Here is a 56,066-nt window from a genome sequence, read left to right on the forward strand (position 1 = left end):
AGGGCCCTGACGCCATTTCACCGCCCAGACACGCCGCTCGAGGCGAGCACCTCAACCACGCTCATCTGGGAAGGGCCGGCAATGGCCCTCAGCGCCACCCTCCACTGCCTCACCGGCTGCGCCATCGGCGAGATCACCGGGCTGATGATCGGCACGGCTCTCGGCCTCGGCACCGGATGGACCGTGGTGCTCGCCGTCGCCCTGGCCTTCCTGTTCGGCTACGCGCTGTCGACCCTGCCGCTCCTCAGGAGCGGCCTGACCCTCGGTGCCGCGCTCGCGCTGGTGCTCGCCGCCGACACCCTGTCGATCGCCACGATGGAGGTCGTCGACAACGCGGTGATGGCGACCATCCCCGGCGCGATGGACGCCGGCCTGGTCAACCCGGTGTTCTGGGTCAGCATGATGATCGCGCTCACGGTGGCGTTCTTCGCCGCCTACCCCGTCAACCGCTGGCTGATGGCGCGCGGCAAGGGTCACGCGCTGACCCACGAGCACCACGGTGCAGCCCCCGCGACGGGAGCCCGACGGTGGATCCCCGACCTGTCGACCACCACGCTCGTCGGCGTGATCGTCGCGTTCATGCTCGGCGGCCTCGTCGTGTCGGTGGCCGCCGATCTCGAGCCGGAGGCGCCCGCCCCCGGTCACGCCGCGAAGAACTTCTAGGGTCGATGTCGAAGCAGTCCCGAGCCGTTCGACGTACGTGCGAGAGAGCAACCCACACCCACCAGCAACAGGAGCGATCGCAATGCCGCGTTTCATGGGATTCGTCAGGATGGAAGAGAACATCGGGATGCCCCCGCAGTCGTTGTTCGAGGCGATGGACAGCTACATCGGTGAGCGGGCGGCCAACGGGGTCTTCCTCGACGGTGGCGGGCTCTACGGCACCGAGGACGCGGTGAACTTCGTCGTCCGCCAGGGCGAGGTCACCCGCGTCGACGGCCCCTACGCCGAGGCCAAGGAGGTCGTCGGCGGCTGGTCGCTGCTGGAGTACCCCAGCCTCGAGGAGGCCGTCGCCGACCAGGAGGAGTTCGCCCGGCTGCACGCCGAGCACTGGCCAGAGGTGACCGTCGTCGCCACCCTCCGCCAGATCTCCGGCGGTCCGGACGCCCCGGAGGCCTGACGCTCCCTCACTACGCTGGCCGCGTGCCAGCGGACCCCACCACCGAGGCCGTCCACGCCGCGTGGCGGGCCGACTCGGGCCGCCTCGTCGGCGCCCTCACCCGGATGACCCGGGACGTCGAGCTCGCCGCCGACCTCGCGCAGGACGCCCTGGTCGCCGCGCTCGAGCAGTGGCCGGTCAGCGGCGTGCCGGAGAACCCCGGCGCGTGGCTGATGACGACGGCCAAGCGGCGGGGCATCGACCACTTCCGGCGTGCCGACACCCTGCGCCGCAAGGTGACTGAGCTCGAGGCTGCCGGCAGACGAGAGGAGGCGCAGGTGCCCGATCTCGAGAGCCAGGTCGACCACATCGAGGACGACGTGCTGCGCCTCGTCTTCCTGTCCTGCCACCCGAGCCTCACGGCAGACTCGCGCGTCGCGCTGACGCTGCGGCTCGTCGGCGGCCTCACGACGGCGGAGATCGCACGGGCGCTGCTGACCTCGGAGTCCACGGTCGGGCAGCGGATCTCCCGCGCCAAGAAGACCCTGGCGACGGCCGGTGCGTCGTTGGAGCTGCCGACGGGCCAGGAGCGCACCGACCGGCTCGACGACGTGATGGCCGTCGTCTACCTGATCTTCAACGAGGGCTACACCGCCACTGCTGGCGACGACTGGATGCGCCCCGATCTCGCGCTCGAGGCGACCCGGCTGGCCCGGATGCTCGCCTCGTTGGCGCCCGACGAGCCGGAGGTGCTCGGTCTCCAGGCGCTCCTGGAGCTCCAGGGCTCGCGCGTCCGCGCCCGGCTCTCCCCCACCGGCGAGCCGGTGCTGCTGGAGGACCAGGACCGCTCGCAGTGGGACGAGCTGATGATCCACCGCGGTCTCGCCGCCCTCGCGCACGCCTCCTCGCTGGCAGCTCGCGGGATCCCCGTCGGCAGGTACTTCCTCCAGGCCTCGATCGCCGCGGAGCACGCCCGCGCTGCTCACGCGGCCGACACCGACTGGGCGCGCATCGCCTCGCTGTACGACGTGCTCGCGGGCGTTGCTCCCGGCCCGGTCGTCGAGGTGAACCGGGCCGTCGCGCACGGGCGGGCGCACGGCCCCGACGCCGGGCTCGCCGTGCTGGCGGCCATCGACCCTTCCGCGCTGGTCGACTCTCCCCTCGTGCCGAGCGTGCGCGGCGACCTGCTCGAGCGCGCGGGGTCGTACGACTCGGCCGCTCGCGCATTTGCGGACGCGGCGTCGCTGACGCGGAACGAGGGCGAGCGGGCGCTGCTGGAGCGACGGGCCGCCGAGTGTCGTCGGCGGATGGCACAGTGAGGCCATGACGGGGAGAGCAGATCCGCGGGTCGACGCCTACATCGCGGGCTTGCCCGACTGGCAGCAGGAGATCTGCACGGAGCTGCGCGAGCTGGTGTGGGCGACCGATCCCGAGATCGTGGAGACGATCAAGCGGACGGTGCAGCCCTACTTCGTGCTCGACGGCAACATCTGCGCCCTCCTGGCGACGAGGGACCACGTCAACCTGTTTCTGTACGACCCCACCGTCAGCGACCCCCACGGCGTCATCAACCAGGGCCACGGCAACGCGACAGGTCGCTCGATTCAGGTCTACGCCGACGACGAGATCGACCGCGACGCGATCATCGGGATCCTCTCCGAGATCGTCGACCACAACCGGCGGGGTGGCTGGCGGAAGCTGGGTCGGTCGTAGGTGGTGCTCGTGACAACGTCATGGGCGGTGGATGTCAGGACAACCTCCGGCCATGACGTCACTGACGCGTGGTCAGCTGCTCAGCGGGGAGGCCTTGCGCAGTGCTCGTCGCGAGGACTTCGCGCCGGACTTCGCCGCCGCGGTGATGCCCTGGCTCACCAGCGTCAGTCCGGCACCCACCAGCCAGACGTCCTTGGCCACCGCCGTGCCCTGCTGGCTCGGGCGGACACCGTCGTCCAGCGTCATCGACGGCGTCTTCAGGTACATGCCGATCAGGCTGCCGCCGAAGCCGGTCAGCGCGGCTCCGGCCACGGTCGCCGGGACCATGGGCGCCAGCAGGGCGGCACCGACACCGATCTCGCTGATCGCGAGAAGTCGTGCGAACTTCGTGGGCTCCATGTCCTTGAAGAGGGAGGGGTACGTCGATGCTGCGGCACCGTGCAGGAATTGGGCCGTGCCTTCGTCGGCGCCCAGCTTGCCGATGCCGGAGTTGAGGATGAAGGCACCGGTGGCCACGCGAATCGGGATCTGGGTGAGGGACACGTTGTCTCCTGGGTTGTGGTCGGGTCTGTCGGTCCAGCCTTGCCGACGCATCGAAACGGTCGACACCCCGGGGCTGTACCCACCACCGGCGATCTGATCAGCCGCCGGTCTCCCACACCCGCACCCAGTCGACGTACATGTGCTGTGGCAGGCGGCGTGCCTTGATCTTCGGGATCTCGTAGTCGGCCGCGATCAGGCTCAGGATCGGGAACTGCCGCACCGCCGAGATGCTGCCGCGCATCCGCACGGTCTCCTTGCCGTCGATCCGGAAGACGAGCGTCTTCGGCGTCCACTCGACCGAGAAGACGTGGTAGTTGCGCGACCAGCCGTCGCGCCGGCTGCGGAGGTGCGACGACGACCGCGGCACCCAGCCGCCCGTCGAGACCCGGCGGCGGCCGTCGTAGCGGTGCGTGAAGGACGCGAGACCGCCCTGGGGGTGCCGGTCGCCGAAGTACTCCACGACGTCGATCTCGCTGCCGAGGGCACCCGGGTACATACCGTCGGAGGGCTGGAGCCAGAAGGCGCCGTGCTGCCCGCGCAGCCGGTGGAACTTCACCCGCGCCGCGGCGAAGCCGTAGCGGAAGCCGAACGAACCCTGGGTGCCGACGTGGCCGTTGAGGCGGTAGGCGAACCGGCCCGACGTCGCGTCGCGGCCGCCGATCCGGCACGTCGTCGTCGCGTCCGGGTCGCGGATCACGCTGAGTCGGAGTGCGCCGTCGGCGACCTGGACCGCCCGTGGGTCGCCCTTCGAGCAGGAGCGCCGGTTGGAGTGCACGTAGTCGCGGCCGCGATGGTCCCACACGTCGCGCAGGTGGGTGCCGGAGAACTCGTCGGTCCACGTCGCGTCGAGCCAGCGCTCCGTGCTCACCGGGAGGCTGGAGATCGCCGGCAGGCCACCCCACCTCCGGGCCCTGACCCGGTACGTCAGCGGCTCGCCGCCCGACGACGCGACGGCCGCGACCTGGACCCGTCCACGGCCGTCCTGCCGCGCCGCGCCCGCCGCGAGCCACGACGTGCCGTCCTGCACCTGCAGCTGCACGGGGCGCCCGACGCGCACCGGCTTCATCGTCGCGGTGATCGCCGCCTTCGCGGCGTCGGGGCTCGCGACGCCCGCGCCGTACTGCACGACCTGCGGCAGGGCCTCGAGGCGGACGCGCTGGCGCGAGGTGATCCTGACCGAGGTGTTCGACGGCTCGGCGACCGCGTCGGGAGCCGACGGCTCCTCGGCGGCAGTGGGCACGGACCAGCCGGGCAGAAGCAGGGACAGGGACAGCGAGAGGGGAAGGAGCAGCGCGAGTGCTGCGGTGCGGCGGGCTGGCATACGCCTGTGACGACGCTGCCGCAGGTTTGGTTGTCGACGTGATCCAGCGGGCGGAGGATGGACCCCGGCGGAACGAGGAGGATGGGCGTGGTCGACGAGACAGACCGGACCGACACGTGGTCCGAGCTCCAGGACGACCTCGTGCAACACCTGGCCGAGCGCAACCGCCGCATCCACATCGCTGCGGCCGGCGTCCTGGCCGCGGCCGTCGTGCTGGCGTCCACCGTCGCCCTGCGAACCGACGATGTCGACCCGGCCGGTCCCACCGCCCGGGTCGCACCACCGAGGTCGTCGGCACCGATGAACGTCGACGAGCAGCTCGCCCACGACTTCGTGTCGGCCTGGTTCGCCCACGACCGGCCGCGCGCCACGTCCTACGTCTCACCCGACGCAACGGCGTACGCCGCCCTCGGCGCCGTGACGACCCCGCGACAGGCGACGGGACCGGACGTCCTGTGGCGACGCAACCGGCTCGACGCGGCGCTGGGCAGCGAGCTCCGCGTGGACGGGTGCTGGGAGATCGGCGCACCTTCTGCGGAGACGTCGCGGATCGGCTGCCTCTTCACGGTCGACCTCCTCGGGCTCGGCGAGCTGGGCCGAGGCCCCTTCCCGGACAACCTGTTCCTCGTCACCGTCGAGGACGGTGAGGTCGTCAGCTTCTTCACCGCGATCGGCGCGAACGACTACGACGAGGAGGGTTGGGGTCCGTTCCTGGCGTGGGTCGAGGACGGCCGGGGACCCGACCTCCCCGACCTCGACCGGCTGGACGACCCTGACCTGGCTTCGCGGGAGGTGGGCCGGACGATCCGCTCCTGGGGGCGAGCCGGACGCGACTACGTCACCGCCCTGCGCTCCGGCGAGGCCACCTGACGCAGCCTCGGCGGGACCCGATGCAGCACACTCCTTGCCATGAGCACTCCCCCGCAGGCCCACGTCTACACCGCGGTGCGTACGCCGTTCGGACGCTTCGGCGGTGCCCTGGCGACGTCCCGCCCGGACGACCTGGCCGCCGGCGTCCTCGCGGCCGCGCTCGCACGAACGGACCTGGATCCCGCCGAGGTCGACGAGGTCGTGCTCGGCAACGCCAACGGCGCCGGCGAGGACAACCGCAACGTCGCGCGGATGGCCGCCCTGCTGGCCGGCCTGCCGGTCTCCGTGCCGGGCTCGACCGTGAACCGGCTCTGCGGCTCGTCGCTCGACGCGGCGATGATCGGCTCCCGCGCGATCGAGACCGGCGATGCCGAGGTCGTGCTGACCGGCGGGGTCGAGTCGATGACCCGCGCCCCGTGGGTGCTCCCCAAGCCCGAGCGCGCCTTCCCGGCCGGCAACGCCGAGCTGGTCTCGACGACGCTCGGCTGGCGGCTGGTCAACCCGCGGATGCCGGCGGAGTGGACGGTCTCGCTGGGCGAGTCCAACGAGCAGCTGCAGGAGCTCCACGACGTCCCCCGTGACCGGCAGGACGCGTTCGCCGCCCGCTCCCACCAGCTCGCGCACGCGGCGTGGGAGGCCGGGTTCTACGACGACCTCGTCGTCCCGGTCGACGGCGTCGACCTCGCCCGCGACGAGGGCATCCGACCCGACGCGACGCCGGAGTCGTTGGGGGCGCTCAAGCCGTCGTTCCGGCCGGACGGCACGATCACCGCCGGCAACGCCTCGCCCCTGAGCGACGGCGCCTCCGCGGTGCTGCTCGGCTCACGCGCGGCCGCCGACCGCATCGGCCGTGACCCGGTCGCCCGGATCGCCGGTCGCGGCACCCACGCGGTCGAGCCCCACCGCTTCGGCTACGCCCCGGTCGAGGCCGCGAACAAAGCCCTCGCCCGTGCCGGCATCGGCTGGGCCGACGTCGGCGTCGTCGAGCTCAACGAGGCCTTCGCCGTGCAGTCGCTGGTCTGCGTCGATGCCTGGCTCGCGCAGGGCCTCCGCGACCCGGAGGTCGTCAACACGCGTGGCGGCGCGATCGCGCTCGGCCACCCGCTCGGAGCCTCGGGCGGTCGCGTCCTCGGCACCCTCGCCGCTGCGATGCGCTCCGACGGGCACCGCTGGGGCGTCGCCGCGATCTGCATCGGCGTCGGGCAGGGGCTGGCGGTCGTGCTGGAGAACGAGCAGGCCTGATCAGGACCGAGGCTGCTCCCGGGTGAGGTGCAGCAACCACTGCGTCCCACCCGTGTGGATCAGGGCATAGCGGCGTACGCCGTCGCGTCCGTGCAGCGAGAACACCAGCCGCCGCTCGTTGCGGTCGTGCTCCTCCCAGGTGCCGGCGTCGGCGATGGACTTGTGCTCGTCCTCGAAGTCGACGTGGTCGAGCTCGTGGTCGTCGACGGCGATCGCCAGCCGGTCGTGCGCGGTGTCGTCCGGCAGGCCCTTCGGCACCGCCCAGCTTCGCAGGACGCCGTCCTCCTCGAGCCGGAGGTCGAAGTGGGGGCTCGGCCTGCGGTGGTCGTGCAGCACGAACCGGGCGCCGGTGGAGGGAGGCATCCCGTCCACCGTAACCCGGGTCGTGCGCACGAACCTCGCGTCAGAACCCGCTGCACGCCCCCGCGTTGTCGAAGTGGCCGGGCGTGCTCGGGTAGGCACTACCCGTGCCGTGGCCCTTGCCGTCGGAGTTGGTGACCAGCGCCAGCTCGTCGTACGCCGAGGTGCCGGGCACGGTGACGTCGCCCGGGCGGCCGGCGCCGAGCCCGGTGGCCCACTCCTGGACAAACTTCTCCATCGACGGGCTCGGGATGCGGATGTCGTTGAAACCGCCGTAGGCCGCGTTGCAGTGGCTGTAGAGGTTGTAGACACCGCTCCAGTCGATCAGCCGGTCACCCGGGTTCGGGCCGTTGGCCGACTGGTCCCCCTGCATGACGTCGCGGTCCCAGCCTCCGTAGATCCAGTCGATGCCCTGGTGGTGCTGGTTGTTCGCGCGGCTGACGGCGCTGGCAATGTCGTCGGCCCTGTCGGTCATCTCGAACCACGAGCACGGGTCGGTCGTGCCGTCCTTCTTCGTGGTCGCCGGGATCGCACTGGTGCTGCACGTCCGGCCGGTGTACGTCGTCCCGGAGAGCGTCCCGAAGAGACCGCGCGGGCGCCAGTCGATGACGTCCTCGTCCTTGCCGCCCATCAGGTGGTCGACCCACTCGCCGTTGACACCCGGGTCGGCCTGGCAGGTCGCGTCGGCCTCGGCGCACGGACGGCCCTGGCCGCCCCACATCGCGTCGTTGCCACGCCCACCGAAGACGTGGTCGCCACCGGTGTCACCGTTGACCAAGTCGGCACCCGCGCCGGCGTGGATGGAGTCGTTGCCGTCCCCGCCGCGGATCCGGTCGATGCCGCCGTAGGTGATGCCGTCGAGCGGCATCGCGGCCGACGTGGCCGTGCCCACCAACGAGGTCCCGTTGACGTCGTGCAGCAGGTCGGCCTCCCGGCTGACCGAGCCGTCGAGGCGCGACCGGTAGGTCACCTGGGGCGGCATCTGCAAGGTGGAGGTGACGGTGCGCGCACCGGTCTCGTACCTGTTCTGCACGCCACCGCGGTCGCCGAGGATCGCGTCCTCGCCGGCGTCGCCGTAGAGGAGGTCGCCCCCGAGCTCGCCGTAGACGTCGTCGTCATCGGCACCGCCGCGGATCGTGTCGACGCCGTCCTGGCCGTAGAGCACGTCCTGGCCGGCATCGCCGAGGATGGTGTCGGCGCCGAAGGCACCGGCCACCTCGCAGGTCGACGTCTGCGACGGGCTCGCGGGAGCCGTGCAGAACCGTGTCGAGGTGACACCCGTGATGCCGGTCGGGAAGACCCGCACCTTGGCGTGGCCGGCCCTCTTGGGCCCGTAGCGCTCGGTGTACACCTTCTCCTTGGCGTCGGTGCCCACGATGCGCGCGACCGTCCCGTTGTCGCCGACCACGAAGTCGTCGTCACCGTCACCGTTGATGGTGTCGTTGCCGTCGCGGTGGCCCGCACGGCTCGAGCCGCCGGTGAGGTCGTCCTGGCCCTCGGACACCGGGTCGGTGTCGACCGACGGCGTGGACCAGGCAGCTCCTGCAGGTGCCGGCACGATCTCGGCGCTCGTCAGTGCGAGGTCACCGTGGATCACGTCGGCGCCACCCTCGCCCTCGACGTAGTCGTCGTTGCCGCCGCCGCTGACCCGGTCGTCGCCGTCCTGGCCCAGCAGCACGTCGACACCTGCCCGACCCGACAGCGAGTCCGCCGCCGCACGCGTCGTGGTTCCCGACAGCGGTGACGTCGGGCTGAGGTCGAAGAGCTCGATGGCCCGCCCAGGGACCAGCACGGCCTGCATCGCGTCGGCACGGTTCGTCCGCCAGTCGCGACCGGTGGCGACCCGGGTCAGCAGGCCGTTGTCCCCGATGACGAGGTCGGAGCCGCTGCCGCCGTCGACGTTGTCGGAGGCGTCCGGCTGACCGGCCGGGCCGCCCGCGTTGTCGGTGATCGTGGCGGACGACCCGCCCGCGAGGTCGTCGTCACCGTCGCCGCCGAGCACGAGGTCGGAGTCCTGCCCGCCCTCGGCGTAGTCGGCCTCGGTGCCGCCGTCGACACGGTCGTTGCCGGCCTGGCCGAGCAGCACGTCGTTGTCCGCGTCACCGGTGAGGGTGTCCGATCCCGATGTTGCGGCCAGCGGGGTGTCCCCGAGGTCGTACGGCGTGATGGAGCGCGCCGCCGTCACCCGGTTGGTCGTCAGCCGGCTGGCCGTCACCGACGGCACGACGGAGGTCACCAGACCGGTGGAGGTCGGTCGCGTCACCGCGCCGTTGTCACCGAGCACCACGTCCTGGCCGGCGTCTCCGAAGAGGACGTCCGCACCGTCGGGCTGGCCCGTCGGCTTGAGCGCGTTGTCGACCGCGGGAGTGTGGGAGCCACCGACGACGTCGTCGTCGCCCGCGTCACCGTGCACCCGGTCGGCGCCGGGGCCGCCCTCGCCGTAGTCGGCGTCGCCGCCGAGCGAGACCGTGTCCGCCCCGCGCTGGCCGAAGACCAGGTCGGTGTCGTCGCCGGACTCGATCGTGTCGTCTCCGGAGACGCCCGCCGGGTTGCCGGAGCCCTCGTCGGCGAGGTCGACGCCGCGCGCGACCGTCAGTCCACGACCGGTCATCAACGGGTGGCCGGCACCGCCGCGCGTGATCGACGCGTTGTCGCCCGCGATGACGTCCTGGCCCGAGCCTCCGTAGAGGTAGTCGTTCGTGTCCGGACGCCCGGCCTCGGTCCCGCTCGCGAGCTGCGACGAGCCGCCGACGATGTCGTCGTCCCCGTCCTCGCCCCACGTGCGGTCGGTGCCGGGGTTGCCCTCGGCGTAGTCGTCGCCGAGGCCGCCGTAGGAAACGTCGTCGGCGAGGCCGCCGTAGATGGCGTCGGCGTCGTCGCCGCCCCCGAGGTGGTCGTTGCCACCGAGCGTCGTGTCCGTCGACCCGAGGTCGGTCGGGTACGGCGCGCTGGCGAGCTCGTCGGTCTGCGCGTTGTCGCCGACCAGGAGGTCGGCACCCTCCGCGCCGTAGAGCACGTCCGCACCGTCTGCCGTGCCGGACTTCGAGGTGCCGCCGAGGACGACGTCGTCGTCCGCGCCGCCGTCGAGCCAGTCGGAGCCCTGGTTGCCCTGGAGCCGGTCCGTGCCCTCGGCACCGTAGAGCGAGTCGTCGCCCTGGTTGCCGTAGACCTGGTCGGCGTCGGCGTCGCCGAAGCCCTGGTCGTTGCCGCTGCCGCCGTGGACGAGGTCGTCGCCGTCACCTGCGTGGAGCCGATCGACGCCCGCGTTGCCGCAGACGCGGTCCGCCTCACCCGAGGCGTAGACCCAGTCGTCACCGCCGCCGGCGTTGATGACGTCCACACCGTTGCCCCCGAGGATCAGGTCGTCGGCATCGAGCAGGACGTTGCTCTCCTGCGGCTGCTTGCTCACCGGGTCGGATTGCACGGCGCAACCGTCGGCGGTCGTGTCGCCGAAGATGTCGGACGGGCCGTCGGAGCCGTAGATCCGGTCGCTGCCCGTGCCGCCGACCAGCAGCTTCTTGCTGGCGCCGGCTCCGGGGAGCACACCGACGAGGCGCGCGTCGGGGCCGAGGTCGTCCGTGGCCGAGCCGGGCTCACCGACCGTCGCGGGTGACGCGACGAGGTAGTCGTTGTCCGGTCCGCCGTAGAGCGCGTCGGTGCCGAGGCCGCCCGTCAGGACGTCCGTGCCGGCACCGCCGTAGACGGTCGACGACTGCGCGGTCCGCGAGGACGTCGTGACGAAGTCCTTGCCGTTGGAGCCGTAGACCTTGTCGGAGCCGGTCCCGGTGTCGACGACGTTGGTGTCGTCGGCATTGTCACCCGCGCCGGCCTCGGACTCGCCGATCTTGGCGTAGGTGCCGGTGTAGACCTCGTCGTCCGCGGATCCGCTCTTCATGACGTCGCCGCCGGCGCCGCCGATGAGCACGGACGCGTGGGCGCGGTAGAGCGCCTCCGTGGTGGCCGACCCGCCCGGCGTGCCGGCCTTGATGCCGGAGGAGTCCGCGAGGGTGCTGTCGTTGGCCGTGCCGACGACGTCGTTGCCGCCGTTGCCGGCCAGGACCACCGAACCGAGGCCCGCGGCGATCTGGTCTGCCCCGTCGGTGCCGGTGGTGGCCTTGGTGAGCGCCGCGGCGTCCGGCGTGACCAGCTTGCTCACGTCGACAGGGGCGATCAGGCTCGTCGTTCCCGACCCGGCCAGCTTGACCGAGATGGTGCCGAGGTCCTTGACGTCCAGCGAGCCGTCACCGGTCACGGTGTCGTTGCCGTTGCCGACCGTGATCACGTCGGCGCCGGGGCCACCGGCAACGTGTGCGAAGCCGGAGTCGGGGACGAGCGCCTTGGACAGGTCGACCCGGTCCGCCGTGGTCACCAGGTCGTTGCCGGTGCCGGAGTCCACCCAGGACTTGCCCTCTCCGCTGCTGATGTTGTCGTCACCGCTCCCCGTGAGGACGACGGCCGTCTTGGTGAACGGTTCGGTCTTCCCGTCCGCGACCGGCGGGTCGGCGTTCGTGAAGCTCGGCGACTGCCCGCCGGTGAAGCTGACGGTCAGGCTCCCCCCGTAGCCGCGCCCGTCGAGCACGACGGTGTTGATGGCGTCGGCCCCGGCGTCCGGGAACGACTCGGTGATGCCGAGTCCGCGCACCTCGACGGTGGCGGGTTGCGGCACGCCGTCCGCGTCGGTGTACGCCGGCACCGACCGGACCACCCAGGTCTCGTCCTTGGTCCCCTTCGAGTCCCAGGCGGCGTTGCCACGCGGGCCGGCACCGCCGAACTTGCCGGCGAAGACGTAGAGGACGTTGCCGTTGGTGCCACCGAGCCGCGGGGGCGGCGGGGTGCAGTCGGGCTTGAGGTTGAAGTCGAGCAGCTTGATGTTGACGAGCGTGAAGTCGAAGTCCACGGCGAACGGGCTGAACCCGATCACCACGAAGACCTTGATGTAGAGAGAGAGCTCTCCCCCGACGTTGAACAGGCAGATCGGGTTGTTGGCGACCGCACCGGAGAACTCGAACAGGCGGAACTTGCCGTCGTTGTTCGGGTCGTTCCAGTAGAAGCCGACCGTGAGCTTGATCCCGCCCTTCACGCCGACCTCGAGGATGCCGATCGAGACCGACGCTCCCGCTTCGAGGTAGCCGGTGAACTGCACGACGGGGATGGGCTTGCCGTTGGCGTCGATCGTCTTGAAGTAGAGGCTGTCGAGCACTTCCGCGCCGTCGCCGGTCTCCATCGCCCGGCGGATGCCGTAGGTGTCGAAGCCGGCCGCGACGCGCAGCGTCACCGACGCGCCTCCCCCGATCACCATCATGACCGGCGGCGGGGCGTAGATCGGTCCGAACGACTTCTGGAACTGGAAGCCGATGGCCAGCGGGCCGCTGTCGAACTCGACCAGCGGGATGTCGCCACCGGAGATGAGGTCGAAGAGGATCGTGGGGTCCTCCATGACGGGGATCGCCACGCCGGCCTTGAGCCCGGCCTTGAGCGCGGCCGCCTTGGTGACCTTCGCGGGGTCGGTGAGCTGGTTCGTGCTGTCCGCCTTCGCCAGGGTCTCCCCGGCGTTCGTGACGGGCTTGTAGTCGTCGGTCCGGTTGATCATCGTCTTGGCGTTGGCCGCAGACGTGCTCGTCGTCGTGGCGCGGTCGCCGAGCAGGGTGAAGCTGCCGATCCTGATGCTGCACTCCTCCGTGCAGTCGACCTCGGTGAGGGCCTTGACGGTCTTGATCGCGTCGAGGAACGGCTTGATCCTGGGCCCTGCCGGAAGCGTGTTGAAGGTCTGCGCGAGGGTCGCGATGGTGACCTCCTTGCCGCCGGCGGCCTTGGAGAGGTCGGAGATGACCGGCATCGGGGTGAAGATCGTGTCGATGACGGGCTGCAACGGCTTGGTGGCGTCCATGACCTGCTCGAGGTAGGGCTGGAGGGCGTCACCGAAGAACTCGCCGGCGTTGAGCGTCACGTTGTTGAACGCGATCTTCAGGTTCTTGGTGTTGCCGGGCTTGGCGGGCACGGGCTTGCCGTCGTCGCCCGTGCTGGCCGCCCACTTCCACGTGAGGAGGAAGTCGGTCCCCACGCCCGGGAGGGCCGCGTCGGCGCCGGCCTCGAGGTGCCAGTCGACGTTCACCGTGGCCGACACGCTCACCACGATCGCCTCGGAGATCTTCAGGCCGGCCATCTCGGACAGCTTGAGGTCCTCGTCGTCGTCCTTGCTGTCACGGATGTCGATGCCGAAGTAGCCGACGAACTCGGGGGTCTCGACGTTCTTCTCCGCATCGACCTCGATGATCGAGAGCTGCGCCGACAGGTCGGTGCCGGCGACGTCGGTGAGACCCAGGTTCGCGCCGACCTCGAACTCGTTGACCTTGGAGGTGTCGATGTAGAAGCCCCGTGTGCGGCTCATCCCGATCTTGAGGTCCAGCGCCCAGCCGACCTTGCCGGCGACGGACCCGCCCTCGCCGGTCTTGAGCGACAGTCCGGGGATGCCGAGGTCCACGGGGAGCTCGCCGCCCAGGCAGTCACCGAGGGCCTCGTCGTCGACGCACCCGTCCTTCGCGCTGATGACGCCCTGGCCGAGCTTGAGCCGCAGGGTGACCCCCTCGACATCGGTGAGCAGGGCGTCCTCGCCGCACTCCACGCCCGGCATCCGGTACGGCTTCGTCACGGCGGAGTAGCCGGAGCCCGGTGTGCCGCTCTTGTGGGCGTACGAGGTGACGGTGCCGGCCACGGTGGCGAGCAGCTGGAACGTCCGCGGGGGCTCCGGGACCTGGGTCGTCGGCGCCGGCGTGGTGTCGCGCAGGATCTTGTAGCCGTTGACGCCCGGGACCTTCGTCCAGCTGACGGTGTTGAACGTCGTGTCGCTCAGACCGGCCGCGTTCATCACGGCTGCGCTCGCGTCGGACGGCGCGGACTCGTGGGCGGTGCCCGCCTTGTCGGTGAAGACCGAGACCACGGCATAGCTGTAGGCCGTGGTCGAGCTTGCGGGGGGCGCCGCGGGAGTGGTCTTCGCGGTCGGGGCCGCCGGGGGCTCGAGGATGCTGTTGCAGGTGAAGTCGACGATGATCCCGGTGGGCCCGTTGACGACGATGTCGAGCTCGTCGGCGAGGACCTGCGTGAGGTACTTCCGCGCCTCCGACACCTTCTCGATGTTCTCCAGTCCCTCCTTCTTGATGAACTCGTCGAGCTTGGTGCGCGTCTCGCCCATGAAGTCGGCGCCGGCCTGGAGGTCCTTGCCGACCACCGGCATCTCGCCGTTGTTGGAGGCGATGCGCAGCGACGCCTCGGTGTAGAAGAGGTACTGCTGGAGGCCCTCGGACAGCGAGGTGAACTTGAACGGCTTGCCCTCGATCAGCCCCTGGAGGCCGCTCGGCGGCGTGACGACCACGCCGCCCAGGATCGCCTGGAGGGTGGGGGCCGTGCCCGCGGCCGGCATCGACGCGGTCACGGTGAGGTCGCCGCCGGGCACCGAGGTGCCCGACACGTACATCGGGAACTGGGCGCACATCACCTCGGCGCCCTCGCAGGCACCGCCGTTGTCGACGGTGGCTGAGAAGCCCCTGAAGTAGTCGGTGATCGACGGGAGGCCCGCCGTGTTGTCGGCCTTCGTGTCCGTGCCCTCCACCGTCAGGCCGAGGCCGGCGTTGACGCTGCCGAGCTCGGCGGCGTCGGTCGACCCCGGCTTGCCGAGGTCGACGCTGATCGGGCCCAGGCTGGCACCGATGTGGAGCTTCTCGGCCGCGATGGCGATGTCGAGGTCGATCCCGGACGCGTCCGGGTCGACCAGCGTGTTCGCGATCGGGTCCTTGACGGCGTCCGTGCTGAGCGGGAGCAGCAGGCCCAGTCCGACCGAGCCCGCGGCGTCGAGGGAGACCTCGCCACTGCCGCTGGCGGCCACGACCTGCTGGCCTCCCGGCAGCTCGAGGCTCACCGGTCGCGACACGGAGTAGGCCCGCTTCCACTCGACGTCGAGCCGCAGCTGGGCGCCGTCGTCACCGTCGACGAGTCCGAAGTCGATGGTGGACTCGTTGCCGAGGGAGGCCTGCGCCATCGCGATGGCTTCCTGCAAGGTCGCCGGGGTGATGTTCTCCAGCACGTGCGCCGCGCCGAGCAGCTCGTTCTCGACGAGGTACGGCGTGGCCGCCTCGGGGTTCGTGTCGATCTGCGGGGCGAGGACGAGGGTGGTGCCGACTTGGTCCACGACCGTCGCGGTCGTCGATCCGACGACGACCTGACGGCCGACGAACTCGGGACCGAAGCCTGCGGCGGGATCGTCGAGCACGGTCGTCGCGGGAACGGCTTCGACGACCGGCGGGCCGTCGCTCGCCTCGACCGCGGCCTGCGGGGTGTACGTCACGCCCTCCCCGCCGCTGGCTCCGGCGCCGAGGATCTGGCCCACGGACGAGCCGACGAGCGGGATGGGCGTGTCGAGCCCGCCACCGGTCATGGACGTCAGGCTGGTGCCCATGCCCCTCAGGGCTCCCTGGACGCCGGCGAACAGCGCGAGCGGGTTCTCCTTGTCGAAGTTGAGTGCCGCGAGCAGCGCCGCCCGGTCCGCGTCCTCCGGGGTCACGGTGACCTCGGTGCCCTGGATGCCGTCGGCGAGCGCGTCGACCGAGCCCGTCAGCGTGATCCCCGTCGAGTCCTCGCCCTCCGCGAACGCGTCCGGCGCGTCGTCCACGTTGACGACGAGATCCGCCTCGACGGAACCGCCGAGCTTCTGGGTGAACACGGCGTCCCCGCTGCCCACGGCCTGCTTGCGGACCGCCTCGACGAAGGCCGGGACGGGGATGGTGGTGCCCGTCGCGCCGGTCAGGGTCAGCACCTGGAGGTGCTCACCGTCGGGCACCTGCACGTCGACGTTGCCGTTGATGGTGAGGCCGAGGTAGCCGCTGGTGGTGCCGATCTGGACCGGGGAGGTGATGTCGGCGTCGGCCACGAGGACCTCGCGCGCCGAGGTGCGCAGCAGGACGCGGTCGGCGGCGAGCGGGAGGGACGAGATGACCCGGCCGAGGCCGCTGGCGTCGACCTGCTTGAAGGGGCACGTGGCCTCGCCCGGACCGGGGTCGCAGTCGAGCTTGGTGTCGTCGCCGGCGAAGGTCAGGGGTGCGCTCAGGTCGAGCGCCATCGGCAGCGTCACGACCACGTCGGGGGTGATCGTCGCGGTCGAGAGGTCCGCGTTGGCCACGGCGATGCCGGTCTTGGCCTCGAGGGCGTTCGCGAGCTCGGGCGCCCCGGTCTTCGGGTCGGCGGCCTCGATCGAGAAGCTGGTGTCCTTCGCGGGCGTGCCGGCGGACCAGCCCTCCGGCGTCAGCGTCAGCGTGTTGCCGTCGACGATCGTGGCGATGGTGCCGTAGGACGCCCCGGCCTGGACCTTGCGCCCCACGAGCTCGGCGCCCGCGGTGTCGTTCGGGCCGTTGAAGTCCACGCCGCTCGCGCTGAGCCCGGTCGCCGAGAACGTGCCCTTGCCCGTGGTGGCTGCGCCCAGCGGGTTGAGCTCGAGGTCCTCGACCCCGTCACGGGTGGTCCGGATGGTGAAGCTGGCCACCAGGTCCTCGGGGTCGAAGCTCGCGGCGTCGTCGTCGCCGAGCACCTCGATGCTCCAGCCCGAGTCGTACGACGCCCCGTCGAGCGCGACGAGCATGTCCTGCAGCGAGGCGAACTTCGGCTGGCCGGGAGTGTCGTCGCTGGTGTCGGGGTCCCGCACCTGGTCGACGAGGAAGGCCTTGATGCCGCCGACCGCGTCGATGGCGTTGCCGATCGAGCCGCGCATCAGCGGCAGGTTGCCGTCCTCGGCGTCCTGCATGCCGATGACCGCGGAGGCGGCCTGCGAGAGGCCCGCGGCGAGGTCGCGGGGGGTCATGGTGAGGAACGGCTCGGCCTCGTCGGGGACGTCCGCGGTGACCAACGGCGTCTCGAAGGTGGCCGGTGTCGCGGACGTCAGCGTCACCGTCGCGCCGACGCTGGGCAGACCGGTGACCACGGAGGTCGCGCGGGGCTTGGCCACCAGCTCGCCGGCGAGGGAGCCCGTGCGGGTCGCGGTGACCAGGCCGTTGCCGGCGCCGTCGGCCGCGAGCTCACCGTCGAGCGGCGCCGGCGTGGCCGGGTTGTCGTAGGCCAGCGACTCGAGGGCGTCGTTGTCGGGGTTCGCCCAAGCGGTCTCGACCGTGCTGGACAGGTGGTAGTCGTCGATGCCCTCGGCGCCGGCGACCGAGACGCCCAGGATGCCGAGGCCGGCGTCCAGGTTCGTGCCGGCCGGGAGGTCGGCGGTGGTGGTGATCTTCATCGACGGGCTGGTGAGGCTGGCCAGGTCGGCGGTCGAGTCGTAGAGCAGCGTGAAGGATCCCTCCAGCGTGCCGTTGACCACGATGCCCGTTCCGGTCGACAACGTGATCGTGCCGTCCTCGTCGCGGATGTCGAGACCGGCGTCCTGCGTGACCTCGCGGGTGAAGTCGATGGTGACGCTCGATCCGGTCGCCGACGCGTCGAAGGTCCAGCCGTCGCCGGTGGCGCCGTCGATGTAGGCCGCGAGCTCGTCGAGGGTCGGCTTGGCGGCGAAGTCGGCGAGCGCACCCGTCGAGAGCACGTCGGCGAACGCGGACTTCAGCTCGACGGAGCTGGCCGGGGTGACCGCCACGGTCGGCAGCTGCTCCGCAAGGGCGGTGCCCGAGGCGAGCTGCGGCACGAAGTCGTTCCCGAGGAGATCGAGCAGCTCGGTCACCGCTGCCGTTGCCTTGTTGGGCGCGGCAGCGGACGCGGGCGTCGCCGTGCTCACGGCCAGGCCCGCGACCACGGACAGCGAGACGATGGATGCGAACGCGGACTTCAAGCTTGTCGACACGTGTTTTTCCCGGTGCTACTGAGACCGGTGCAGGCTCGGCTACCGGCCCCGTTGTGCGAAGTGAGCCACACCGGGCCTCCCCCGAACAAGGGAAGTTGCTGCACGCCCGGATTGGGCTAGTCCATGGGCAGCTATTTCGTCTCCGGATGTATCACGGAGAACTTCACCCGCAGGGATGAAGCGGGCCAGATGAGGGCCCGGACTTCGGTCAGGGCGAGACGCGCGAGGTGAGGAGACGAAGCGTCGTCTGGAGGTCCTCGAACTCCTGCGGGTCGAGGCCGAGCTGGTCCTTCATGTCGCACTGGATCCGCTCGGCGTGCTGGCGCAGCGACTCCCCCTTGCCGGCCAGGGAGACCACGACGAAGCGCTCGTCGGCGTTGTCGCGACGACGCTCCACGAGCCCGGAGGACTCCATCCGCTTGAGCAGTGGCGTCAGCGTGCCGTGGTCGAGGCGCAGCTGCTCGCCCAGCTCGCGGACGGTCAGGCTCTCGTGCTCCCACAGGACGATCAGCACGAGGTACTGGGGATAGGTGATCCCCAGCTCGGTGAGGGCGGGTCGGTAGGCCGCGGTCACCGCGCGCGATGCGGCATAGAGGTCGAAGCAGAGCTGCTCAGCCAGCGGCGGCGCGTGGATCTTCCCCATGTCGCACATTCTGCCTCACGAACCAGTACATTGTGCGCAATTGGTTTGTGCGCAAGGCATGAAGCGCAGCGGGGAGTCTTGGGAGGGCGCCTGTGGCCGGACGATCGAGCACTCGAGCCGATGCGCGCCGCGGGCTCGAAGAGCTGCTGCTGCTGTCCGGGCGCGGTGACGCCGAGGCCTTCGCCGGGGTGTACGACGAGCTGGCTCCGCAGGTCTACGGCCTCGCCATGCGCCTGCTCGGAGACGCCGCCGCGGCCGAGGCCGTCACGGTGGAGGCCTTCCTCGAGGCGTGGCGGCGGGCACCGTCGTACGACCCGACGACGTCGAGCGCCGCAGCATGGGTCCTGGTCCTGTCCCACCGCCTCGCCGTGCGGACCGCCCGCGGCTCGGGGCCCGCGGGACGGGACGCGGCGACGGGCCCGCGTCCCGACTCGCCGCTCCTCGCGGCCGGGTTGTCGCCGTGCCAGGCGCACGCGGTCGAGCTCGCCTACTTCGACGGCCTCGACCACCTGCAGGTCGCCGCCCTGCTGGACTGCGCGGAGCCGGTGCCGGCACTCGTCACCGACGGGCTGGAGCTGCTGGCATCGGCCGACTCCCGGCGATGAGACCGAGCGGGCACCCGGCCGGTAGATTCGCGCGGTGCCCGACGCCCGCCCCCGCCGTACGTTCGCCGTCATCAGCCACCCCGATGCCGGCAAGTCGACGCTGACCGAGGCTCTCGCCCTGCACGCCCGGGTGATCACCGAGGCCGGCGCGGTCCACGGCAAGGGCGACCGCCGCGCGACGGTGTCCGACTGGATGGCGATGGAGAAGGCGCGCGGCATCTCGATCACGTCCGCGGCGCTGCAGTTCGTCTACCGCGACCACGTGATCAACCTCGTCGACACCCCCGGCCACAGCGACTTCTCCGAGGACACCTACCGCGTGCTGTCCGCGGTCGACTCGGCCGTGATGCTGGTCGACGCCGGAAAGGGCCTCGAGCCGCAGACGCTCAAGCTCTTCAAGGTCTGCGCCCTGCGCGGCATCCCGGTGATGACCGTCATCAACAAGTGGGACCGCCCCGGCCTCTCGGCCCTCGAGCTGATGGACCTGATCCAGGCCAAGATCGGGCTGCGGCCCACTCCCCTGACCTGGCCGGTCGGCGAGGCGGGCGACTTCCGCGGCGTGCTGGACCGCCGCACCGGCGAGTTCGTGAAGTACACCCGCACCGCCGGTGGTGCGACGCGCGCCCCCGAACGACGGATGTCGTCGGACGAGGTGGAGGACGACGACGTACGCCTCTGGCAGGAGGCGGTCGAGGAGCACGAGCTGCTCACCCTCGACGAGGCCGACCACGACCAGGCCCGCTTCCTGGCCGGCGAGACCACGCCCGTCATGTTCGCCTCGGCGCTGCAGAACTTCGGCGTCGCGCAGCTGCTCGACCTGCTGCTCGACATCGCCCCCGACCCGAGCCCGACGGAGGGCGTCGACGGGTCGGTGCGCGACGTGGTCGACGACTTCAGCGCGTTCATCTTCAAGGTGCAGTCGGGGATGAACAACCTGCACCGCGACCGGCTGGCCTACGCCCGCGTCGTGTCCGGGACCTTCGAGCGCGGCATGGTCGTCACCCATGCCGGGACCGGCAAGCCGTTCGCGACGAAGTTCGCCCAGTCCGTCTTCGGCCGGGACACCTCGTCGGTCGAGACGGCCGAGCCCGGCGACATCGTCGGCTTCGTCAACGCCCAGTCGCTGCGCGTCGGCGACACGGTCTACGTCGGAGACGCGATCGAGTACCCGCCGGTCCCGAGCTTCGCGCCCGAGCACTTCGTCACCGCCAGCGCCGGCGACATCGGCCGCTACAAGCAGTTCCGGCGCGGCATCGAGCAGCTCGACCAGGAGGGCGTGGTGCAGGTGCTGCGCTCCGACCTGCGCGGCGACCAGAACCCGGTGCTCGCAGCGGTCGGCCCGATGCAGTTCGAGGTCGTCGAGGACCGGATGACCAACGAGTTCAACTCGCCGATCCGGTTCTCCCGACTCGACTACCAGGTCGCCCGACGCACCGACGCCGCCGGCGCCACGGCCCTTGCCGGCATGCGCGGCGTCGAGGTCCTCCAGCGCAGCGACGGCACGCACATGGCGCTGTTCGTCGACCAGTGGCGCGCGATGGTCACCGCCCGCGACAACCCGGAGATCATGCTCGAGGCGCTGCCCGCCGGCGGCGCCTGAGCCGGGTTCGATCGGGCTCGAATGGACGTCGGCCCTGAGGGGTACGCCGAACACATGGAACCCATCCCCCAGACGCTGCAGGCCTTCAGCGAGCTGGACGCGGTGCTGGACGACCAGGCCCTGCTCACCCTGCTGCGCACGACGGCCGACCGCGCCCACGAGGTCGTGCCCGGGCTGGTCGGGGTCAGCGTCGCCTCCCGCGACCAGGGTGTCACCTTCACGCTCGTGGCGACCGCAGAGGAGATCGCCGTCCTCGACGCCGTGCAGTACGTCGCCAGCGGTCCGTGCGTCGACGCGATGGACCTCGGCCACGGGATCACGACCTCCGCCGGAGGGCTGCTCGACGAGGACCGGTGGTCGGACTTCGCACGGGCGAGCGCCGCAGCCGGGATCCACAGCACCCTGACCCTGCCGGTCCTGGACGGGGACGAGGTGGTGGGGACGGTCAACTTCTACGGTCGGAGCAAGGACACGTTCCTCCACCACCACGACACGCTGGCCGACATCTTCGGCGCCTCGGCGCCCGGCGCCGTGGCAGACGCCGACATGTCCTTCGCGACCCGCGACGTGGCGGAGCAGGCTCCGGAGCTGCTGCGTCAGTCCGCGCTGGTGGCCACCGCGACCGGCATCCTGGCGGCCCAGCGCGGGACCTCCGTCGCGGACGCGCGCACGCACCTCGAGAGCGCGGCCCGGCGCGCCGGCATCACCGTCGAGCTCCTGGCTGCCGTGGTGGTCAAGCTGCACCGCGATGGGGAATGAGGACCCGGCCCTCAGGGACGCCCCGCGTATCGTCGAGGGAGTGAACCCGCCCGTGTCGACGACCGTCTCCCTCGGCAACCGCTTCGCGACCGAGCTCGCCGAGCTCGCCCTGCCGTGGCAGGCCGCCGAGACGCCGGACCCGCAGCTGCTGGTGGTCAACGACGCGCTGGCGGCCGACCTCGGCCTCGACCCGTCCTGGCTGCGCACCGAGGAGGGCATCGGCCTCCTCACCGGCACGGCGGTCCCGGAGGGGGCGACGCCGGTCGCCCAGGCCTACGCCGGCCACCAGTTCGGCGGCTACTCCCCTCGTCTCGGCGACGGCCGCGCGCTGCTGGTGGGTGAGCTCGGTGCGCACGACCTCCACCTCAAGGGCTCGGGACGCACGCCGTTCTCGCGCGGCGGTGACGGCTTCGCCGCGGTGGGCCCGATGCTGCGGGAGTACGTCGTCAGCGAGGCGATGCACGCCCTCGGCATCCCGACCACGCGCTCGCTCGCGGTCGTCGCGACCGGCCGCCCGGTGCGGCGCGAGGCCGTCCTGCCGGGTGCCGTGCTGGCCCGCGTCGCGAGCAGCCACCTACGGGTCGGGACCTTCCAGTACGCCCGCTCCACCGGCGACGCCGACCTGCTGCGCCAGCTGGCCGACCACGCGATCGCCCGACACCACCCGCACGCCGCGGACGCCGAGCAGCCCTACGTCGCGTTCTTCGAGTCGGTCATGCAGGCGCAGGCGTCGCTGGTCGCGCAGTGGATGCTGGTCGGCTTCGTCCACGGAGTCATGAACACCGACAACATGACGATCTCCGGGGAGACCATCGACTACGGGCCGTGCGCCTTCCTCGACGCCTTCGACCCGACGACGGTCTTCAGCTCGATCGACGAGCAGGGCCGCTACGCCTTCGGCAACCAGCCGATCGTCGCGGAGTGGAACCTGGCCCGCTTCGCCGAGTCGATCCTGCCGCTGCTCGCCGACGACGAGAGCGAGGGTGTCGAGATCGCGACCGCGTCGCTGCGCACCTTCCGCGACCGCTACTCCGCCGCCTGGTCGGCGGGCATGCGGGCGAAGCTCGGCATCGCGGACGCCGACGACGCCGTTGCGCGGCCCCTGGTCGCGGACCTGGTCGCGCTGATGACCGCAGGCCACCCCGACCACACCGGCTTCTTCCGCACCCTCGCCACCGCCGCTCGGGGCGATGCCGAGCCGGCGCGCGGGATGTTCCTCGACCTGGCGGGCTTCGACGCCTGGGCCGAGCGCTGGCTCGCCCTCTCCCCCGACGCCGACGCGATGGACCGGGTCAACCCGGCCTACGTCCCGCGCAACCACCTCGTCGAGGACGCCCTGTCCGCCGCGACCGGCGGCGACCTCGGCCCCGTCGAGCGGCTCCTGTCCGTGCTCGCTGCGCCGTACGACGTACGACCTGGGCTGGAGGAGTTCGCCGAGCCCGCCCCCGACTCGTTCGGTCAGTACACGACCTTCTGCGGCACCTAGGCGCAGCTCAGGCCGAGCGGCGACGGAGGCACAGGCCCGCGGCCAGGAGGGCCACGACGCCGACCAGACCTGCCGCGACGGGCCACCCCGAGGCGCCGGACGACGACCTGACGTCGTCGTCGATCCGCAGGGCCTCGTCCACCGCGACCGACGGTGTCGTCGGGTCCCCCAGCAACCGCTGGACCGCGACCAGCCGTCGAGGCGTGACCGGGGCGGTGCCACCGCACGAGCTCGCCGTCGGCACGCCACCCTCCGCGGTGGTGAAGAAGACATAGCGGCGGTCGACGACCATGCCGTCCAGGCCGCACGAGGCACCGGACATCGCCGACTCGAACACGGCGACAGCGCCGACGTCGCCCTGGTAGACCCCGTCGACCGCGACCGTGTAAGTAACCGGGTCGGTGCTGCTCATGACCTGTCGCTTCGGCGGTCCCACGATCTCGACCAACGTGCCGACGAAGACCGCGTCGGCGTACGCGACGTACTCCGGGACGCGCTGGAACGCGCACGAGCACGCGAGTGCCGGTCCGGCGCCTCCGGTGACCACGATGCCGAACGACGCGAGGACCGTCAGCAGGACCGAGGCGAAGAGGCGCATGTCCATGCGACGCCCCGGGTCGGTGTGGCGTTCCCGGCGCACACATGTCCGAGTTGTGACCCTTGGTGGCGGGCTACGGATCCTGAGCTCCGCATGACGTCGTGCGCGTTCTGCTGTCAGCAGAACGACGGGCCAACGACGAGCACCCGTGGCTAGATTCGGTCCATGGGCGAGGTCGTGCGGTTCCCGAGTCAGGCTCCCTCCAGCGTCGACGATGCACCCGAGCCGCTGTGGCGCGAGCTCGTCGGCGAGGAGCTCCACCGCGAGCGGTCCGCGCGCGGCGAGCGGCTCAAGGACGTGGCCGAGCGGGCCGGCGTCTCGATGCAGTACCTCTCCGAGGTCGAGCGCGGCCTCAAGGACCCCTCGTCGGAGATGTTGCAGGCGATCGCCGGCGCGCTCGACCTGAGCGTCCGCGAGCTCGCGGTCCGCACGGCACGCCCGGAGGCCCTGGCCCTAGCGGCCTGACGGAGTCAGCGTCGCCGGCGCCTGGTCGTGCAGGACGGTGTCGACGATGCCGTAGTCGACCGCGGCCGCACCGGGCAGCACGAGCGTGCGGTCGGTGTCCTGGCGGATCTGCTCGGGCGTACGACCGGTGTGCTGGGCGAGCACCTCCTCCAGCTCGAGCCGCACCCGCGCGACCTCGTCGGCCTCGAGGATCAGGTCCGGGATCGTCCCGCGGCCCTGGGTCGCCGGCTGGTGGAGCACGACGCGACCGTGCGGCAGGATCGCGCGGCTGCCCGGCGCTCCCCCGGCCAGCAGCACCGCGGCGGTCCACGCCGCCTGCCCGACGCACACCGTCTCGACGCGCGGCTTCACGAACTGCATCGCGTCGTAGATCGCGAGCATCGCCGAGATCGAGCCACCGGGTGAGTTGATGTAGAGGCTCATCGGCAGCTCGGGGTTCTCCGACGACAGGTGCAGCAGCTGCGCGATCACGGCGTTGGCGACGCCGTCGTCGATCTCGGTGCCGAGGTAGACGATCCGCTCGGACAGCAGCCGGGAGTAGAGGTCGAGGGTCCGCTCGCCGCGCGGCGTCTGCTGCACGACGTACGGGATCGTGTAGGTGCTCATCGCACACCCGCCAGACCGACCGGGCGCCCCTGGGACGGGGTCACGTGGTCGACCGTGGTGATGACCTGGTCGACGAAGCCGTACGCCAGCGCGTCCTCCGCGCTGAACCACCGGTCGCGCCGTGAGTCGCGCTCGATCGTCTCCCGGCTCTGGCCGGTGTGCCCCGCCACCAGTCCGATGACCGTGTCGCGGGTCAACCGCAGGTCCTCGGCCTGGATCTCGATGTCGACGGCCGTCCCGCCGATGCCGGCGGAGCCCTGGTGCAGCAGCACGCGGGAGTGCGGCAGGGCGTACCGCTTGCCGGGTGTCCCCGCCGACAGCAGGAACTGGCCGGCGCTCGCGGCCATCCCCATCGCCAGCGTGCTGACGTCGTTGGGGATCAGCCGCATCACGTCGTGGATGGCGAGCATCGCCGAGACCGAGCCACCGGGCGAGTTGATCCAGAGGCTGATGTCGGCGCGCGGGTCCTCGGCCGACAGGAGGAGCAGCTGGTGCATCAGCCGGTTGCCGTTGCCCTCCCGCAGCTCCTCGCCGAGCACGATGATGCGTTGGTGCATGAGGCGGCGGACCAGCTCGTCCTCGATGCGTTCTGACGTGGGTTGGATGCTCATGCACCCACAGTCGCGCGCCGGCACCGTCCACCACAGGGCGAACTGCTGTGGGCGGATCCGCCCGGAGCGGAGTCAGGCCTCGAAGACGCACTCCCCGTCGATCCACGTCGACCGCACCCGCGCGGCGCCGATCTCGCCCGGCGTCTCGAAGGGGTCGCGGTCGAGGACCACGAGGTCGGCGACGGCCCCGCCCGCGATGCGACCGGCGTCGTTGCGGTGGTTCACCCACGCCGATCCGCTGGTGTAGGCCGCGAAGGCGGTCTCGAGGTCGAGCGCCTGCTCCGGCAGGAACGGCTCGGTGCCGGCCGGCGCGGGTTCGTCGTACGCCGTCCGGTGCACGGCCGTGTGGATGGCGGCGAGCGGGTCGGGGGTGCTCACCGGCCAGTCGCTCCCCGCGACGAGGCGGGCGCCCGCGCGGTGCAGGTCGCCGAAGGGGTACTGCCGGGCCGCGCGCTCCTCGCCGAGGAACGGGATCGTCAGATCAGTCATCTGGTCGTCGAGGCAGGCCCACAGGGCCTGGATGTTCGCCGCGACACCGAGCTCACCGAAGCGGCCGACGTCGTCGGGGTGCACGAGCTGGAGGTGGGCGATGTGGTGCCTGCGGGTCGGATCGGTGCCCTCGAAGGCGTCGAGCGCCTCCCGCACGCCTCGGTCGCCGAGCCCGTGGACGTGGACCTGGAAGCCGAGGCGGTCGAGCTCGCGGACGTGGCCGCGCAGCGCCTGCGGATCGACGAAGGACAGACCGGTGTTGGACGTCGCGTGGCCGCACCGGTCGAGGTAGGGCTCGACGAGCGCGGCGGTCCCGTTCTCCGCGACGCCGTCCTGCATCACCTTGACCGCGGTCGGCGCGAACCGGCCGACCGACCAGTCACCGCGCCTGGCGACGAGGTCGGCGATCTGCTCCGCTCCACGGTCGCGCTCCCACCACAGCGCGCCGACGACCGCGCTGACGAGGTCGCCGCGAGCGGCCGCCCGGGCGTAGGTCGGTCCGACGTCGCGCATGCCGGCATAGGCACCGACGATCGCGTCCTGCCAGCTCGTGATGCCGAGCGAGTGGAGGTGGCGCTGGCCCTCCAGCAGACCGGCGTACATCTCGTCGTCGTCCACGGCCGGCAGCACGTCGGACAGCAGCGCCATCGCGCCCTCGTGCAGCACGCCGGTCGGTGTCCCGTCGGCGTCCCGCTCGACGTGCCCGTCCGCCGGGTCCGACGTGGCGGCGGTGATGCCGGCGAGCTCGAGGGCACGCGAGCTGACCCACATGCCGTGGTGGTCGCGGTTGGCGAGCGCGACCGCCCGCCCCGGCACGGCCCGGTCGAGGTCGGCCGCGGTCGGCAGGCCGCCGGGGAAGGCGGCCATCGCCCAGCCCCCGCCCTGGATCCACTCGAGGTCGGGGTGGGCGAACGCGTAGTCCGCGATGTGGCGGAGGTAGGCGTCGCGCTCGAACGGGAGCCCGCTCAGGTCGCACGCCAGCCGCTCCAGCCCGCCCTGCACGGGGTGGACGTGGGCGTCGGTGAAGCCCGGGAGGAGCAGGCCGCCGTCGACGTCCACGACGCTCGCACCGACGGGTGCGTCGCCCTCGCCGACGGCGACGATGCGACCCGCGGAGACCACGACGTCACCGACGCTCCCCCGGTGGCGGAAGCCGTCGAAGACCGATGCGTTCCTGAAGACCGTGACGCTCACCCGCTCATCCTGCACCCCGCCGCTCTCCGCTACCTTCGATGACCATGTCGACCATCTCGGGCACCGACCAGGAGCGCGGCCTCGCCCGCCTCGCCCAGCGCAGTGCGGCCTGGACGGAGAAGTGGTTCCCTGACGCCTACGTGTTCGCGCTGGCGGGCGTCGTGCTCGTCTCGGTCGCGGCGATGGCCAACGGATCGAGCCCCGTCCACGTCGCCGAGACCTTCGGCGGCGGCTTCTGGGACCTCGCCACCTTCACGCTGCAGATGGCGATGGTGGTGCTCACCGGGTACGTCGTCGCGACCTCGCCGCCGGTGGCGCGGATCATCGAGCGGATCGCCCTCTACCCCAGCACCCCGCGCGGCGCCGTGGCCTTCGTGGCGCTCCTGTCGTGCCTCGTCTCGATGCTCAACTGGGGCCTCAGCCTCGTCTTCAGCGGCCTGCTCGCACGGGCGATCGCCCGGCGCAGCGACCTGCGCGCGGACTACCGCGCCCTGGGCGCCGCGGCCTACCTCGGGCTCGGCGCCGTGTGGGCACTCGGCCTCTCCTCGTCCGCCGCGCAGCTCCAGGCCACGCCCGAGTCGCTGCCGCCCGAGCTGCTCGAGATCACCGGCGTGCTCGACTTCGGGGCGACCATCCTGACGTGGCAGTCGCTCGTCATGGCCGCGGTCCTCATCGCGCTGAGCGTCGCCGTCGCCTGGGCCTCCGCGCCCCAGGGCAAGGCGGTCCGGACGGCCGAGGACATGGACGTCGACCTGTCCGACGACGTCCAGCCCCTGGCCGAGCGCACCCGCCCGGGTGAGTGGCTGGAGTACTCCCGCATCCTGCCGATCCTGATCGGACTGCTCACCCTCGGCTGGCTGATCCAGCAGTTCGCGACGCTGCCGTTCCTGAGCGTGATCAGCAGCCTCAACGGCTACCTGATGGTCTTCCTCATCCTCGGCCTCGTGCTCCACGGCACCCCGCGCGGCTTCCTCAACGCCGTGACGCGCGCCGTGCCGACCACCGCCGGCGTGCTCGTCCAGTTCCCGCTGTACGCCGCCATGGCCGCGGTCCTGACCCGCGCGGAGGGCCGCGGAGGTGTCACCGTCTCCGAGCACCTCGCCGACCTCTTCACCAGCGTCGGTGGTGGCGGCGCCTTCGCGGTGGTGATCGCGCTCTACACCGCGTTCCTCGGCCTGCTCGTCCCCTCGGGCGGCGGCAAGTGGCTCGTCGAGGCGCCGTACGTCATGCAGTCGGCGACCGACGTCGGGATGAACCTCGGCTGGACGGTGCAGATCTACAACGCCGCCGAGGCGCTGCCCAACCTGGTCAACCCGTTCTTCATGCTGCCGCTGCTCGCCGTGCTCGGCGTGCGGGCCAGGGACCTGGTCGGCTTCACGTTCCTGCAGTTCGTCTTCCACCTGCCGGTGGTGCTCCTGCTGCTGTGGCTGCTCGGCATGACGTTCGAGTTCGTCCCGCCGGTCGCGCCGTAGGTCCCGGAACTGCGACGTTGTCCCGCCGGACTAGCGTCAGGTCATGGGCGAGGAGCAGCTGCGCAGCGCGGTGGACGCGGCGATGCTGCCGATCGTCGCCTCGCTCGGGCCGGCCGGTGTGGTGTCGGCGCACTGGCTGCCGGACCGCGCGGGCGAGCCGGTGGTGTGGGTGCGGGTCAGGGACGAGGCGTCGCGCGTCGCCGTCGAGTCGTACGCCTGGGTGCTGCCGCAGGTGCAGATCATCCTGACCCGCCTCGCCGTGCCGCCCGAGATGGTGATGCGGTTGCGGATGGAGGTCACCTCGGCCGAGGCCGAGGACCGGCTCTTCGAGGGCTGAGCCCCCCGGCTCGCTACCGTGTCCACGACCGCGACGACCAACGACGACGAGGGAGGCACCGTGCCGGCTCGAGACGACGTGGGCGATGCCGACGCCGCGCTGGTCGCGGGCGAGGCACCGCCGTCACGTTCCCAGCGGTTGAGCCGCGAGCGGGTGGTCGAGGCGGCCCTGGCCCACATCGACGCCAACGGCCTCGCGGGGTTGTCGATGCGCCGCCTCGGGTCCGACCTCGGCGTCGAGGCGATGGCGCTCTACCGCCACGTCGCCGGCAAGGAGGAGCTGCTCGACGCGATCGTCGAGCACCTGATGGCGACCATGTGGGCCGACGAGGAGATCAAGCAGCAGCCGGTCCACGGCTGGCAGGACTTCCTCCAGCGCCTGGCCCACGGCGTCCGACGCGTGGCGCTCGCCCATCCCCAGGCGTTCCCCCTGGTCGCCTCGCGGCCGACCGAGGCCCCGTGGCTCCGCCCACCCCTGCGCAGCCTGGACTGGGTCGAGGTCTTCCTGCGCGGCCTGACGGACGAGGGCTTCACCGACGAGGCGGCAGTGGCGGCCTACCGCGCCTTCACCAGCTTCCTGCTCGGGCACCTGCTGCTCGAGGTCTCGATCAGGGGGGCCGACGTCGGCCCCCTCGACGTCCTCGAGCCCGCCGAGCACGACCCGTCCGCACTGGACCCCTTCCCGCTCGTTCGCCGCCTGCGCCCCGGCCTGTCCGACGACCGGTCCGCGGTGGAGTTCGAGGAGTCGCTGGAGTCCCTCCTCGACCGGTTGACGCTGGTCCGCACCGAGCACCTCGAGCGCTGATCCTCGTCCCTGGAGACGCGGCAGGACCGAGGCGGGACCTCGCCTCGAAGGGTGTGACCCGTTTCCCAACACTCGCGCGCCGTGGTTCTGTTTACAACGTAAACATCCGCTTCAGTGAGAAGGACCGCGTCACATGCGACAGAATCTCGAGAACGGCCTCCGCGACGGCATCAGCACGATCGCGGAGTTCCTGCCCAAGCTGGTGCTCTTCCTGGTCATCCTGCTCATCGGGCTCCTCATCGCCAAGGCCATCAGCAAGGCCGCCAACGCGCTCCTCGAGAAGGCCGGCTTCGACCGGGCCGTCGAGCGGGGCGGGGTCAAGAAGGCGCTGTCGGGCTCGAAGATGGACGCCAGCGACATCGTCGCCAAGCTCGTCTACTACGCGCTCGCGCTCTTCGTGCTGCAGCTCGCGTTCGGCGTCTTCGGCCCCAACCCGATCAGCGACCTGCTGACCGAGGTCATCCGCTTCATCCCGAGCCTGGTGGTCGCGATCATCATCCTCGTGGTCGCCTCGGCGATCGCGGCGGCCGTGAAGGTCCTCGTGCAGAACAGCCTCGGCGGGCTGTCGTACGGCAACACGCTGGCCACCATCGCCTCGATCTTCGTGCTGTTCCTCGGCATCGTCGCCGCGCTCAACCAGGTCGGCGTCGCCACCACGGTGACCACCCCGGTGCTCGTCGCGATCCTGGCCACCGTGGCCGGCGTGATCATCGTCGGCGTCGGCGGCGGGCTCATCAAGCCGATGCAGCACCGCTGGGAGGGCTACCTCACCACGGCCGAGGCCGAGGCTCCGCGCATCAAGCAGGAGGCCGCCAACGCCCCGAGCGTGACGGAGCAGGCCCGCCAGGCCGGCGCCCACGCGACCACGTCGATGCAGTCGACCCCGTCGAACCCGTCGAACCCGTCGAACCCGTCGGGTGGCACGACCGGCACGTACTGACGCACCACTGCTGTGAGAGGGGGCGCTCCGACCGGAGCGCCCCTTCTGCGCTGTTCAGGCCCGGCGGATCCTGATCGCACCCTTCGCGGTCGACGGATCGACGACCTTGCCGCCCTGCGTGATGACCACCTCGCCCCGGTCGACCAGCCGCCGGGCCGCTCGACGCGCCGGCTCCATCAACCCGCGCCAGGTCTCCTCGTCGTCGCCGCCGACGGCCCGCGCGGCGTCAGACGGGCAGATCGTCGACGTACGGGCGCGCTGGGCGAGCAGGTCGAGGATCGTCGCCTCGAGGCGTCGGTCGACGTCGTTGACGCCGCGCTTGCGGCACGCAGTCGAGCAGTAGCGGACCTGGTCCCAGTCGCGCTCCCACTTCTTGCGCCACTCGATGGTGCGCCCGCAGGACTGGCAGGTCTTCGGCTCGGGTGCCATGTCCCCAGTGTGCAGGCACCTGTGAGACTGGCGGCATGCGTGCACTCGTCCAGCCCCAGTTCGGCGACCCGGCCGAGGTCCTCTCCGTCCAGGACGTCCCGGCCCCGGAGCCCGGTCCCGGCCAGGCACTCGTCCGCGTGCTGCTCTCGCCGATCCACAACCACGACCTCTGGACGGTGCGCGGCAGCTACGGCTTCAAGCCCGAGATGCCCGCCCGCGCGGGCACCGAGGCGGTCGGGGTGGTCGAGGCGCTCGGCGAGGGCGTCGAGCACCTCGAGGTCGGCCAGCGGGTCGCGAGCGGCGGATCGTTCGGCGCGTGGGCGGAGCTCATCGTGGCTCCCGCCGCCGGGCTGATCCCGGTGCCCGACGCGATCTCCGACGAGGCGGCGGCGCAGCTGGTCTCGATGCCGTTCAGCGCGATCGCGCTGGTCGACTTCCTCGAGCTGTCCGAGGGCGACTGGATCGTCCAGAACGCCGCCAACGGTGCGGTCGGGCGCCTCGTCGCCCAGCTCGCGGCCCCGCGCGGCATCAACGTCCTCGGGCTCGTCCGCCGGGCGGATGGCGTGGCCGAGCTCCGCGAGCAGGGCATCGAACGGATCGTCGCGACCGACGAGGACGGCTGGCGCGACCGGGTCCGCGAGATCGTCGGCGACGCACCGGTCGTGGCCGGCGTCGACTCGGTCGGCGGCTCCGCTGCCGGCGACGTGGTCTCCCTGCTCGCCGAGGACGGCGTGCTCGTCGTCTTCGGCGCGATGGCCTCCCCCACCCTCGAGATCTCGTCGGGCGACGTGATCTTCAAGCAGGTCGTGGTGAAGGGCTTCTGGGGCAGCAAGGTGTTCCCCGCCAAGGACCGCGAGAAGCGGGCCGCGCTGATGGGCGAGCTGGTGAGCGGCATCGCCTCGGGCACGTTGACCCTCCCGGTCGAGAAGGTCTACTCCCTCGACGAGATCGCCGATGCGGCGCGTGCCAGCGCGGAGCCGGGACGCCGCGGGAAGATCCTGCTGCGCCCCTGACCGGCCCCGGTGGCTGTCAGCGCACGACCATGACCGGGCAGGTGGCCCGGTGCAGCACGGCCTGGCTGACCGACCCGAGCAGCAGGCCGCTGAAGTAGCCGAGTCCCCGCGATCCCACGACCACCAGCGACGCGCTGGCCGACGCGTCCGCGAGGCAGCGGCCGGGCTCCACCGCCAGCACCTCCTGCTCGAGGCGTACGTCGGGGTGGTCCTCGCGCATGCCGGCGACGCTCTCGGCGAGGAGCCGCTCACGGTCCGCGGTGTCCACGCTCCGGGGAGCGGCAGCCCACACGTCCGTCGAGGGCGCGTGCGCGCGGAAGCCGTGGATCGCGACGACCGTCTCGCCCGTGGTCTCCGCGCGGTCGCAGGCGTAGTGGAGCGCGTGCGAGCTGGCCTGCGATCCGTCGATGCCGACGATGATCCGTCGGGCCTCGGAGTCGCGTGTCTCGCGGACGACCACGACCGGGCAGGTCGCGTGCCGAGCGAGGTGCTGGCTGACCGAGCCCAGGAGTGCCTCCCCCGCCGCCCCGTGACCGTGGCTGCCGAGCACGAGGACCGACGCGGACGCCGACGCCTGCACGAGCTCGGGCACCACGGCACCGGTGCGCTGTTCGGTGGTCACATCGGTCACGCCGTCGTCGGCGAGGGCCTTCTCGGCCTGCTCGAGCAGTGCGGAGGAGTCGAGGACGTAGCCCTCGGTGACGACGACCATCCCACCGACCCCGCCCCACGTCGGCGAGAGGACCTCGTTGACGGCCAGCACGTGCAGGGGCACGCCGGTGCGGAGGGACTCGTCGGCGGCCCAGGTCAGCGCGCGTCGCGCGTCGAGCGAGCCGTCGTACGCCAGCAGGAGGGGCAGTGTGGTGGTCATGCCACCAGCGTGGCGGCAACCGCCGCGCGCCGGCAGAGGCGTTGGTCCCCGGCCCGCGGGACCTCGGTCCCGGCGGTCAGTCGACCTTCAGCTCACCGAGCTCGTTCCAGTCGTCCTGGTCGACCTCCTGGCTGACGATCTTCGGCGTCGAGGCGAGGTAGGGCGGGAGCTCGGCCTGGGCGGCCCTGAAGTGGTCCGACGAGACGTGGGCCCCGCCCGCGTCGCCGTCGCGGAACGCCTCGACCAGGACGTACTCGTTCGGGTCGTCGAGGCTGCGCGACCAGTCGAACCACAGGCAGCCCTCCTCCGCGCGGGTGGCCTCCGTGAAGGACCGGGAGATCTCCGGCCAGTCCTCGGCGTGCTCGGGCAGGACGGCGAACTTGGCGGTGATGAAGATCAAGGTGTCTCCTCGTGGGTCGTCGGGTGGAGAGGGGTCAGCTGGCGGGTGCGGCGTCAGCCGTGCGGGCCGGGTGCGAGGCCCCGTCGATCGCCGACTGGACCATCGCACCGAGCCGCTCCGAGACGATACCGAGCACCGCCCCGGCGACCACCGCGACCAGCACCCCCGACAGGTCGAAGCCGGTGCCGAAGAAGACCGCGGTGCCTGCGAAGCCTCCGGGGATGAACGACAGAAGCGGGAGTGCCGCCTCGATGCACAGGACGAACCCGACGACGGTCACCATCAGCGCCAGCGCGAGCGTCGAGGCGCTGATCGTCTCGAGGCCCTGGCTGATCGCCCAGCCCCAGAAGATCCCGGCGAGGTTGGCGGCGAGGCCCTTGGCCAGGCCGGTGGTGCCTCCGCCGGCAGCGAAGAAGCAGGCCCAGGCCACGAAGGCGACCCAGGTGATGAGCGTCAGCTCGACGCTGGCGAAGGTCCAGACGCCGGCGAGCACGCCGACCGAGATGCCGATGCCCAGCAGGGGCTTCACAGTGTTCATGGGTGGGGCTCCTTCTAGGGAGTGAGGATCGCGCGGCCGCGGACGCGTCCGGCGTCGAGGTCGGCGATGGCGGTCTGGAAGTCGTCGAGGGCGTACTTCTGGGTGTGGAGCGTGACCGCGCCGCGGGCGGCGAGGGCCATGAGGTCGCACAGGTCGTTGTAGGAGCCGACGAGGTTGCCGATGATGTTCTTCTCGGCAGAGATGAGATCGATGGTGGGGACGTCGATGTTCTCGCCGTAGCCGACGACGTGGTAGTCACCGGCCTGGCGGGTCATCGCGAGGCCCTCAGCGGTCGAGCCGCCCTCGCCGACGAAGTCGATGACGACCTCGGCGCCGAGGCCGCGGGTGATCTCGAGGACCTCCTCGACCTGCTTGCCCTCGGCGACGACACCGTGGTCGGCGCCGATCGAGAGGGCGAGCTTGAGGGCATCGGGGTTGCGGTCCACGACGACCAGCTTCGCCGGGGAGAGCGCCTTCATCACCTGGATCCCGATGTGGCCCAGGCCGCCGGCGCCGATCACGACGCAGGTGTCGCGCGGCGTCAGCCGGCGGGCCGCCTTGGCCGCCGCGTGGTAGGCCGTGAGGCCGGCGTCGGCCAGTGCGGCTACGTCGGCGGGCTCCAGCGAGTCGTCGATGGGTACGACGCTGCGCGCCGACGTCTTGAGGTACTCGGCGTACCCGCCGTCGGCGTTGATCCCGGGGAACTGGTTGTTCTCGCAGTGCACGTCGTCGCCGGTGCGGCACGCACGGCACAACCCGCAGGTGATGAGCGGGTGCACGATCACCTTGTCGCCCTCGCGGACGTTGGTCACCGCCGACCCGACCGCGTGCACCCAGCCGGCGTTCTCGTGACCGATCGTGTAGGGCAGCGTGACGCCGGACTTCTCCTCCCACTGCCCCTCGAGGATGTGGAGGTCGGTGCGGCACACGCCGGCGCCACCGATCCGGACGATCACGTCGAAGGGTCCCGTGGCCTCGGGCACGTCGACCTCGTGCATCTCGAGGTCCTGGTGGTACCCGACGACCTGGACGGCTCGCATCTTCGTGCTCATGGGGTGGGCTCCTTCGTGGGTCCGGACAGCAGTGCGGTGAGGGGGATGAACGTGGGGTCGGACGGCTCCTCGCCGTCGACACGGCGGGTCTGGTCGTCCTCGGAGCCGGGGTAGCGGGTGCGGAGCAGTCCTCGGCAGAAGTGCGCGTTGCCGTCGATCGAGATGCGGGTGGACCGCGCCCGTCGCAGCGCCAGGGGGACCTGGTCGGGCTCGTAGCCGACACCGTGCTCGTCGACCAGGACCGGTGCCGACGGGTGGCAGCCGAGCCCGAGGGTCGTCCGGCGCCTCAGCAGCGAGTCCTTCTCCGGCCCGGCGGGCAGGTCGCCCAGCACGACCCGCCCGAGCGCCGACTCCTCCAACGTCGCGTCGGCGCGCAGCAGCGCGGTCAGGCACCGCTCCATCGCGGCGGTGTGGGCCTTCACCTGGAAGGTCCGGCGCAGGCCGTCGAGGCTGTCCTCCGCCTCGTGGCGGAACGTGCCCCTGTAGCCCGCGTCAGTGGCCAGGCCGTGGTTGATGATCGCGGAGTCATGGTGGTCGTCCAGCTCCACCACCACCCGGCCGACGCCCGGGAGCGCGCGCAGCGCGTCCTGGGAGTCCGAAGCCATCAGGTAGGCGAAGTTCGGCGAGCAGAACGACGTCGGCAGGCGCAGGTGCACCTCGAGGTCGCGGCCGCCGATGTCGACCGACCGGACGAAGCCGAGGTCGGTGATCGGCTCGTCGAGCTCGGGGTCGAACACCACGTCGAGAGCCCGGCGTACGGCGTCCGGCGTCACCACCTGGGCCGGGGCCACGGCGAGGGTGGCCATCACACGCTCGCCAGGTCGGCGGCCTCGGGCTGGCGCGGACCGGTCTGGGTCTCGTCGGCCTCGGGCAGCCGGAGCTCGGCCGGCACCTCGATGTCATACATCTTGGCGGCGTTGAGGCCCAGGATCTTCTTCTTCTGGTCCGCGGTGATCGGGGCGTACTCGGTCATGTCCGCGGGGATCTGGAAGTCGACGAACTTCTCGATGAGCCACCTCGGCGTCCACAGCGCGTAGTCCGAGGAGAACTGGATGCGGTCCTCACCGATCCAGTAGAGGAGCTCGCCGATGATCTGCGCGAAGTAGCGCGGCCGCGTGTGGATGAACGGCATCGCCACCGCGAGGCCACCGTGCACGTTGGGCTCCTGCGTCGCGATCCAGCAGAAGTCCTCCAAGCGCGGCAGGCCGACGTGCTCGACGACGAAGTTGAGGTCGGTGAAGTCGGTCGCGACATGGTCCACGTCCGCGACGTCGAAGGCGTCCCGGTCGAGGGGACGGATCGTCGGGCCCTTGTGGATGTGGATGTTCGTGATGCCCAGCTCGCGGCACAGCTCGAAGTAGCGGTAGGCCATCGGGTCGTCGAGCTTCCAGCCGCGCGACTCGCCGTGCCACTCGGCGGTGTAGAGCTTCGCGCCCCTGAGCCCGAACCGCTCCGCGTCCGCCCGGAGCTCGTCCAGGCCGGCCTCGCCGTTGCGGGGGTCGAAGTTGTGGTTGTAGGTCAGCTTGTCCGGGTGCTTCGCGGCGAGCGCCGACGCCTCCTCGGTCTGCCCGAACCCACGGTGGTAGAACTCGCCGAGATGTGCCGGCTGGAAGATCGCGTGGTCGACGTAGCCGTCGGTGAACAGGTCCTTCATGAGCCGCTCGCCACCCTGGTAGGCGTAGTCCTCCATGGACCACACCTCGGACTCCGGCGAGAGGTTGCGGTGGTAGTCGTAGAAGCAGTCGATGAACTGCTGGCCCTGGACGTTCTTGATGTTCTCGGGCCGCGCGTCCCACAGGGCGACGTGGGCGTCGACGATGAAGTAGTTCTCGCCGTCCTTGCTGTACATGTGGTCCTCCGGTGCTGGCAGTCGAGTGACGGGGGTCACGTCCGGCTTTCGACGCTAGGCCGTCACACCGCCACCGGCGCCCGCGCCGACGTCTCACTTTGGGATCCGGGTTCGTCTCAATTTGGGACGCCACCGGGCCGCCCGGAACCCGCCCACGGATGTAACGTCGATCACATGACGAAGGGGGTGCGCCCCATGGCCGAGGCGGCCGTCCCTGAGCGCGCCCGGCGGCACCGGGAGCTCCAGCAGGCGCGGGTCGGCGGACCGGCGTCCCATGCGCCCGAGCGCCTGTCGAACCGCCTGGTCGCGTCCTGGCAGCGCAGCGAGGACTACGGCGTGCCGCTGGAGGGGATCGACCCGTCGTTCGTCGGCACCTTCGACAACGAGTCGCTGTTCTTCGAGTGCGGGCGCGAGGTGCTCAGCGGGCTGCACAGGACACTGACCAACGAGCCCGTCTCGCTCATGCTCACCGACGCCGACGGACTGGTGCTCAACCGGATGAGCGGCGACACGGCGCTGCTGCGGGCACTGGACGCGGTCCACCTCGCACCGGGGTTCGCCTACGCGGAGCGGACCGTCGGCACCAACGGCCTCGGGCTCGCCATCGCCGACCGCGTCCCTACGGTCGTCCGGGCCGAGGAGCACTACGCCCTCAACCTGACCACCTACACCTGCGCCGCCGTGCCGGTCCTCGATCCGCTGACCGGTCAGCTGGAGGGCTGCGTCAACCTCACGACCTGGTCCAGCCAGTCCAGCGACCTGCTGCTGGCCCTGGCCCAGTCGGCCGCGAGCAACACCTCGGCCCTGATGCTCGCACGGTCGCGCGGACATCGGCCCCGGCCGGCCCAGCGGGGCGAGGTGTTCCGGGTGGAGACCCCACGCCTTGAGCCCGGGTCGGGGACGCTCACCACGCTCGGCCCTGCCTGGACCGACGCGCTCGGGCAGGCGGGCGCCGCGATCGCCGCCGGTCGCATCGTCGCCGCCGTGGGCGAGGACGGCACCGGTCGGGCCACGCTCCTCGCCCAGGCACTGCGCCAGCAGTACCCCCGTGAACGGATCCTGGCGGCGTCACCGCCGGCGCCCCAGGACAGCGAGGCCTGGATCGGGCTCTGGACCCCCGAGCTCGGCAAGCCCGACACCGGCATCCTCGTGCGCGACGTCGACCGGCTGCCGGCCTGGGTGACCGAGCACATCCGCGACCTGGTGCTGCAGGCCAGGGTCCGCGCGTCCGGGGCCGAGGGCGTTCCGTTCTGCGTGACCGCGAGCCGCTTCGAGTCCATCCCTGCCGCCCTCGCCCCGCTCGTGGAGGCGGTGGTGGCCGTGCCGCCGCTGCGCGAGCGCGTGGAGGACGTGATGCCGATCGCCCACCACGTCGCTCGACGGGCACGTGGGCGCGACGTGACCATCACCGGCGCCGCCGAGACGGCCCTGCGCGGTTGCGGCTGGCCGGGCAACGTCCGCCAGCTCGTCGACGAGGTGACCCGTGCGGTCGGCCACGGCGACGTGCTCGACGTACGCCACCTGTCCGCCGACGTGCTCTCGGGCACCTCCCGTCGGCTGACCCGGATCGAGGCCTTCGAACGGGACGAGATCGTCCGGGTGCTCACCCGGCCCGGCATCTCGATGCAGGAGGCCGGCGAGGAGCTCGGGATGAGCCGGTCGACGGTCTACCGCAAGATCGCCCAGTACGACATCCACGTCCCGCGGGTCGGGGCCTGACGGCCTCCCCCGCCCTTCGGGAGGTGACCGCACCCCGAACCTCGCCCTAGCGTCGACGGGCGGGCGCAACACGGCGTCCGCCCACTTTCTTGGGAGCCTCCATGGCCAAGCGACCGAGCACGACGAACGACCAGCGCGGCGAGGGCGACGAGCTCCACCAGGGCGTCAAGCGTGGCGAGCGGATGACCACCGCGACCGGTGCGCCGCTCGGCGACGGCCAGAACTCGCTGAAGGTCGGCGAGCGCGGTCCCACGCTGCTCGAGGACTTCGCCTTCCGCGACAAGATGTTCCACTTCGACCACGAACGCATCCCGGAGCGGGTCGTGCACGCGCGCGGCTACAGCGCCCACGCGACGCTCGAGTGCCTCGACGCCATCCCCGACCTGACCCGGGCCGCGCCCTTCCAGCGCAAGGGGAAGAAGACCGAGGCGTTCGTCCGGTTCTCCACCGTCGCCGGCAACCTCGGCTCCCCCGACCTGGCCCGCGACGTGCGCGGCTTCGCGGTGAAGATGTACACCGAGGAGGGCAACTGGGACCTCGTCGGCAACAACATCCCGGTCTTCTTCATCCAGGACGCGATGAAGTTCCCCGACCTCGTGCACGCGGTCAAGGAGGAGCAGGACCGCGGCTGGCCGCAGGCCGCGTCGGCCCACGACACCTTCTGGGACTTCGTGTCCCTCATGCCGGAGTCGACCCACATGCTGATGTGGGCGATGAGCGACCGCGCCATCCCGCGCTCGTTCCGTTTCATGGAGGGCTTCGGCGTCCACACATACCGCTTCGTGAACGCCGACGGCGACGACACCTTCGTGAAGTTCCACTGGAAGCCGCGCCAGGGCCTGCAGTCGGTCGTGTGGAACGAGGCGCTCAAGATCAACGGCGCCGACCCCGACTTCCACCGGCGCGACCTGCACGCCGCGATTGACAGCGGCGACCTCCCCCAGTGGGACCTCGGCGTCCAGGTCTTCGACGAGGCGTTCGCCGACGAGCTCGACTTCGACGTGCTCGACGCGACCAAGATCATCCCCGAGGAGGTGCTGCCGGTGCGGATCATCGCGCGGCTCACCCTCGACCGGAACGTCGACAACATGTTCGCCGAGAACGAGCAGGTCGCCTTCGGCACCCACAACGTCATCCCGGGCATCGACTTCAGCAACGACCCGCTGCTCCAGGGCCGCAACTTCTCCTACCTCGACACGCAGCTCAAGCGGCTCGGTAGCACCAACTTCACCCAGCTGCCCGTCAACGCCCCGCGCTGCCCGGTCATGCACTTCCAGCGCGACGGGCACATGCAGACCGACCCGCAGATCGGACGCGGCACCTACGAGCCCAACTCGCTCGCCGGTGAGGACCGAGGTCCCCGCGCCGACGTGGTCCACGGCTACCAGAGCGTGGTGCGCGAGGAGGCCGGACCCACGCGACGGTTGCGGGCCGAGTCGTTCGCCGACCACTACAGCCAGGCCCGCCAGTTCTTCCTCAGCCAGACCGAGGTCGAGCAGGGCCACATCATCGACGCGTTCTCCTTCGAGCTCGCCAAGGTCGAGGACCCGAGGATCCGCACCCGGATGCTGGGCAACCTGCGCAACGTCCACGAGGATCTCGCGCAGGCCGTCGCCGACAAGCTCGCGATGCCGCTGCCCGAGGCCTCCGAGGCCGCGGTGCCGACGCGCACCGATCTGCCGGAGTCGCCCGCGCTGAGCATCCTGCGCAACGGGCCGGAGTCGTTCGCCGGACGCAAGCTCGGCGTGCTGGTGACCAACGGCAGTGACAAGGCCGTGGTCGCGGCGGTCACGTCAGCGTTCGAGGACGCGGGCGCGGTCGTGGAGCACATCGCCCCGGCGATCGGCCCCGTCAAGCTCAAGGGCGGCGGCACTCTGACGCCCGACCACGCGATCGACGGCGGTCCGTCGGTGCTCTTCGACGCCGTGGCTCTGCTGCCCTCGGCCGACGGCGCCGCCGACCTCGCCACGCGCGCCAGTGCGCAGGACTTCGTCAGCGACGCCTTCGCCCACCACAAGCTCGTCGGAGTGGGCGCCGACGCCGGCGCACTGCTCGCCGCGGCAGGCGTGGAGCCCGACGACGGCTTCCTCGACCTGGCCTCGAGCGATGACGCCAAGGTGTTCGTCGCGCGGTGCGCCTCTCTGCGCCACTGGGAGCGTGCCGTCCGTGCCTGACCGCGGGCCCGTCCTGCTCGGCGAGCCGAGCGATGACGAGCAGGACGAGCTCGCGGACCTCGTCGACCGCGCGGTCGAGGCCGGCGGCGACGTGACCGCAGCGCTCGAGCTCGCCCGGGTGGTCGGTGCGCAGCTGCCCGTCCCGGGTGGCGGCCGCACCGCCCACCTCTGGTCGGCGCTGGCGAGCGTCGCGGCCGTCGACCTCACGGTGGCCCGCACGCTCGAGCCGCACCTCGACGCGCTCGCGATCCTCGACCAGGCGGGTCACACCCCCGAGCCCGGCACGTGGGGCGTCTTCGCGGCCGAGGGCCCCGGCGAGCCGCTGCGGGCGGAGGCTCGCGGCGACCATCACGTCCTCGACGGCCGCAAGCACTGGTGCTCCCTCGGCGCGGCGCTCGACCGCGCGCTGGTCAGCGCATGGGTGGGCGAGCGGCGCCAGCTCTTCGCCGTCGACCTGACCCAGCCGGGCGCCACCGCCGTCGCCGGGACCTGGGTCGCCCGCGGTCTCACCGCCGTCGACTCCGGTCCGATCGACTTCGCGAGCGCCACGGCGCATGCCGTGGGCGAGCCGGAGTGGTACCTCGAGCGGCCGGGCTTCGCCTGGGGTGGCATCGGGGTGGCCGCGGTCTGGTTCGGCGGTGCCGTCGGCATCGCGCGGCGGATGGTGCGGGCAGCCGGCACGCGGCTGCCCGACCAGGTGGCGCTGGTCCACCTCGGCGCGGTCGACGCCGCGCTGCACTCGGCGGGCAGCGTGCTGGCCCGGGCGGCGTACGACGTCGATGCCGGCCGGCTGAGCGGTGCCGACGGGTGGCGCGCGGCGCTGCGGGTGCGCGAGGTCGTCGCGCTCGCCGCGGAGGACGTGCTGTCCCGGGCTGCCCACGGGCTGGGTCCCGGGCCGCTGGCGACCGACGAGGACCACGCCCGGCGGGTCGCGGACCTCGGGCTCTACCTACGCCAGTGGCACGCCGAGCGCGACCAGGCCGCCCTGGGCGAGCAGCTGCTCCAGCACGGCGCGCGCGGCTGGTGACGGGCGTGGACCACGACGCGCTGGACCGGGTGCACCGCGACAGTGACGACCCGTGGGACGTCGACTCCTCCTACGAGCGGCGCAAGCGCGCGCTCACCCTCGCCGCCCTGCCGCGCGAGCACTACGGCCGGGCCCTCGAGGTCGGGTGCTCGGTCGGCGCGCTGGCCGTCGACCTGGCCACCCGGTGCGACCACCTCCTCGCCCTCGACGCCAGCCCGGCGGCGATCGACCTCGCCCGGCGGCGTACGGCCGAGGTCGAGCACGTCGACGTGCGCCTGGCGCGGATCCCGGCCGAGTGGCCCGACGGCCGCTTCGACCTCGTGTCGATCTCGGAGGTCGGCTACTTCCTCGCGCCGGAGGAGCTCGCCGAGGTGGTGGTGCGCGTGCGCGACGCGCTCACCGACGACGGGCACCTGCTGCTGTGCCACTGGCGCCACGCGATCGTCGGGTGGCCCCTCGACGGGGCGGACGTGCACGACGCCTTCCTCGCCGCGGGCGCGCAGGTGCTGGTCGAGCACCGCGAGCCGGACTTCCTGCTGCACGTGCTCGCGCGCTGGCCCTAGGCTGGCGCCGATCCCCATGACCTCTCCCCCTCGTCGCCTCCTGCTCGTCGTCGACGCGCCGTCACTGCTGCACCGCAACCACCACGCGCGGGCGCACACGCAGCTCCGCGACCGGCAGGGACGACCGATCTGGGCGCTCCACGGGATGTTGCGGCAGATCCTCGAGTCCATCGACACCATCGCGCCCGACGCCGTGGTCTTCGGCCTCGACGACCGCACGGGATCCGTGCGCCGCGACCTCTACCCCGACTACAAGGCGGGTCGCGCGGTGAAGGACGACGAGCTCGTCGACCAGCTCGAGCGGGCCGCGGCCCTGCTGGAGGCCCTCGGGCTCCACACGATCACCCCGCCGGGCCTCGAGGCCGACGACGTCAACGCGTCCGGAGCGACGTGGGCCGAGGCCAACGGCTGGGACTGCGTGATCATCACGTCCGACCGCGACGCCTTCGCCCACATCAGCCCGCACACGCAGGTGCTGCGGCTCATCGACGGCGGCATCCACGGCTCGCCGATGCTCAACCCGGCGCGGCTCTTCAACATGTACGGCGTCCGCGCGACGAACTACCTCGCCTTCGCCGCGATGCGCGGGGACTCCAGCGACAACCTCCCCGGCGTGCAGGGCATCGGGGAGAAGACGGCCGCGATCCTGCTCGACGTGGCCGGCTCGATGGACGCCGTCTGGGCCGACATCGACCACAACGGCGGCGAGGCGCTGCTCGGGGCGTTCGAGGACTGGGCCTCCGAGACGGGCGGTCGCCGCATCGGCCCGACCGTCGTACGACGCCTGCAGGCGGACGGTGCCCGCGAGCGCTACGAGTTCAACGTGACGATGATGTCGGGCCGCCACGACCTCGACCTCGGGCTGACCCCGGACGTGCCGGGATCGCGAGGGCTGCTGCCGCTCGACGTCGAGCGGGTGACCAACGTGGTGCGCTTCCTCGACAACGACTTCACGACCGACTTCGCGGTGCGGGTGCTCACGAGCCTTCCGGCATCGCGCTGAGACGGGCGCGCAGCTCGGCCACCTCGTCCTCGAGCTCCAGGACCCGCGCGACGCCCGCCAGGTTGAGACCGTCGGCGAGGAGGTCGCGGATCCGCTCGAGCCGGTCCACGTCGTCGGGGCTGTAGAGCCGGGTGCCGCCGTCGGTGCGGTCGGGCGTCAGGAGCCCACGCCGCTCGTAGACGCGCAGGTTCTGGATCTCCATCGAGACCATCGATGCGGCCACCGAGATGGCGTACACGCCGACGGTCGACATTTCTCGCTCCACGGTCTTGATTCTGCCTGCTGGGTTGACTATAAGAAACCTGTAACCACAAATACAGGTCGTGGACCAGCCCCGGTCCACCCGGCTGAACCAGGAGGAGACGATGTTGCTTCGAACCACCGACCCGTTCCGTGATCTCGACCGCCTCACCCAGCAGCTGATGGGCACGACCAACCGTCCCGCGGTGATGCCGATGGACGCGTGGCGTGAAGGTGACCGCTTCGTCATCGAGTTCGACCTGCCGGGCGTCAGCGCCGACAGCATCGACCTCGACGTCGAGCGCAACGTCCTGACCGTGCGCGCCGAGCGCGTGGCCCGCAACGGCGACTGGGAGCCGCTGGCGTCCGAGCGTCCGCGTGGCGCCTTCAGCCGCCAGCTCGTGCTGGGCGACAACCTCGACCTCGAGCGGATCGAGGCGGGCTACACCGACGGCGTCCTGCGGCTCGTCGTGCCGGTCGCCGAGAAGGCGAAGCCCCGCAAGATCGAGATCAGCCAGTCGAGCGGCAGCGGCCAGCACGCCCAGCTGAACGCCTGACCCGCCTGGTCGTGGGGTCGCCGCCCTTGCGCAGTGTGCGGCGGCCCCACGACTCAACCCTCGAGCGACGGATCCGCCTGCTGGTGGAGATCCACCCGCATCAACCGGGCCGCCAGGTCCACCGCGGGACCGAGGAGGAAGATCACCGCGAGCGTGCCCACGCCGATCGTCGCGCCGAGCAGCCAGCCGCCCAGCGCTCCCCCGCCCTGCACCACGCTGTAGCTCCACTTGAACGCCACCGGCGGGTCCCACGCGAGCGCCGCGGCCTCCGCCGGTCCAGCGCCGGTGTGGCTTCCGAGGTAGAGCGCGATGCCCACCGCGAGCACCGGGAACGCCGCCGCCAGCAGGACGCCCCGCCAGAGCAGGCTGTCGGGAGTGGCCATCAGTCCGAGGGCGACGTCGACCACCACTCCGACGAGCACCACCTGCACGACCGTGCCGACTCCCGGGATGACCTTGCGCAGCATCGCCAGAGCCACCAGCACGGCCCCGACGATCGCGTTGGCGATCCAGAACTCCATCCCCGAGGTCAGCGAGATCCCGTTGACGAAGGTCGAGTAGCCGTCCGAGCCGAGGTCCGCGGCGAGCAGCATCGCCACGCCCGTCCCCAGGATGACGCAGCCGATGAGGAGCATCGCCGTACGGCGCGGGCTGGGGATCACGGCGCCAGCATCTCAGCCCTGACGCGCCGCTGGTCGCGGAGGTCGGAGAGGTCGCGCAACGACCGTCACGAGACCCAGGCACGAACATCGTGGAAACTTCGAGTCGCGTGCTGACGCGGATCTTCCACGATCTCGGGAGCCCGTCGTAGGTTGGCGGGCACCCCACTCTCGGAAGGCACCCACCCATGCGCCCCACCCGCCTGACCCTGGCCGCCACCGCGGCAGCCCTCGCCGTCGCCGCCCTCGCGGCGCCCGCCGTCACCTCGGCGGCCAACGCCGGACCGGCCGCACAGAAGGTGGCGAAGAAGGACACCAAGCCCGCGGGCCTCCGGATCGCGACCTTCAACGCTTCGCTCAACCGCAACAACGCCGGCGACCTGGTCAGCGACCTGTCGACGCCCGCCAACGCGCAGGCCTCGGCGATCGCCGAGACGATCCAGCGCACGAACCCCGACGTCGTCCTCATCAACGAGTTCGACTACGTCGAGGGCGGCCGGGCGGCCGAGCTGTTCCGCGACAACTACCTCGCGGTGGGCCACAACGGCGCCGCCCCGGTCGACTACCCCTACTACTTCACCGCGCCCGTCAACACCGGCGTGCCCAGTGGCTTCGACCTCAACAACAACGGCGTCGTGGCCGGCGGCGACGACGCCTTCGGCTTCGGCCTGTTCCCCGGCCAGTACGGCATGGTCGTCTACTCGAAGTACCCGATCGCGACCGACGACGTACGCACCTTCCAGCACTTCCTCTGGAAGGACATGCCGGGCGCCCTGCTGCCCGACGACCCCGCCACCCCGGCGGCGGCCGACTGGTACTCCCCCGCCGAGCTCGACGTCTTCCGCCTCTCGTCGAAGTCCCACTGGGACGTCCCGATCAGGGTGCCCGGACGCAGGCCCGTGCACTTCCTCGTCTCGCACCCGACGCCGCCCACCTTCGACGGCACCGAGGACCGCAACGGCACACGCAACCACGACGAGATCCGCTTCTGGGCCGACTACGTCAGCGGTGGTGCGCAGGCGTCGTACATCTATGACGACGCGGGCGAGCGCGGCGGGCTCGGCCGCGGCCAGGACTTCGTGATCGCCGGCGACCAGAACGCCGACCCGTTCGACGGCGACTCGGTGGACCGCGCGATCCAGCAGCTGCTCGAGCACCCGCGCATCCAGGACCCGCACCCGACGTCGGCCGGCGCCGTGGAGGCGACCCAGCGCGACCAGGGCGCCAACCTCACCCACACCGGTCCGGCCGCGGAGGACACCGCCGACTTCGCCGACACCGCACCCGGCAACCTGCGCGTCGACTACGTCCTACCCAGTGAGCGCCTTGCGATCCTCGGGTCGGGCGTCTACTGGCTCACGTCCACGGACCCGCTGTTCCCGCGCCTCACCGGCACGTTCCCGTTCCCGACGAGCGACCACCGCATGGTGTGGCTCGACGTACGACTGCGCTGACGTCGCGGAGGGGTAGGCCGACGTTCACCTGACGTCAACCTGCCGGCCCCTCGCCCGGCGAACTCCGGGACAAGGGTCGGGGCATGACCCCACGCCTCGACCTCCCCCTGCTCCCGATGTCCGGCAAGACCCACGGCAACCGGAGCGCGGTCACCTGCCACCTGCGCTGCGGCGACGCCTGCTCGATCGCCGCACCCAACACCACCGAGACGTCGTACTTCCGCGACGTCGCCGCCACCGCGCTCAAGCGGCGCACGGTGGTCGGCACCGGCGTGACCGTCGCTGCGCTGACCGCGCTCGCGTCCGCCCCGGCTGCCGCCAACCCGACCGGCGCCGCACCCGGCCGGCCCCGCCAGCTGCCGTTCACGCCCATCGCCCCGCAGGCGCGCACCCTCGACGCGGTGACCGTCCCCGCCGGCTACCGCTGGGACGCGATCCTCCGGTGGGGTGACCCGATCCTTGCCGGAGCTCCGGCATTCGACCCCGCCGCGCAGACGCCCGAGGCGCAGGCCGGCCAGTTCGGCTACAACAACGACTACCTCGACATCATCGAGACCAACCGCGCCGGCACCACTGCGCTGCTCGTGTGCAACCACGAGTACACCAACGAGAACATCATGTTCCCGCCCGGCACCGCCGCCGAGACCGTCGTCCGCACGGCCTGGGCCGCCCACGGGATGTCCGTCGTCGAGCTGACCCGCCGCAAGCGCGGGGACGTGTGGACGTACGTCCCCGGTGCCCGCCTCAACCGCCGGATCACCCTCGACACGATCTTCACCGTCGACGGTCCCGCGGCCGGCTCCGACCTGCTGAAGACCAAGGCCGACCCGACCGGGCGCACCGTGCGCGGCACGATGAACAACTGCGCCGGCGGTACGACCCCGTGGGGCACGGTGCTGTCGGGCGAGGAGAACTTCAACCAGTACTTCCTCGCCACCGGCACGGAGCGCACGGAGTCGCGCTACGGCCTCTCCCCCACCCAGGACTCGCGCAGGTGGCGCGACTTCGACCCGCGGTGGAACGCCACGAGCGCGGACTACAAGAACGAGCCCAACCGTTTCGGCTGGATCGTCGAGGTCGGCCCGACCGACCCGACGTCGACCCCGGTGAAGCACACCGCGATGGGCCGCTTCAAGCACGAGGGCGCCAACGTCATCGTCAACAGCGACGGCCACGTCGTGGCCTACATGGGCGACGACGAGCGCTTCGACTACGTCTACCGGTTCGTCTCCCGCGACACCATGCGCCCCGGGAACAGCCCGAAGGCGCGCCAGCACAACCTGACGCTCCTCAGCGAGGGCGACCTCTCCGTCGCTCGCTTCACCGGCGACGGGCTCGCGGACGGCGTCAGCGACGGCACCGGCGAGTGGATCCCGCTGACCCGCGGCGGTGCGTCGATGGTCCCGGGCTTCACGATCGAGGAGGTCCTGGTGTTCACGCGCCTCGCCGCCGACGCCGTGCAGCCCACGAAGATGGACCGCCCCGAGGACGTCGAGCCGAGCCTGCGCAGCGGCCGGATCTACGTCGCCTGCACCAACAACACCAGCCGCCAGGCGGCGCAGGTCGACGAGGCCAACCCCCGACCGCTGAACAAGGACGGCCACGTCGTCGAGATGATCCCGACGAACGGCGACCACACCGCCAACACCTTCGCCTGGAACCTCATCCTCATCTGCGGCAACGAGCAGAGCGCCGGTCGCTACTTCGGTGGCTGGACCGGTCCGGTCTCCCCGATCTCCTGCCCCGACAACGTCGCCTTCGACAGCGAGGGCAACCTGTGGGTGTCGACGGACGGCCAGCCCGCCGCCATCGGCCTCAACGACGGGCTGTTCAAGGTGCCGGTGGACGGTCCCGAGCGCGGCCACGTCCAGCAGTTCCTGGCGGTCCCGTCCGGCGCAGAGACCTGCGGTCCGGTGATCCGCGACCTCGAGGGCTCGGTGTTCGTCGCCGTGCAGCACCCGGGCGAGGACGGCACCTACGCCGCCCCGCAGTCGCGGTTCCCCGACTACGTGCCCGCCGGCAGCAACGCAGCAGCCGGCCAGTTCGCCGGGCCGCGTCCGAGCGTCGTACAGGTGACGCGCAGCTGACGATCCCTACGATCGGCACATGACCCGACCCGTCGCCACCGCCTCTGCGGTGGCGGCGGGTTCGATCGCGCTCCTCGTCCTCGCCGTCGGCCAGGGCTGGCTCGGCCCCGACGTCGGCCGCGGCGCGAACTTCTGCGAGGCAGCCCGCGACGGCTTCGTCCGCCAGCCCGCCAACACCTTCTCCAACGCGGGCTTCGTCATCGCGGGACTGATGGTCGCGCGCCGCGCGGGGCGGCTCCCCGACGGTGCCGTCATGTCGCAGACCGTCGCCACGTTCTTCGCCTGCGTCGTCGTGCTGCTCGGCCCCGGGTCCGCGGCCATGCACGCCACGCAGAGCGAGTGGGGCGGTCACCTCGACATGCTGAGCATGTACCTCGTCGCCGGCTTTGCGGCTTCGTGGGCCTGGGTCCGCTGGACCCGTCGCGGCACCACCGCGTTCGTCACGGCGTACGTCGCCTGCGTTGCGGCCTGCGAGCTCGTCGGCCTCTGGCCCGACCCGGTCCCCGTCGTGCACTACTCCGGCAACCTCGCCTTCGGCGTGCTGCTCGTCGCGGCCGTCGTGCTCGAGACGCGCCTCTGGCGGCGCGGCGAGGCCACGATCGTGTTCCGCCACGGCGTCGTCGCCCTCGTCGCGATGCTCGTCGCCTTCACGATCTGGCTGCTCACCAACGCCGGCTGGTGCGACCCGCACTCACTGCTGCAGGGGCACGCCGTGTGGCACCTGCTGTGCGCCGTCTCGGCCTACTGGCTCTTCCGGATGTACGCCTCGGAGCGCGTCCGGAGCTGAGCGGGTCAGACGTACTCCTTGGCCACGAAACGGCCATCGGGTGTGACCGGGTTGTCCTCGTTGATCGCGACGACGTTCTCACCGGGCTCCGGCAGCTGCTCGGGACGGTGGTCGAGGTGGACGCCTGCGATCATGCAGCGCACGGACCCGCCGGCGAGCTCGATCGAGGGGATGTCGACGGCGACGATCTCGCACGACTCCTCGATCGCGGCCAGCTGGTCGGGGCGCAGCGACGCCCTGGCCCGGGCCGACATGGCCATCACGTAGCGGCGCTTGCCCTCCGGCGTACGACCGCAGAGCTCGACGGCGTTGCCGGCGAACTCGCGAATCTGCTCCTCGGTCAGCTCGACGATGGTGCGACCGGTGACGGCGAGGCGCTCGCGCACCTGCTCGCGGCGGACCTCGTCGGGGATCATCCCGAGGGCGATCATGGCGACGTCGGTGCCGACGCAGGCGATGACGTTGGTGTGGTAGACCGGCACGCCGTCGGAGTCGACCGCGTCAAAGGCCATCGGCTCGTAGTTGAAGTCGGTGCAGAAGCGCTCCAGCACGGCAACGTCGGCCCGGTGGCTGCGTGCGGTGTAGGCCACCCGCGAGATGTGGTCGAGCACCATCGCGCCGGTGCCCTCGAGGAAGATCCCGTCGGGCTCGAGGCCCGAGTAGTCAACGATCGCCTGGACGCGGTACTCCGACTTGAGCATCTCCAGCACGTCGTGACGGCGCTCGTGGCGGCGGTTGGAGGCATACATCGGGTAGACCGCGACGGTGCCGCCCGCGTGGGTGGAGAGCCAGTTGTTGGGGAACACGCTGTCGGGCCGCGTGTGGTCGTCGTCGTCGAAGACGTGGACGCGTACGCCGACCGCGCGCAGGGCCGCGGCAAGGGCGTCCATCTCCGCCAGCGCGTTGGCCGACGTCGCCTCGGCGGACTGGCCGGCGGGGGCGTCGGACTGGAACGCGTTGTCCGCGGCGGTCGCCGGGTTGGGGACGAAGCTGGTCGCGCGGACGAGGATGACCGCGGAGGGGGCCTGTGCACTCACGGGAGGACGATAGCGAGTGCCTCGGCCAGCAGTCCGGCCACCTCGGCGGGGTCCTGGTCCACGGCGGTGTCGTAGCAGGTCAGCTCGGTCACGACCCAGCCCGGCACCTCGGCGTCGTGCCACAGGCCGCACGGCACGATCCCGCGCTCCTCGGTGAAGGAGACGACCCGCTCGTTGACCTCGTCCTTGGTGCCTTCGGCATAGGCCAGGAAGGTCGCGATGTGCGGCACCTCGGGGTAGGTACGGATGCCGCGCTCGTGGAGCGCGGCCGCCAGGTCGATCGCCCACTGGCGGTAGTCGCCGAACCGCGTCAGGTGCTCGTCGAGCCCGATCAGGCCGCCGACGGCGGCGGTCGTCATCGAGAAGATCGTCCCGCCCAGCCGCTGGCGCCACGAGCGCAGCTCGCCGGCGAGGTCCTTGGGGCACACGACGAGCGCACCGCTCGAGCCGCCGAGGCCCTTGTAGAGCGAGACGTACATTGAGTCGAAGAGGTCGGCCGCCTCGGCCAGCTCCCGGCCCCAGTGGGGCACCGACTCCCAGATGCGGGCGCCGTCGGCGTGCAGCGGCACTCCGCGCTCGCGGGCCGCCGCGGACAGCTCCACCAGCTCGTCCCAGGTCGGCAGCAGGCAGCCGGCGTCGCGCAGCGGCAGCTCGACCATCGCTGCGCCGAGGCGGCCGCCGATCTTCGCCAGCGCACCAGCGGTGGGGGTCTCACGGCCGGTGGTGAGGTGCTCGAGCTCGAGGCCAAGCACCCGGCGCGGTCCGTCCTGCTCGTGGTGGAGCAGGTGCGAGAGGTCGGGCAGCGCGACCCGGCGCGAGCCGCTCCGGTCGCACCACGCTCGCAGGGTCGCCTGCTGGGCCATCACGCCGCTGGGGAACATCACCGCGGCAGGCTTGCCGAGGAGCTCGGCGACGCGGCCCTCGAGCTCGGCGACCGGCCCGCGGTCGCCGTACCTGTCCCACTCGGTCGCGTGCTCCTCGGCGTAGGCCGCGAGCTCGCGGAACATCTCCGCCGGGGACGACTGGGGTCGCCAGAAGATCGTGTCCGCGTCGGCCATCGCCGCCCGGAAGCGGTGGTGCAGGTCGCTCATCGGACCGCCCCGGTCAGGACTGGCGCTTGAACCAGTACGTCGTCTCCACGCCGGGAATGACCTGCACCAGCTCCCAGCCGTTCATGCCGAGGGAGGTCAGCAGGTCCTCCCACGACTCGGTGTCGGCGACGAGCGCCTCCGGGTCGGCGTTGTAGCCGCCGACCTCCACGTTGCCCTGGTCGTCGACGGTGATCTCGAGGTGTGCCCAAGCAGCCATGCGAGCGATCCTGCCATGCCCTTGCTCAACCCCCGAGCGGCCACTCCTCCATCACGTGGCACCGCCCCGACTCCCACCACGCGAGCTGGAGCCGGTCGAGCACCACGTCGGCCGGCACGACGTCGCGCAGCAGCCCGGCGGTCGTCGCCAGGCTGACGGTGGCGGAGGCGGCGTCGACGGTGAGGTGGGGCTGCACGTCGTCGCCGAACTCGCCGCCGTACGGCTGGTGCGCGGGGAAGGCGGCGACCAGTCGCGCGGTGAGGTCGCGGAGCTCGTCGGCGGGCTCGGGGACGAGATGGATGATCCCGTTGGGGAACTGGGCCAATCGCTGGAGCCTGGTGCGGACCTTTCCCGTCGTGGCCGCGATGTCCGCGATCGTGCTCAGCGCCGCCTCCGACGGATCCGGGGCGAACGGCCCGAGGGCCGTGATGTGCGCGTGCCCGAACCGCGGGTCGCTCGACACGAACCCCGCGTCGTAGTGGGCCGTCCTCGCCCGCACCCACTCCTCCAGCACCGGCACCGGCAGCTGCAGGACGGAGTGGCCGGGCACCCTGTCAGCCTGCCCTAGGCTGGCGCCGCCATGGACCGCACCCCGATCTCACCGCCCTCCCCCGCCGTCCTCGCCCTCGCGCGCGAGCGGCTCGCGGGCCTCGCCACGCCGCCCGGCGCCCTCGGCCGGATCGGCGAGCTCGGCGCCTGGCTGGCCGCGTGCCAGGGCTCGGTGCCGCCGCGTCCGCTGACCGGCGTACGCCTCGCGGTGTTCGCCGGTGACCACGGCGTCGCTGCGCACGGCGTCTCGGCGTACCCGTCCGCCGTCACGGAAGCGATGGTCCGCACGATCGCCTCGGGGCGGGCAGGTGTCTCCGCGCTGGCTCGCGAGCACGGCGTCGCGGTCACCGTCCTCGACGTGGCCGTGGATGCCGACCTGTCGGACCTCCCGGCCGCGGTGACCGCGCGCAAGGTCCGTCGCGGGTCGGGCGCGATCCACGTCGAGGACGCCCTCACCGCGGACGAGACCGCGCAGGCCCTCGCGCTGGGCGCCTCGCTCGCCGGCGAGCTCGTCGACGACGGTGCCCAGCTGCTGATGACGGGCGACCTCGGCATCGGGAACACCACGCCGGCCGCAGCGCTCGTCGCCGCGTCGCTCGGGCTGCCCGCCGACGAGGTGACCGGTCGCGGCACCGGCATCGACGACGAGGGCTGGACCCGCAAGCGTGACGTGGTCGCTGCCGCGCTGGTGCGCGCGTCCGGGCGGACCGCCGACCCGGTCGACCTGCTCACGGCGCTCGGCAGCGCCGACCTGGCCGCGACCGTCGGCTTCCTCGTCGAGGCCTCCCGTCGTGGCACGCCGGTCGTGCTCGACGGTCTGATGTCGGTCGCCTGCGCCGTCGTCGCTGAGGCTCTCGCGCCGGGCGCCTCCGCCTGGTGGGTCGCCGGGCACCGCTCGACCGAACCCGCCCAGACGCACGCACTCAAGTCCCTCGGCCTCGAGCCGCTCCTCGACGCCGGCATGCGGCTCGGCGAGGGGTCCGGCGCGGTCGTCGCGCTGCCGCTCCTCCGCTCAGGGATCGCCGTGCTGCGTGACGTGGCGCTGCTCAGCGAGATCCTTCCCGAGTGACCCAGTGATCGCGCGCGACGCCTGGCTCCTCGCGACCGGCACCCTCACCGCCGTCCGGGTACCCCCGCCCTCCCGGGTCGACCGCCCGGTCGCGGGGCTGGCGATGGTGCTGGCACCGCTCGCCGTCCTGCCGCTCGGGATCGCAGCCGGCGCGCTCGCCCTCCTCGGCTCCTGGCTCGACCTGCCGCCTCTCGCTGTGGCGTACGTCGTCGTGCTGGCGCTCGCGCTCGGCACCCGCGCCTTCCACTGGGACGGACTCGCCGACACCGCCGACGGCCTGACCGCGTCCTACTCCGCCGAACGTTCGCTCGAGGTCATGCGCACCGGACCGGTCGGCCCGGCCGGCGTCGTCGCCGTCGTCCTGGTCGCAGGCCTCCAGGCCGCGGCGCTCGCGCCGGTCATCCGGCACGAGCACGGCTGGCTCGCCCTCGGCCTGCTCGTGTGCGCCTCGCGCGCCTGCCTGGCCCCGGCCTGCGTCCGCGGGGTTCCCGCCGCCCGCACCGACGGCCTCGGCGCCACCCACATCGGCTCGGTCCCGGTCGTCGGCGCGCTCGCCACCCTAGCGCTGGCAGTCGCCCTCGTCGCCGTGGCCGGCGCCGCCCTCGGCTCGGTGTGGCCGCCGCTCGCCGGCGTGGTGCTGATGGTGGCCGCAGTCGTCGCGCTGGTCTTCCGCTGCGTACGCCGCCTCGGCGGGATCACGGGCGACGTGCTCGGCGCAGCGGTCGAGGTCTCGTTCGCGGTGCTGGTCCTGGCCGCCGCGGCCACTCCCTAGGTGGTCGAGCAGCCCGCGAGGAACGAGCGGGCGTACCGAGACCTCAGGCGTCGTACTCCGCGTCGTGCGTCCGGGCGTCCGCTGCCTGCTCGTCGAGCGACTGGCGGTACGCAACACACCCGCGCATGAACCGCGGCCACGGCGGGACCGCGATGTCGGGGTCGGTCCGCTCGGGGAGGGTGTCCCAGAGGTCCGGGTGGTGCCAGCACAGGTCGTGCCCGGAGGTGTCCCGGTGTGCGCGGACGGCGGTGCGGAGCTTCACCACTTCCGCCGCCAGCTGGTCGCGGGTCATGTCGGCGAGGTCGTCGTCCATCGGTCCAGTGTGCGCCCGTCGGACGAGGTTCCGCCTCTGACAGGATCGGCGGCATGCGGATCCTGGTCACCGGCGGCGTCCGGTCCGGCAAGTCCACCCACGCCGAGGCCCTCCTCGGCGACGAGCCCGCCACCTACGTGGCGCCCGGACCCACCCCGGACGCCGAGGCCGACCCCGACTGGGCCGCTCGCATCACCGCCCACCTCGCCCGACGTCCGGCGTCGTGGTCGACGCTCGAGACGCGCGACGTGGCGACGGCACTCCGCGAGGCTGACCTGCCCATCCTCGTCGACTGCCTCGGCACCTGGCTGACCGCTCTGGTCGACGACGCAGGCGCGTGGGAGCAGGACAGCGACACCGTCCACCAGATGGTGGTCGCGCGCACCGACGAGGTCGTCGACGCCCTCCGCGCCTGCGACCACGACGTCGTCGTCGTCACCAACGAGGTCGGCCTCGGGATCGTCCCCGAGCACCGCTCCGGGCGGCTCTTCCGCGACCTCCTCGGCATCGTCAACCAGCGCGTGGCCGCGGCCTGCGACGAGGTGCACCTCGTCGTCGCCGGACGCGTGCTCCGACTGTGAGGAGACTGCACCCATGACGAACGACCTCGACCTGCGTACGACGTGGGCAGCCGGCCGACCCGCCCACGGCCTCTGGAGCCTGCTCCCCGGAGCCGTGACCGCGGAGGTCCTGGCGCGGACCGGCGCCGACTACGTGGTCGTCGACCTACAGCACGGTGCGGCCTCCGAGGCCGACCTGCCCGGCATCACCGCAGCGATCCGCGCGGTTGGTTCGGTGCCGCTGGTCCGCACCCGCAGCTCCTCGTTCCCGGACGTCGGTCGCCCGCTCGACCTCGGCGCCCACGGCGTGATCGTCCCCAACATCCGCGGCGCCGAGCACGCTCGCGAGGTCATCGCGTCGGCCCGGTACGCGCCCGGCGGTGGCCGCTCGATCGGCAGGCTCGCTGGTGACGCGGACCAGCCGCTGGTCATCCTCATGGTGGAGATGGCGACTGCCCTCGACGAGCTCGACGACCTCCTCGCTGTCGACGGACTGGACGGGATCTACGTCGGTCCCGGCGACCTCTCGCTGTCCCTCGGCCTCAGCGGCGAGGACCACCGCGACGAGCTCCGCGCGGTCCTGTCGTCGATCATCGCCAGGGCCATTGCCGCTGGCGTGCCGGTAGGCGTGCACGCCTACACCGGCGAGGACGCCCGGTCGTACGCCGCCGAGGGCGCGACCATCGTCACCGTCGCGGTCGACACGGTCTCGCTGAGCCAGGCCATGGGGCAGCACCTCGACGCCGCGCGGACCACGAGCTAGCGGCTGGCCAGTCGCATCACGCGCGCGGCCACGAAGAGCACGACCACCAACCCCACGAAGGCACCCACCAGCAACAGCACCAACCCGACGGCCCACAGGCCGGAGTCGTCCGTCGCGGCGGCGTACACAGCCCACGGGACCGCGAAGCCGACGGTGGCCGCCGCCGCGAGCAGGACGACTCCCCTGCGTGCTCGGGCGAGCGCGACGATCGCGCCGGCCACGATGAAGACTCCGCAGCCGATCACCTGCCAGACGTCGTAGGGCACGTCGTCCCAGCCGAACCACACGAACCACATCGCGCAGCTGAACAGCGCGAGGAGGACGGACGCGGCGGACAGGTTCATGGGCTGCATGTCGGCTCCCGCCAGTCGGTGATGCTGGAGGTGTCGAAGCGCGCCAGGTGCGGCGTCATCGGGCGCCCCTTGTCCTGGTAGAGCCGCGATCCCGACTCGCTGACCACCCACAGGTGGTCGGGGCCGGTCAGCGACATGCCCTCGGCCCCCGGCACGAACGCCCGGCTCCTGCCGTCCGGTCCGACGAGCACGCCGCACGTCGTGTTCGACCGCGCGAGCCACAGCCCCGGGCCGACTCCGCCGAGCTCCGCCCAAATCGCGCCCTGGGTGTCCGGCGGGATCCGGACGGCGTCGACGGCGTCCCCCTCGTCGAGCTCGTACGCCGTCGAGGCGAGCAGCGC

General features: G+C 71.7%; 54 protein-coding genes (1 of these 54 running past the window's edge). 29 read left to right on the forward strand and 25 right to left on the reverse strand.

Translation table 11 applies throughout. The features are described from left to right. The first annotated feature begins 81 nt into the window (after window positions 1-81). The 4 genes from EUA06_RS20775 to EUA06_RS20790 all read left to right on the forward strand — a co-directional run bounded on the left by EUA06_RS20775 (window position 82) and on the right by EUA06_RS20790 (window position 2,812). On the forward strand, window positions 82-663 hold the full coding sequence (locus tag EUA06_RS20775) for a DUF4396 domain-containing protein (protein ID WP_129479362.1): 582 nt from the start codon (window positions 82-84) through the stop codon (window positions 661-663). A 109-nt stretch (window positions 664-772) separates the two neighbouring features. Then, window positions 773-1,120 carry a YciI family protein gene (locus EUA06_RS20780; RefSeq protein ID WP_242498296.1) on the forward strand — a complete coding sequence of 116 codons (348 nt, stop codon included), beginning with the start codon at window positions 773-775 and terminating at the stop codon, window positions 1,118-1,120. A 23-nt stretch (window positions 1,121-1,143) separates the two neighbouring features. Next, window positions 1,144-2,418 carry an RNA polymerase sigma factor gene (locus EUA06_RS20785; RefSeq protein WP_129479366.1) on the forward strand — a complete coding sequence of 425 codons (1,275 nt, stop codon included), beginning with the start codon at window positions 1,144-1,146 and terminating at the stop codon, window positions 2,416-2,418. A gap of 4 nt (window positions 2,419-2,422) precedes the next feature. After that, entirely contained in the window at window positions 2,423-2,812 is a 390-nt protein-coding gene (locus EUA06_RS20790) for a DUF1801 domain-containing protein (RefSeq protein WP_129479368.1), read from the forward strand. 72 nt (window positions 2,813-2,884) lie between these two features. Here EUA06_RS20790 and EUA06_RS20795 read toward each other — a convergent pair whose 3' ends face one another. Together EUA06_RS20795 and EUA06_RS20800 are read right to left on the reverse strand one after the other, a co-directional pair. Continuing rightward, window positions 2,885-3,355 carry a hypothetical protein gene (locus tag EUA06_RS20795; RefSeq protein WP_207208478.1) on the reverse strand — a complete coding sequence of 157 codons (471 nt, stop codon included), beginning with the start codon at window positions 3,353-3,355 and terminating at the stop codon, window positions 2,885-2,887. A 97-nt stretch (window positions 3,356-3,452) separates the two neighbouring features. Further along, the gene (locus EUA06_RS20800; protein ID WP_129479370.1) at window positions 3,453-4,676 is read right to left on the reverse strand and encodes a glycoside hydrolase family 16 protein; all 1,224 of its coding nucleotides are present in this window, start codon (window positions 4,674-4,676) and stop codon (window positions 3,453-3,455) included. Between the two features lie 87 nt (window positions 4,677-4,763). Here EUA06_RS20800 and EUA06_RS20805 point away from each other — a divergent pair, with 87 nt between their 5' ends. Both EUA06_RS20805 and EUA06_RS20810 read left to right on the forward strand, forming a co-directional pair. Beyond that, a complete protein-coding gene (locus tag EUA06_RS20805; RefSeq protein WP_129479372.1) occupies window positions 4,764-5,546 on the forward strand; it encodes a hypothetical protein in 783 nt (260 codons plus the stop codon). 39 nt (window positions 5,547-5,585) lie between these two features. After that, a complete protein-coding gene (locus EUA06_RS20810; protein ID WP_129479374.1) occupies window positions 5,586-6,788 on the forward strand; it encodes a thiolase family protein in 1,203 nt (400 codons plus the stop codon). Here EUA06_RS20810 and EUA06_RS20815 read toward each other — a convergent pair whose 3' ends face one another. The 3 genes from EUA06_RS20815 to EUA06_RS20825 form a co-directional block, all read right to left on the reverse strand. Continuing rightward, a complete protein-coding gene (locus EUA06_RS20815) occupies window positions 6,789-7,151 on the reverse strand; it encodes a DNA polymerase ligase N-terminal domain-containing protein (protein ID WP_129479376.1) in 363 nt (120 codons plus the stop codon). It lies immediately after the preceding gene. A 40-nt stretch (window positions 7,152-7,191) separates the two neighbouring features. Then, entirely contained in the window at window positions 7,192-17,970 is a 10,779-nt protein-coding gene (locus EUA06_RS22590; protein WP_165354482.1) for a calcium-binding protein, read from the reverse strand. 208 nt (window positions 17,971-18,178) lie between these two features. After that, window positions 18,179-18,613, reverse strand: a complete 435-nt coding sequence (locus tag EUA06_RS20825; RefSeq protein ID WP_129479378.1) for a MarR family winged helix-turn-helix transcriptional regulator — start codon at window positions 18,611-18,613, stop codon at window positions 18,179-18,181. A gap of 92 nt (window positions 18,614-18,705) precedes the next feature. Here EUA06_RS20825 and EUA06_RS20830 point away from each other — a divergent pair, with 92 nt between their 5' ends. From EUA06_RS20830 to EUA06_RS20845, 4 genes are read left to right on the forward strand one after another with little or no spacing between them, the layout of a single operon-like run. Then, the gene (locus EUA06_RS20830; protein WP_129479380.1) at window positions 18,706-19,218 is read left to right on the forward strand and encodes a sigma factor; all 513 of its coding nucleotides are present in this window, start codon (window positions 18,706-18,708) and stop codon (window positions 19,216-19,218) included. A 34-nt stretch (window positions 19,219-19,252) separates the two neighbouring features. Continuing rightward, window positions 19,253-20,818 carry a peptide chain release factor 3 gene (locus EUA06_RS20835; protein ID WP_129479382.1) on the forward strand — a complete coding sequence of 522 codons (1,566 nt, stop codon included), beginning with the start codon at window positions 19,253-19,255 and terminating at the stop codon, window positions 20,816-20,818. Between the two features lie 54 nt (window positions 20,819-20,872). After that, entirely contained in the window at window positions 20,873-21,577 is a 705-nt protein-coding gene (locus tag EUA06_RS20840; protein WP_165354483.1) for a GAF domain-containing protein, read from the forward strand. A gap of 40 nt (window positions 21,578-21,617) precedes the next feature. Next, window positions 21,618-23,063: a protein adenylyltransferase SelO gene (locus tag EUA06_RS20845; protein ID WP_242498297.1), complete on the forward strand. Its 1,446-nt coding sequence runs from the start codon at window positions 21,618-21,620 to the stop codon at window positions 23,061-23,063. 7 nt (window positions 23,064-23,070) lie between these two features. Here the strand turns inward: EUA06_RS20845 and EUA06_RS20850 are convergent, their stop codons facing one another. Continuing rightward, complete coding sequence (locus EUA06_RS20850) at window positions 23,071-23,667, reverse strand: hypothetical protein (protein ID WP_129479388.1); 597 nt, start codon at window positions 23,665-23,667, stop codon at window positions 23,071-23,073. Window positions 23,668-23,826: 159 nt separating this feature from the next. On the opposite strand from EUA06_RS20850, the gene EUA06_RS20855 reads away from it, so the two are divergent. Further along, on the forward strand, window positions 23,827-24,126 hold the full coding sequence (locus EUA06_RS20855; RefSeq protein ID WP_129479389.1) for a helix-turn-helix domain-containing protein: 300 nt from the start codon (window positions 23,827-23,829) through the stop codon (window positions 24,124-24,126). Here EUA06_RS20855 and EUA06_RS20860 read toward each other — a convergent pair. The 3 genes from EUA06_RS20860 to EUA06_RS20870 form a co-directional block, all read right to left on the reverse strand. Then, complete coding sequence (locus tag EUA06_RS20860; RefSeq protein WP_129479391.1) at window positions 24,115-24,732, reverse strand: ClpP family protease; 618 nt, start codon at window positions 24,730-24,732, stop codon at window positions 24,115-24,117. The genes EUA06_RS20855 and EUA06_RS20860 overlap by 12 nt on opposite strands. Further along, window positions 24,729-25,343, reverse strand: a complete 615-nt coding sequence (locus EUA06_RS20865) for a ClpP family protease (protein ID WP_129479393.1) — start codon at window positions 25,341-25,343, stop codon at window positions 24,729-24,731. The genes EUA06_RS20860 and EUA06_RS20865 overlap by 4 nt, the downstream gene beginning before the upstream one ends. Before the next feature lie 72 nt (window positions 25,344-25,415). Further along, on the reverse strand, window positions 25,416-27,026 hold the full coding sequence (locus tag EUA06_RS20870; RefSeq protein ID WP_129479395.1) for an amidohydrolase: 1,611 nt from the start codon (window positions 27,024-27,026) through the stop codon (window positions 25,416-25,418). Window positions 27,027-27,064: 38 nt separating this feature from the next. Here EUA06_RS20870 and EUA06_RS20875 point away from each other — a divergent pair, with 38 nt between their 5' ends. From EUA06_RS20875 to EUA06_RS20890, 4 genes are all read left to right on the forward strand, one after another. Further along, window positions 27,065-28,498, forward strand: a complete 1,434-nt coding sequence (locus EUA06_RS20875; protein ID WP_129479397.1) for a short-chain fatty acid transporter — start codon at window positions 27,065-27,067, stop codon at window positions 28,496-28,498. A gap of 43 nt (window positions 28,499-28,541) precedes the next feature. Beyond that, entirely contained in the window at window positions 28,542-28,835 is a 294-nt protein-coding gene (locus EUA06_RS20880; protein ID WP_129479398.1) for a hypothetical protein, read from the forward strand. Window positions 28,836-28,853: 18 nt separating this feature from the next. Then, window positions 28,854-29,639, forward strand: coding sequence for a TetR/AcrR family transcriptional regulator C-terminal domain-containing protein (locus EUA06_RS20885; protein ID WP_207208479.1), 786 nt, complete (start codon window positions 28,854-28,856; stop codon window positions 29,637-29,639). Between the two features lie 133 nt (window positions 29,640-29,772). After that, the gene (locus EUA06_RS20890) at window positions 29,773-30,579 is read left to right on the forward strand and encodes a mechanosensitive ion channel family protein (RefSeq protein WP_129479399.1); all 807 of its coding nucleotides are present in this window, start codon (window positions 29,773-29,775) and stop codon (window positions 30,577-30,579) included. Window positions 30,580-30,633: 54 nt separating this feature from the next. Here EUA06_RS20890 and EUA06_RS20895 read toward each other — a convergent pair whose 3' ends face one another. Beyond that, window positions 30,634-31,008, reverse strand: coding sequence for a DUF2256 and DUF3253 domain-containing protein (locus EUA06_RS20895; protein WP_129479400.1), 375 nt, complete (start codon window positions 31,006-31,008; stop codon window positions 30,634-30,636). 35 nt (window positions 31,009-31,043) lie between these two features. Between EUA06_RS20895 and EUA06_RS20900 the strand changes: the two genes are divergently transcribed. Further along, window positions 31,044-32,021, forward strand: a complete 978-nt coding sequence (locus EUA06_RS20900; RefSeq protein ID WP_129479402.1) for a zinc-binding dehydrogenase — start codon at window positions 31,044-31,046, stop codon at window positions 32,019-32,021. A gap of 16 nt (window positions 32,022-32,037) precedes the next feature. Here EUA06_RS20900 and EUA06_RS20905 read toward each other — a convergent pair whose 3' ends face one another. From EUA06_RS20905 to EUA06_RS20930, 6 genes are all read right to left on the reverse strand, one after another. Continuing rightward, a complete protein-coding gene (locus EUA06_RS20905) occupies window positions 32,038-32,892 on the reverse strand; it encodes a universal stress protein (RefSeq protein ID WP_129479404.1) in 855 nt (284 codons plus the stop codon). A 76-nt stretch (window positions 32,893-32,968) separates the two neighbouring features. Then, window positions 32,969-33,292 (reverse strand): putative quinol monooxygenase, encoded by a 324-nt coding sequence (locus EUA06_RS20910; RefSeq protein ID WP_129479406.1) that lies wholly within the window; start codon window positions 33,290-33,292, stop codon window positions 32,969-32,971. A gap of 34 nt (window positions 33,293-33,326) precedes the next feature. Further along, window positions 33,327-33,830, reverse strand: a complete 504-nt coding sequence (locus tag EUA06_RS20915; protein ID WP_129479408.1) for a DUF1097 domain-containing protein — start codon at window positions 33,828-33,830, stop codon at window positions 33,327-33,329. A 14-nt stretch (window positions 33,831-33,844) separates the two neighbouring features. Further along, the gene (locus EUA06_RS20920; protein ID WP_242498298.1) at window positions 33,845-34,882 is read right to left on the reverse strand and encodes an NAD(P)-dependent alcohol dehydrogenase; all 1,038 of its coding nucleotides are present in this window, start codon (window positions 34,880-34,882) and stop codon (window positions 33,845-33,847) included. Further along, entirely contained in the window at window positions 34,879-35,688 is an 810-nt protein-coding gene (locus tag EUA06_RS20925) for an iron-sulfur cluster assembly protein (RefSeq protein ID WP_129479410.1), read from the reverse strand. Before EUA06_RS20925 ends, EUA06_RS20920 begins: the two co-directional genes overlap by 4 nt. Beyond that, window positions 35,688-36,731 carry an amidohydrolase family protein gene (locus tag EUA06_RS20930; protein ID WP_129479412.1) on the reverse strand — a complete coding sequence of 348 codons (1,044 nt, stop codon included), beginning with the start codon at window positions 36,729-36,731 and terminating at the stop codon, window positions 35,688-35,690. The genes EUA06_RS20925 and EUA06_RS20930 overlap by 1 nt, the downstream gene beginning before the upstream one ends. A gap of 174 nt (window positions 36,732-36,905) precedes the next feature. On the opposite strand from EUA06_RS20930, the gene EUA06_RS20935 reads away from it, so the two are divergent. The 5 genes from EUA06_RS20935 to EUA06_RS20955 all read left to right on the forward strand — a co-directional run bounded on the left by EUA06_RS20935 (window position 36,906) and on the right by EUA06_RS20955 (window position 43,217). Next, the gene (locus EUA06_RS20935) at window positions 36,906-38,450 is read left to right on the forward strand and encodes an AAA-type ATPase lid domain-containing protein (RefSeq protein WP_207208480.1); all 1,545 of its coding nucleotides are present in this window, start codon (window positions 36,906-36,908) and stop codon (window positions 38,448-38,450) included. A 101-nt stretch (window positions 38,451-38,551) separates the two neighbouring features. Further along, window positions 38,552-40,624 (forward strand): catalase, encoded by a 2,073-nt coding sequence (locus EUA06_RS20940; protein ID WP_207208481.1) that lies wholly within the window; start codon window positions 38,552-38,554, stop codon window positions 40,622-40,624. Further along, window positions 40,617-41,651, forward strand: a complete 1,035-nt coding sequence (locus EUA06_RS20945) for an acyl-CoA/acyl-ACP dehydrogenase (protein WP_129479414.1) — start codon at window positions 40,617-40,619, stop codon at window positions 41,649-41,651. The genes EUA06_RS20940 and EUA06_RS20945 overlap by 8 nt, the downstream gene beginning before the upstream one ends. Then, on the forward strand, window positions 41,648-42,214 hold the full coding sequence (locus EUA06_RS20950) for a class I SAM-dependent DNA methyltransferase (RefSeq protein WP_207208482.1): 567 nt from the start codon (window positions 41,648-41,650) through the stop codon (window positions 42,212-42,214). Before EUA06_RS20945 ends, EUA06_RS20950 begins: the two co-directional genes overlap by 4 nt. A 16-nt stretch (window positions 42,215-42,230) precedes the next feature. Then, window positions 42,231-43,217 carry a 5'-3' exonuclease gene (locus tag EUA06_RS20955; protein WP_129479417.1) on the forward strand — a complete coding sequence of 329 codons (987 nt, stop codon included), beginning with the start codon at window positions 42,231-42,233 and terminating at the stop codon, window positions 43,215-43,217. Here EUA06_RS20955 and EUA06_RS20960 read toward each other — a convergent pair. Further along, entirely contained in the window at window positions 43,192-43,482 is a 291-nt protein-coding gene (locus tag EUA06_RS20960) for a MerR family transcriptional regulator (RefSeq protein ID WP_242498299.1), read from the reverse strand. The two genes, EUA06_RS20955 and EUA06_RS20960, sit on opposite strands and share 26 nt — an antisense overlap. Before the next feature lie 100 nt (window positions 43,483-43,582). Here EUA06_RS20960 and EUA06_RS20965 point away from each other — a divergent pair, with 100 nt between their 5' ends. Continuing rightward, on the forward strand, window positions 43,583-44,014 hold the full coding sequence (locus EUA06_RS20965) for an Hsp20/alpha crystallin family protein (protein ID WP_129479419.1): 432 nt from the start codon (window positions 43,583-43,585) through the stop codon (window positions 44,012-44,014). A gap of 53 nt (window positions 44,015-44,067) precedes the next feature. On the opposite strand, the gene EUA06_RS20970 is transcribed toward EUA06_RS20965, so the two are convergent. After that, a complete protein-coding gene (locus EUA06_RS20970) occupies window positions 44,068-44,676 on the reverse strand; it encodes a DUF6198 family protein (RefSeq protein ID WP_129479420.1) in 609 nt (202 codons plus the stop codon). Window positions 44,677-44,861: 185 nt separating this feature from the next. Between EUA06_RS20970 and EUA06_RS20975 the strand changes: the two genes are divergently transcribed. From EUA06_RS20975 to EUA06_RS20985, 3 genes are all read left to right on the forward strand, one after another. After that, window positions 44,862-46,127 (forward strand): endonuclease/exonuclease/phosphatase family protein, encoded by a 1,266-nt coding sequence (locus EUA06_RS20975; RefSeq protein WP_129479422.1) that lies wholly within the window; start codon window positions 44,862-44,864, stop codon window positions 46,125-46,127. Between the two features lie 83 nt (window positions 46,128-46,210). Then, the gene (locus EUA06_RS20980) at window positions 46,211-48,214 is read left to right on the forward strand and encodes a PhoX family protein (RefSeq protein WP_129479424.1); all 2,004 of its coding nucleotides are present in this window, start codon (window positions 46,211-46,213) and stop codon (window positions 48,212-48,214) included. 19 nt (window positions 48,215-48,233) lie between these two features. Continuing rightward, a complete protein-coding gene (locus tag EUA06_RS20985) occupies window positions 48,234-49,001 on the forward strand; it encodes a ceramidase domain-containing protein (protein ID WP_242498300.1) in 768 nt (255 codons plus the stop codon). Between the two features lie 5 nt (window positions 49,002-49,006). On the opposite strand, the gene ctlX is transcribed toward EUA06_RS20985, so the two are convergent. Genes ctlX through EUA06_RS21005 form a run of 4 tightly spaced genes read right to left on the reverse strand, consistent with a single transcriptional unit; the run spans window position 49,007 to window position 51,896 of the window. Beyond that, the gene (gene ctlX, locus EUA06_RS20990; RefSeq protein WP_129479426.1) at window positions 49,007-50,038 is read right to left on the reverse strand and encodes a citrulline utilization hydrolase CtlX; all 1,032 of its coding nucleotides are present in this window, start codon (window positions 50,036-50,038) and stop codon (window positions 49,007-49,009) included. Further along, window positions 50,035-51,129 carry a threonine aldolase family protein gene (locus tag EUA06_RS20995; RefSeq protein ID WP_129479428.1) on the reverse strand — a complete coding sequence of 365 codons (1,095 nt, stop codon included), beginning with the start codon at window positions 51,127-51,129 and terminating at the stop codon, window positions 50,035-50,037. The genes ctlX and EUA06_RS20995 overlap by 4 nt, the downstream gene beginning before the upstream one ends. Before the next feature lie 13 nt (window positions 51,130-51,142). Continuing rightward, the gene (locus EUA06_RS21000; RefSeq protein WP_129479430.1) at window positions 51,143-51,346 is read right to left on the reverse strand and encodes a hypothetical protein; all 204 of its coding nucleotides are present in this window, start codon (window positions 51,344-51,346) and stop codon (window positions 51,143-51,145) included. A 25-nt stretch (window positions 51,347-51,371) separates the two neighbouring features. Further along, entirely contained in the window at window positions 51,372-51,896 is a 525-nt protein-coding gene (locus EUA06_RS21005) for a 2'-5' RNA ligase family protein (RefSeq protein ID WP_129479432.1), read from the reverse strand. A gap of 30 nt (window positions 51,897-51,926) precedes the next feature. Between EUA06_RS21005 and cobT the strand changes: the two genes are divergently transcribed. After that, on the forward strand, window positions 51,927-52,964 hold the full coding sequence (gene cobT / locus EUA06_RS21010; RefSeq protein WP_129479434.1) for a nicotinate-nucleotide--dimethylbenzimidazole phosphoribosyltransferase: 1,038 nt from the start codon (window positions 51,927-51,929) through the stop codon (window positions 52,962-52,964). Window positions 52,965-52,968: 4 nt separating this feature from the next. Further along, entirely contained in the window at window positions 52,969-53,736 is a 768-nt protein-coding gene (locus tag EUA06_RS21015; RefSeq protein ID WP_242498301.1) for an adenosylcobinamide-GDP ribazoletransferase, read from the forward strand. A gap of 43 nt (window positions 53,737-53,779) precedes the next feature. Here EUA06_RS21015 and EUA06_RS21020 read toward each other — a convergent pair whose 3' ends face one another. Continuing rightward, window positions 53,780-54,049 carry a hypothetical protein gene (locus EUA06_RS21020; protein WP_129479436.1) on the reverse strand — a complete coding sequence of 90 codons (270 nt, stop codon included), beginning with the start codon at window positions 54,047-54,049 and terminating at the stop codon, window positions 53,780-53,782. A 53-nt stretch (window positions 54,050-54,102) separates the two neighbouring features. On the opposite strand from EUA06_RS21020, the gene EUA06_RS21025 reads away from it, so the two are divergent. After that, window positions 54,103-54,630 (forward strand): bifunctional adenosylcobinamide kinase/adenosylcobinamide-phosphate guanylyltransferase, encoded by a 528-nt coding sequence (locus EUA06_RS21025; protein WP_129479438.1) that lies wholly within the window; start codon window positions 54,103-54,105, stop codon window positions 54,628-54,630. 13 nt (window positions 54,631-54,643) lie between these two features. Next, entirely contained in the window at window positions 54,644-55,372 is a 729-nt protein-coding gene (locus EUA06_RS21030) for an HpcH/HpaI aldolase family protein (RefSeq protein ID WP_129479439.1), read from the forward strand. On the opposite strand, the gene EUA06_RS21035 is transcribed toward EUA06_RS21030, so the two are convergent. Continuing rightward, window positions 55,369-55,725, reverse strand: coding sequence for a hypothetical protein (locus EUA06_RS21035; RefSeq protein ID WP_129479441.1), 357 nt, complete (start codon window positions 55,723-55,725; stop codon window positions 55,369-55,371). The two genes, EUA06_RS21030 and EUA06_RS21035, sit on opposite strands and share 4 nt — an antisense overlap. Then, window positions 55,713-56,066: the end of a hypothetical protein gene (locus tag EUA06_RS21040; protein WP_129479443.1), read on the reverse strand. The gene runs 627 nt beyond the window's last position; 354 of the gene's 981 nt are visible here — the last part of the coding sequence; its start codon lies beyond the right edge, outside the window; the stop codon is at window positions 55,713-55,715. Before EUA06_RS21040 ends, EUA06_RS21035 begins: the two co-directional genes overlap by 13 nt.

The sequence above is a fragment of the Nocardioides glacieisoli genome (assembly GCF_004137245.1).
In the GTDB taxonomy this organism is placed as follows: domain Bacteria; phylum Actinomycetota; class Actinomycetes; order Propionibacteriales; family Nocardioidaceae; genus Nocardioides; species Nocardioides glacieisoli.

Bases quoted from the DNA above. Each gene is read 5' to 3' on its own strand.
- EUA06_RS21020 (WP_129479436.1), bottom strand. From the start codon at position 54,049: ATGGACGACGACCTCGCCGACATGACCCGCGACCAGCTGGCGGCGGAA.
- EUA06_RS20940 (WP_207208481.1), top strand. From the start codon at position 38,552: ATGGCCAAGCGACCGAGCACGACGAACGACCAGCGCGGCGAGGGCGAC.
- EUA06_RS20790 (WP_129479368.1), top strand. From the start codon at position 2,423: ATGACGGGGAGAGCAGATCCGCGGGTCGACGCCTACATCGCGGGCTTG.
- EUA06_RS20930 (WP_129479412.1), bottom strand. From the start codon at position 36,731: ATGTACAGCAAGGACGGCGAGAACTACTTCATCGTCGACGCCCACGTC.
- EUA06_RS20780 (WP_242498296.1), top strand. From the start codon at position 773: ATGGAAGAGAACATCGGGATGCCCCCGCAGTCGTTGTTCGAGGCGATG.
- EUA06_RS20955 (WP_129479417.1), top strand. From the start codon at position 42,231: ATGACCTCTCCCCCTCGTCGCCTCCTGCTCGTCGTCGACGCGCCGTCA.
- EUA06_RS20815 (WP_129479376.1), bottom strand. From the start codon at position 7,151: ATGCCTCCCTCCACCGGCGCCCGGTTCGTGCTGCACGACCACCGCAGG.
- EUA06_RS21025 (WP_129479438.1), top strand. From the start codon at position 54,103: ATGCGGATCCTGGTCACCGGCGGCGTCCGGTCCGGCAAGTCCACCCAC.
- EUA06_RS20895 (WP_129479400.1), bottom strand. From the start codon at position 31,008: ATGGCACCCGAGCCGAAGACCTGCCAGTCCTGCGGGCGCACCATCGAG.
- EUA06_RS20905 (WP_129479404.1), bottom strand. From the start codon at position 32,892: ATGACCACCACACTGCCCCTCCTGCTGGCGTACGACGGCTCGCTCGAC.
- EUA06_RS20840 (WP_165354483.1), top strand. From the start codon at position 20,873: ATGGAACCCATCCCCCAGACGCTGCAGGCCTTCAGCGAGCTGGACGCG.
- cobT (WP_129479434.1), top strand. From the start codon at position 51,927: ATGGACCGCACCCCGATCTCACCGCCCTCCCCCGCCGTCCTCGCCCTC.
- EUA06_RS20965 (WP_129479419.1), top strand. From the start codon at position 43,583: ATGTTGCTTCGAACCACCGACCCGTTCCGTGATCTCGACCGCCTCACC.
- EUA06_RS20880 (WP_129479398.1), top strand. From the start codon at position 28,542: ATGGGCGAGGAGCAGCTGCGCAGCGCGGTGGACGCGGCGATGCTGCCG.
- EUA06_RS20810 (WP_129479374.1), top strand. From the start codon at position 5,586: ATGAGCACTCCCCCGCAGGCCCACGTCTACACCGCGGTGCGTACGCCG.
- EUA06_RS20860 (WP_129479391.1), bottom strand. From the start codon at position 24,732: ATGAGCACCTACACGATCCCGTACGTCGTGCAGCAGACGCCGCGCGGC.
- EUA06_RS20825 (WP_129479378.1), bottom strand. From the start codon at position 18,613: ATGGGGAAGATCCACGCGCCGCCGCTGGCTGAGCAGCTCTGCTTCGAC.
- EUA06_RS20975 (WP_129479422.1), top strand. From the start codon at position 44,862: ATGCGCCCCACCCGCCTGACCCTGGCCGCCACCGCGGCAGCCCTCGCC.
- EUA06_RS21000 (WP_129479430.1), bottom strand. From the start codon at position 51,346: ATGGCTGCTTGGGCACACCTCGAGATCACCGTCGACGACCAGGGCAAC.
- EUA06_RS20800 (WP_129479370.1), bottom strand. From the start codon at position 4,676: ATGCCAGCCCGCCGCACCGCAGCACTCGCGCTGCTCCTTCCCCTCTCG.
- EUA06_RS20915 (WP_129479408.1), bottom strand. From the start codon at position 33,830: ATGAACACTGTGAAGCCCCTGCTGGGCATCGGCATCTCGGTCGGCGTG.
- EUA06_RS20980 (WP_129479424.1), top strand. From the start codon at position 46,211: ATGACCCCACGCCTCGACCTCCCCCTGCTCCCGATGTCCGGCAAGACC.
- EUA06_RS21035 (WP_129479441.1), bottom strand. From the start codon at position 55,725: ATGCAGCCCATGAACCTGTCCGCCGCGTCCGTCCTCCTCGCGCTGTTC.
- EUA06_RS20875 (WP_129479397.1), top strand. From the start codon at position 27,065: ATGACCATGTCGACCATCTCGGGCACCGACCAGGAGCGCGGCCTCGCC.
- EUA06_RS21030 (WP_129479439.1), top strand. From the start codon at position 54,644: ATGACGAACGACCTCGACCTGCGTACGACGTGGGCAGCCGGCCGACCC.
- EUA06_RS20775 (WP_129479362.1), top strand. From the start codon at position 82: ATGGCCCTCAGCGCCACCCTCCACTGCCTCACCGGCTGCGCCATCGGC.
- EUA06_RS20890 (WP_129479399.1), top strand. From the start codon at position 29,773: ATGCGACAGAATCTCGAGAACGGCCTCCGCGACGGCATCAGCACGATC.
- EUA06_RS20850 (WP_129479388.1), bottom strand. From the start codon at position 23,667: ATGGACATGCGCCTCTTCGCCTCGGTCCTGCTGACGGTCCTCGCGTCG.
- EUA06_RS20925 (WP_129479410.1), bottom strand. From the start codon at position 35,688: ATGGCCACCCTCGCCGTGGCCCCGGCCCAGGTGGTGACGCCGGACGCC.
- EUA06_RS20865 (WP_129479393.1), bottom strand. From the start codon at position 25,343: ATGAGCATCCAACCCACGTCAGAACGCATCGAGGACGAGCTGGTCCGC.
- EUA06_RS20920 (WP_242498298.1), bottom strand. From the start codon at position 34,882: ATGAGCACGAAGATGCGAGCCGTCCAGGTCGTCGGGTACCACCAGGAC.
- EUA06_RS20935 (WP_207208480.1), top strand. From the start codon at position 36,906: ATGACGAAGGGGGTGCGCCCCATGGCCGAGGCGGCCGTCCCTGAGCGC.
- EUA06_RS20900 (WP_129479402.1), top strand. From the start codon at position 31,044: ATGCGTGCACTCGTCCAGCCCCAGTTCGGCGACCCGGCCGAGGTCCTC.
- EUA06_RS20855 (WP_129479389.1), top strand. From the start codon at position 23,827: ATGGGCGAGGTCGTGCGGTTCCCGAGTCAGGCTCCCTCCAGCGTCGAC.
- EUA06_RS20985 (WP_242498300.1), top strand. From the start codon at position 48,234: ATGACCCGACCCGTCGCCACCGCCTCTGCGGTGGCGGCGGGTTCGATC.
- EUA06_RS20995 (WP_129479428.1), bottom strand. From the start codon at position 51,129: ATGAGCGACCTGCACCACCGCTTCCGGGCGGCGATGGCCGACGCGGAC.